Below are 57,671 nucleotides of genomic sequence, written 5' to 3'. Positions count from 1 at the left end.
TTCGTGGTCCTCACGCCGGACACCGAAGCCGAGATCGCGGGCCTCATCAAGGCCTGCTTCGAACTCGGTCTCACGGTGATCCCGCGCGGAGGCGGCACGGGCTACACGGGCGGCGCGGTGCCGCTCACGCCGTTCTCGGCCGTCATCAACACCGAAAAGCTCGAACAGCTCGGTCCGGTCGAAATGACCGAACTGCCGGGCGTGGACCGCAAGGTCGCGACGATTTTCTCGGGCGCGGGCGTGGTCACGCGCCGCGTGACCGAAGCGGCCGACGCGGCGGGCTTCGTGTTCGCGGTCGACCCGACCTCGCTCGACGCCTCGTGCATCGGCGGCAACGTCGCCATGAACGCGGGCGGCAAGAAGGCGGTGCTGTGGGGCACGGCGCTCGACAACCTCGCCTGGTGGCGCATGGTCGACCCGGAAGGCAACTGGCTCGAAGTCACGCGCCTCGACCACAACATGGGCAAGATCCACGACATCGAAGTCGCGCGCTTCGAACTGAAGTGGTTCGACGGCGAGCACGCGCCGGGCGAAAAGCTGCTGCGCACGGAATCGCTCGACATCGCGGGCCGCGTGTTCCGCAAGGAAGGTCTCGGCAAGGACGTGACCGATAAATTCCTCGCGGGCCTGCCGGGCATTCAGAAGGAAGGCTGCGACGGTCTCATCACGTCGGCGCGCTGGGTGCTGCACAAGATGCCCGCGCACACGCGCACGGTCTGTCTGGAGTTCTTCGGCCAGGCGCGCGAGGCGATCCCGAGCATCGTCGAAATCAAGGATTACCTGTTCGAAACGTCGAAGCAGGGCGGCGCGATTCTCGCGGGTCTGGAGCATCTGGACGAGCGCTATCTGCGCGCGGTCGGCTACGCGACCAAGAGCAAGCGCAACGCGTTTCCGAAGATGGTGCTGATCGGCGACATCGTCGGCGACGACGCCGATGCCGTGGCCTCCGCCACCTCGGAAGTCATCCGCATGGCGAACGGCAAGAGCGGCGAAGGCTTCGTGGCCGTCTCCGCCGAAGCCCGCAAGCGCTTCTGGCTCGACCGCAGCCGCACGGCCGCGATCGCCAAGCACACCAACGCGTTCAAGATCAACGAAGACGTCGTGATTCCGCTCAACCGCATGGGCGAGTACACGGACGGCATCGAACGCATCAACATCGAACTGTCGATCAAGAACAAGCTGCAACTGGTCGACGCGCTCGAAGCGTTCTTCAAGGGCGGCAAGCTGCCGCTCGGCAAGAGCGACGACGCCAACGAAATCCCCAGCGCGGAACTGCTCGAAGACCGCGTGCAGCAGGCGCTCGATCTGCTCAAGCGCGTGCGCGAGCGCTGGACCTTCGTGGGCGACAAGCTCGACATGCCGCTGCGCGAGGCGCAGCACTATCTCGTGCAGCTGGGCTACGAAGCGCTGGCGGAGAAGTTCGCCGACCGCTGCGACGTGCAGGCCGACGTCAACGTTTTCCACGTGACGCAGGACCGCACGGTGCGCATCTCGTGGAAGCAGGAGATCCGCGCCGAACTGCGCAAGATCTTCAACGGCGGCGAATTCAAGCCGATCCTCGACGAAGCGCAGGCGATCCACAAGAAGGTGCTGCGCGGCCGCGTGTTCGTGGCGCTGCACATGCACGCCGGCGACGGCAACGTGCACACCAACCTGCCGGTGAACTCGGACAACTACGAGATGCTGCAGGACGCGCACGTCGCGGTCGCGCGCATCATGAAGCTCGCGCGTTCGCTCGACGGCGTGATCTCGGGCGAGCACGGCATCGGCATTACGAAGCTCGAATTCCTCACCGACGACGAGATCGCCGAATTCCGCGCCTACAAGCAGCGCGTCGATCCGCATGGCCGCTTCAACGCGGGCAAGCTGCTCGAAGGCGCCGACCTGCGCAACGCCTACACGCCGTCGTTCGGCCTGATGGGTTACGAGTCGCTGATCATGCAGCAATCCGATATCGGCGCGATCGCCGAGTCGGTCAAGGACTGCCTGCGCTGCGGCAAGTGCAAGCCGGTGTGCGCGACGCACGTGCCGCGCGCGAACCTGCTGTACAGCCCGCGCAACAAGATCCTCGCGACCTCGCTGCTGGTCGAGGCCTTCCTGTACGAAGAACAGACGCGCCGCGGCGTGTCGATCAAGCACTGGGACGAGTTCAACGACGTGGCCGACCACTGCACGGTTTGCCACAAGTGCGTGACGCCGTGCCCGGTCAAGATCGACTTCGGCGACGTGACGATGAACATGCGCAATCTGCTGCGCAAGATGGGCAAGAAGAAGTTCAACGCGGGCAACGCGGCGGGCATGTTCTTCCTGAACGCCACCAATCCGCAGACCATCAACCTCGCGCGCACCGCGATGATGGGCGTGGGCTACAAGGCGCAGCGCCTCGGCAACGACGTGCTGAAGAAGTTCGTCAAGAAGCAGACGGCGCATCCGCCGGCGTCCACGGGCAAGTCGCCGGTGGTCGAGCAGGTGATCCACTTCGTCAACAAGAAGATGCCGGGCAACCTGCCGAAGAAGACGGCGCGCGCGCTGCTCGACATCGAAGACAACAAGATCGTGCCGATCATCCGCAATCCGAAGGCGACGAGCGTCGATTCGGAAGCGGTGTTCTACTTCCCGGGCTGCGGCTCCGAGCGCCTGTTCTCGCAGGTCGGTCTGGCCACCCAGGCGATGTTGTGGGAAGCGGGCGTGCAGACCGTGCTGCCGCCGGGCTATCTGTGCTGCGGCTATCCGCAGCGCGGCTCGGGCCAGTTCGACAAGGCCGAGCAGATCGTCACCGACAACCGCGTGCTGTTCCACCGCGTCGCGAACACGCTGAACTACCTCGACATCAAGACCGTCGTGGTGTCGTGCGGCACGTGTTACGACCAGCTCGCCGGTTATGAATTCGACAAGATCTTCCCGGGTTGCCGCATCATCGACATTCACGAGTTCCTGCTCGAGAAGGGCATCAAGCTCGATGGCGTGAGCGGTACGCGCTACATGTACCACGACCCGTGCCACACGCCGATCAAGACGATGGACCCGGTCAAGCTCGTCAACGAACTCATGGGTTCGGAAAAGGACGGCTACAAGATCGAGAAGAACGATCGTTGCTGCGGCGAATCGGGCACGCTCGCGGTCACGCGCCCGGACGTGTCGACGCAGGTGCGCTTCCGCAAGGAAGAGGAAATCCGCAAGGGCGCGGCGAAGCTGCGCGACATTCCGATCGTCGGCAACGGCGCGAACGGCGTGCAGCCGGCCACGCCGCAGGAAGCGGGCGGGCAGGGCAAGGCGCAGGACGTCAAGATTCTGACGAGCTGCCCGTCGTGCCTGCAGGGCCTGTCGCGCTACAACGAGGACGCCAACATCGAAGCCGATTACATCGTGGTGGAGATCGCCCGTCATGTTCTGGGCGAGAACTGGATGGCGGACTACGTGCAGAAGGCGAACAATGGCGGAATCGAGCGCGTGCTGGTTTAATGGCACGGCTAATTTTTCCGTAATACGGTTCGAGGACGACGATGGCATGCGTATTCTGCAGTGAGGAAGGCGGCGAGGTGCTGTGGGAAGACGAGCGTCTGCGCGTCGTTCTCGCGACCGCCGAAATCGACTATCCGGGCTTTTGCCGGGTGATCTGGAATACGCACGTCGCCGAGTTCTCGGATCTCGAGAACGCCGACCGGGAACATCTGATGCGCGCCGTGTACGCCGTCGAGCGGGCGCAGCGCCGTGTCATGCAGCCGTCGAAGGTGAACCTGGCGAGCCTCGGCAACCAGGTGCCGCATGTGCACTGGCACGTGATCCCGCGCTTCAGCAACGACGCGCATTTCCCGATGTCGGTGTGGTCGCCGCGTCAGCGCACGGTGTCGGAGGCGATGCTCGGTCAGCGCCGCGCCCAGGCCACGCTGCTGCGCGAGGCCGTGCGGCAGGAAATGGAGCAGGCGCTCGCGTGAGCTGCGCCGGCGTGGGTGTCAACGCGGGTGAGAGCGCCGGCGAGAGCGCAGGTGCCAGGATTGGCGGCTTGGGTTTGACAGGCGAACAGGAAACAACATGAGCGGACTCAAATCCGATACGCCGGTGCCGACCGGCGTCGTGGTGCATGCGCTGTCGCGCGTGCTCGAACTGCAGTACGCGAACGGCCAGAGCTATCGCATCCCGTTCGAGTTGATGCGCGTCTATTCGCCCTCGGCGGAAGTGCGCGGCCATGGGCCCGGTCAGGAAACGCTGCAGACCGGCAAGCGCGAAGTGACCATCACGGCGCTCGAAGGCGTGGGCAACTACGCGCTGCAGCCGACCTTCTCCGACGGGCACAACACCGGCATCTATTCGTGGGACCAGCTCTACGAACTGGCCACGCAGCAGGACACGCTCTGGGCCGACTATTTCGCGAAGCTCAAGGCCGCGGGCGTCGAACGCGACGCGCCGATGGCGCCGCCCGCTGCCGCGCACGGCCACTGCCACTGACGCTTCCTGTTACGATCCTGCCGCCGCGCCACGACGCGGCGAATTTCATTCAAAAAGTCCGGCTGCGAGCCGGACAAGACCGCGAAAGGACGAGCGCGATGAGCAAAACCCACTTCGGCTATCAGACAGTCGACGAACAGGACAAGGCGAAGAAGGTGGCCGGTGTGTTCCACTCGGTCGCCTCGAACTACGACCTGATGAACGACCTGATGTCGGGCGGGCTGCACCGCGCGTGGAAGGCGTTCACGATCGCGCAGGCCAATATCCGTCCGGGCGCGAAGGTGCTCGACATCGCGGGCGGCACGGGCGACCTGTCGATGGCGTTCGCGAAGAAGGCGGGCCCGACGGGCGAGGTCTGGCACACCGACATCAACGAGTCGATGCTGCGCGTGGGCCGCGACCGCCTGATCGATAAAGGCGTGATCACGCCCGCGCTGCTCTGCGACGCCGAGAAAATCCCCTTTCCCGACAATTACTTCGACCTGGTGACCGTGGCGTTCGGGCTGCGCAACATGACGCACAAGGACGCCGCGCTCGCGGAAATGCGCCGCGTGATCAAGCCGGGCGGCCGTGTGATGGTGCTCGAATTTTCGAAGGTCTGGGAGCCGCTCAAGAAGGCGTACGACGTCTATTCTTTCAAGGTGCTGCCGTGGTTGGGCAAGCGTTTCGCCCAGGACGCGGACAGTTACCAGTACCTGGCGGAGTCGATCCGTATGCATCCGGACCAGGAAACGCTGAAGACGATGATGGAACAAATCGGCCTCGATGCCGTCAAATATTACAATTTGTCAGCTGGCGTGGTAGCCTTACACGTCGGAACAAAGTACTAGTGTTCCTAACTATCTGTCTTTAAAGGAAATACCGCCATGCCTGAGACCTGTAATAATGCTTCCAGTAAGCTTTCAATGTCTTGGGCGAGGCGGATTGGCACCTTCGCCGTGATCGGCGCGCTGGTGGCGGGCAGCTTCGCGTCGTTCGACGCCGAAGCCCGTCGCATGGGCGGCGGCCGCAGCTTCGGCAAGCAGTCCTCGGTGGCGTCGCAGCGCAGCACCACGCCGCCGCCGGCGCAACCCAGCCCCACGAATCCCGCCCAGCAGGCCGGCGCGCAGCGCGCGCCCGGCACGCCTGCGCCCACGCCCGCCGCCGCACCGGCGCGCAACCGCTGGCTCGGTCCCATCGCCGGTCTCGCGGCCGGTCTCGGTATCGCGGCGCTGCTGTCGCACTTCGGCCTCGGCGAAGCGTTCGCGGGCGCCATGGCCAACATGATCGTGATCGCGCTGATCGCCTTCGTCGCCATCTGGCTGATCCGCAAGTTCATGAACCGCCGCCGTGCTGCGCAGCCTGCGTATCAGACGGGCGGGGCGAGCCTGAACCAGATGGGCGGCTACAACCCGCCGGAGCCGCGCTACACGGCGCCGCCCACGGGCCAGTACCTCGCGCCGGAAGGCAACCCGCTCAGCACGCCGCAGATCCACACGCCGCCCGCGATTCCGGCGGACTTCGACAGCGAAGCGTTCCTGCGTAACGCCAAGGTCTACTTCGTGCGCCTGCAGGCCGCCTGGGACGCGGGCAATATCGACGATATCCGCGAGTTCACCACGCCCGAGATGTTCGCCGAGATTCGCGTCGATCTCGCGGGCCGCGGCGCGCAGGCGAACCAGACCGACGTCGTGCAGCTCAACGCCGACCTGCTCGCCGTGGAAGAGCGCGGCAACGAGTACCTCGCGAGCGTGCGCTTCTCCGGCTTGATCCGCGAAGAGGTGGGCGCGGCCGCCGGGCCGTTCACCGAGATCTGGAATCTCTCGAAGTCGCGCAGCTCGGGCGAGGGCTGGCTGCTGGCCGGTATCCAGCAGGTCGAATCGCACTGAACCGCGCTGAGCAAGCGTCGCGCGCGGTTGACGCTGCGCGCGCGCAGGCGAATCTGGCTGGCGGACCAGCCGCCGCGCGGGGCGATCCGGCGGCGCGAACGCTACAATAGGAACCCGCGCGAGCTCGATGCCCGCGCGGGTTTTTTTATTTCAAGCCGATGACTCTCGCCGCCAAGCCCTTCGCCGCCGCTGTCAATCACCTGCTCGCCCGCGAATCGTGGGCCCGCGACCGCCTCGCTCCCTACGCCGGCAAGACGGCCCGTCTGTCGTGTCCGCCTGTCGTGCTCACGCTGCTGGTGCAGCCCGACGGCTATATCGCCGCCGTCGAGGAGCACGAGGCGCAACACGCCGACGTCGCGCTTTCCGTGCCCGCAGGCGCGCTCTCCTCGTACGTGCAGGGCGGCCAGTCGGCCGTCATGAAGCACGTGAAGATCGAGGGCGACGCCGAATTCGCGCAGATCATCGGCAAGCTCGCCGAACATCTGCGTTGGGAACCCGAGGAAGATCTCGCGAAGCTGATCGGCGACGCCAGCGCGTTCCGCGTCGCCGCCTTCGCGCGCACCGTGCATCAGCAGACGCTTCGCACCGGGCGCAATGTGCTCGGCTCCGTCACCGAATATCTGCTCGACGAAAATCCGCAACTCGTGCGGCGCGCCGAGCTGGACGGCTTCAACACGGAGCTGTCACGCGCGCGCGATGCTCTCGCGCGTGTGGAAAAGCGCATTGAGCGCCTTGAACAAAAATCACAAGCGCGCAGCGCGGGATCGACGCCTTCGAGCGCGGCGCCGCGCGCGCCGAGCCAGACAACCGGCCCGCTACAAGGCAACTAAGACATGCGTTTTCTGCGTTTCCTGAAGATTTTCTTTACGGTCATCCGCTTCGGTCTCGACGAAATGATGTTGAGCCGGATCAATGACCGGCGCGTCAGGCTGTTGCTGCGCATCACCACGATCGGACGCAAGTTCGATCAACCGCCCGGCGTGCGGCTGCGTCTCGCACTCGAAAGCCTCGGGCCGATCTTCGTGAAGTTCGGCCAGGTGCTCTCGACGCGCCGCGATCTGCTGCCGCTCGACATCGCCAACGAACTCGCCAAGCTGCAGGACCAGGTGCCGCCGTTCGACTCGAAGGTGGCGATCGACATCATCGAAAAATCGCTGGGCGCGCCCGTCGACGAACTGTTCGACGACTTCGAGCGCGTGCCGGTGGCGAGCGCCTCGATTGCGCAGGTGCACTTCGCGAAGGTGAGGTCGGGGCAGCACGCGGGCAAGGCGGTGGCGGTGAAGGTGCTGCGCCCGAACATGCGGCCCGTGATCGATTCGGACCTGCTGCTGCTGCGCGACATCGCCGTGTGGGCCGAGCGGCTGTGGGCCGACGGCAAGCGCCTGAAGCCGCGCGAAGTCGTCGCCGAATTCGACAAGTATCTGCACGACGAACTCGATCTGATGCGCGAGGCCGCCAACGGCAGCCAGTTGCGCCGCAATTTCGCGGGCCTCGACCTGCTGCTCGTGCCCGAGATGTACTGGGAATTCAGCACGCCCAACGTGCTGGTGATGGAGCGCATGGTCGGCGTGCCGATCAGCCAGGTCGACAAGCTGCGCGCGGCGGGCGTGGACATTCCGAAGCTCGCGCGCGAAGGCGTGGAGATCTTCTTCACGCAGGTGTTCCGCGACGGCTTCTTCCACGCCGACATGCACCCGGGCAACATTCAGGTGAGCCTCGATCCGGCGCATTTCGGGCGCTATATCGCGCTCGATTTCGGCATCGTCGGCGCGCTGTCGGACTTCGACAAGAATTACCTCGCGCAGAACTTCCTCGCGTTTTTCAAGCGCGACTATCACCGCGTGGCGACGCTGCATATCGAGTCGGGCTGGGTGCCGCCGACGACGCGCGTCGAGGAACTGGAGAGCGCGATCCGCGCCGTGTGCGAACCGTATTTCGACCGCGCGCTCAAGGACATTTCGCTCGGTCAGGTGCTGCTGCGCCTGTTCCAGACCTCGCGCCGCTTCAACGTGGAAATCCAGCCGCAGCTCGTACTGCTGCAGAAGACCATGCTGAACGTGGAAGGGCTCGGCCGCTCGCTCGACCCGGAACTCGATCTGTGGAAGACCGCGAAGCCGTATCTCGAACGCTGGATGACCGAGCAGATCGGCCTGCGCGGCTGGTTCGAGCGCCTCAAGATCGAGGCGCCGCAATGGAGCAAGACGCTGCCGCAATTGCCGCGCCTCGTGCATCAGGTGCTGCTGCATCGCCAGGACCCCGCGCATGGCGGCAGCGACGACACGCTGCGCCATATTCTCGCCGAGCAGCGCCGCACCAATCGCCTGTTGCAGGGGCTCGTGGTGTTCGGCGTGGCGGTGGGCGTGGGCATGCTCGCCGCGCGCATGTGGCTGGCGTACGCCTACGGCGGATAAGCCGGCTGGTGAGCAGGGCGCAGGCAGGGAGCGAGACGAAAGGAGCGAGACGATGACGAGCGAACCGGACCAGCCAAAGCAGTCCGCGCAAACGGAGCAAACCGCGCAGGCGGAACAAACCGCGCAGGCGGCACAACCCGGCGGCACGGCCCCCGACTTCGCCACGCGCGACCCCGGCGCGCCCGCGTTCTGGGACGAGCGCTTCGAGCGCGGCTTCACGCCGTGGGATCAGGCGGGCGTGCAGCCGGACTTCGAGGCGTTCGCCACGGCACACGCCGACGCGAGCGTGCTGATTCCGGGCTGCGGCAACGCATGGGAAGCGCGCTGGCTCGCCGAGCGCGGCCGCACCGTGCGCGCGATCGACTTCGCGCCTTCGGCGGTGGCGCATGCGCGCAACGCGCTGGGCGATTACGCCGATGTCGTCGAGGAAGCCGATTTTTACGCCTACCGTCCGCCGTTCGCGCCGGACTGGATCTTCGAGCGCGCCTTCCTGTGCGCGCTGCCCAAGGCGCAGCGCAGCGCCTACGCGCGCCGCATGGCCGAACTGCTCGCGCCGGGCGCGCTGCTGGCGGGCTTTTTCTTCTTCGACGACGCGCCCAAGGGGCCGCCGTTCGGCATCGCGCGCGACGAACTCGACGCGCTGCTCGCACCATTTTTCACGCTGCTCGACGAGCACGACGTGAGCGCATCGCTGCCGGTATTCGCGGGCCGCGAGCGCTGGCTCACGTGGCGCCGCAACGACGCCGCCGTCGCCTGAAACCGCGCGCCGCGCGCGTATCGCGGCTTATATCGCCGATCACGCCCTTGATCGTGCGCCATCCGCCCCAAACTGCTGCGTAGCCCCGCTCAAACGACCCGTCCTGGCAATTACCAGGCCAGGGGAGCGTTTGCGGCTATAATTCAAGGCTTTGCAAGCATTTACCGGAATTTCATCCGTTTCATCAGGAAAGAGATCATGCCGATCTACGCTTATCGCTGCGAATCGTGCGGCTTCGCCAAAGACGCGCTGCAAAAGATCAGCGATGCGCCCCTGACGCAGTGCCCGAGCTGCGGCGCGGACGCGTTTCGCAAACAGGTCACCGCGGCCGGCTTCCAGCTGAAAGGCTCGGGCTGGTACGTCACGGATTTCCGTGGCGGCAATAGTGGCAACAACGGTGGCAACAACGGTGGCACGAGCGCTGCGGCCACGGGCGCGAAGGGCGGCGAAGCCGCGGCTTCGTCGTCGTCGGAAGGCGGCAAGTCCGAGAGCGCAAGTCCGGCTGCACCGGCCGCCGCCCCCGCATCGACTGGCGCGGCCGCCGCGGCGCCCAGCGCGACGGGCTCGACCTGACAACCCTGTGGTCCGGCAGACTTCCTGAGCGAAGCCGGGCCGCGCAAGCGCCGCGCCCGCGCGCGGCCTGGATGGCGTGTACATGACGATCAAGAAAGCGACCTTCAAATCGGTGTTCCTGACCGGCCTTCTGGTGCTGGTGCCGCTGGCCATCACGCTGTGGGTGCTGAATCTCGTCATCGGCACGATGGATCAGACGCTGTTGCTGCTGCCCGAATCGTGGCGGCCCGAGCGCCTGTTCCACATGCGCCTGCCGGGTCTGGGCGCGGTGCTCACGCTGGCGTTCATCTTCGTCGTGGGCGTGCTCACGCACAACTTCATCGGCCAGAAACTGGTGGAGTGGTGGAACGCGCTGGTGCGCCGCATTCCGATCGTGGGGCCGCTGTACAGCAGCATCCAGCAGGTTTCCGATACACTGCTTTCGAGTAACGGCAATGCCTTCCGCAAGGCACTCCTGATCGAATATCCGCGCAAGGGCTCGTGGACGATCGCGTTCCTGACCGGCATCCCCGGCGGCGACGTGGTCAACCATCTTCAGGAAGATCACGTGAGCGTGTATGTGCCGACCACGCCGAATCCCACGTCGGGCTTTTTCCTGATGGTGCCGAAGAGCGAAGTCATCGAACTCGACATGACGGTCGATGCCGCGCTCAAGTATATTGTTTCGATGGGCGTCGTCGCGCCGGCCGCGAATGCACGCCGCCCCATCGATCCCCCGCTTTAAATACCGGACGCCCGCAACCGTGCGCGCGCTTCCCGTTTAATTCACGCATAACGAAAGACGAACATCATGTCGATGAGATCTGAATACTGCGGTCTGGTGACCGAACAGCTGCTGGGCCAAACTGTTTCGCTGTGCGGATGGGTGCAGCGCCGCCGCGACCACGGCGGCGTCATCTTCATCGACCTGCGCGACCGCGAAGGCCTCGTCCAGGTCGTCTGCGACCCGGATCGCGCCGAGATGTTCAAGATCGCCGAAGGCGTGCGCAACGAGTTCTGCGTCCAGGTGAAGGGTCTCGTTCGCAATCGTCCCGAGGGCACGGTCAACGCCAACCTCACGAGCGGCAAGATCGAAGTGCTGTGCCACGAAATCGTGGTGCTGAACGCGTCGGTCACGCCGCCGTTCCAGCTCGACGACGACAACCTCTCGGAAACCACGCGTCTCACGCATCGCGTGCTCGACCTGCGCCGTCCGCAGATGCAGCACAACCTGCGCCTGCGTTACCGCGTGACGATGGCCGTGCGCAAGTATCTCGACGCGCTCGGCTTCATCGACATCGAAACGCCGATGCTCACGAAGAGCACGCCGGAAGGCGCGCGCGACTACCTCGTGCCGTCGCGCACGAACCCGGGCCAGTTCTTCGCGCTGCCGCAGTCGCCGCAGCTGTTCAAGCAGCTGCTGATGGTGGCGAACTTCGATCGCTACTACCAGATCGTCAAGTGCTTCCGCGACGAAGACCTGCGTGCCGACCGTCAGCCGGAATTTACGCAGATCGACTGCGAAACGTCGTTCCTCGGCGAGCAGGAAATCCGTGATCTGTTCGAAGACATGGCGCGTCACGTGTTCAAGGAAACGATCGGCGTCGAACTCGACGCAAAGTTCCCGGTCATGCCGTACTCGGAAGCCATGAGCCGCTTCGGTTCGGACAAGCCCGACCTGCGCGTGAAGCTCGAATTCACCGAACTGACCGACGCCATGAAGGACGTCGACTTCAAGGTGTTCAGCACGCCGGCCAACAGCAAGGACGGCCGCGTGGCCGCACTGCGCGTGCCGAAGGGCGCCGAACTCTCGCGTGGCGATATCGACGGCTACACGGAATTCGTGCGCATCTACGGCGCGAAGGGTCTCGCGTGGATCAAGGTCAACGAAGTCGCGAAGGGCCGTGACGGTCTGCAAAGCCCGATCGTCAAGAACCTGCACGACGCGTCGATCGCCGCGATCCTGGAGCGCACCGGCGCGCAAGACGGCGACATCATCTTCTTCGCGGCAGATCGCGCGAAGGTCGTGAACGACAGCCTCGGCGCGCTGCGCCTGAAGGTCGGCCATTCGGAATTCGGCAAGGCCAACGGTCTGGTCGAGAAGGGCTGGAAGCCGCTGTGGGTGATCGACTTCCCGATGTTCGAATACGACGAGGAAGAAAACCGCTACGTGGCCGCGCACCACCCGTTCACGAGCCCGAAGGACGAGCACCTGGAATACCTCGAAACGGATCCGGGCCGCTGCCTCGCGAAGGCGTACGACATGGTGCTGAACGGCTGGGAAATCGGCGGCGGTTCGGTCCGTATCTATCAGGAAGACGTGCAGAGCAAGGTGTTCCGCGCGCTCAAGATCAATGCGGAAGAAGCGCGTGCGAAGTTCGGCTTCCTGCTGGACGCGCTGCAATACGGCGCGCCGCCGCACGGCGGTATCGCGTTCGGTCTGGACCGCATCGTCACGATGATGGCCGGCGCCGACTCGATCCGCGACGTGATCGCGTTCCCGAAGACGCAACGCGCACAGTGTCTGCTCACGCAGGCGCCGAGCGCGGTGGACGAGCGTCAGCTCAAGGAACTGCACATCCGTCTGCGTCAGCCCGAGCAGAAGCCGGCGCAGTAAGCCGCGCGATCCGCAGGCGGCGCGCTTGGGCGCGTCGTCCTGCCAGCAAACAAAAAAGGCGCATCGTGCGCCTTTTTTGCTTTTTGCGTTAAATTCTTTCACAAGCGCGCCGCACACTGCGCAGCGGCGCCCCGCGCGCGGCGTGTGCTTCGCGCGCCGTGCTCCACGTGCGTCGCCTCACCCTTTGTTTGCCCCATCATGCAGAAGCCGCCGAAGATTCCCGAATCCGTCCTGGTCGTCATCCATACGCCCCGGCTCGACGTGCTGATCATCGAGCGCGCCGACCGCGCCGGTTTCTGGCAGTCGGTCACGGGCTCGAAGGACCATCTCGACGAGCCGCTCGCCGAGACAGCCGTGCGGGAAGTGGGGGAGGAGACCGGCATCGCGGTGGGCGCGAACGGCGTGTCGGCCGCCGCGCTGCTCGACTGGCGCCACCAGATCGACTATGAAATCTATCCGGTCTGGCGCCACCGCTACGCCGAAGGCGTGACGCGCAACACCGAGCACTGGTTCAGCCTTCAGGTGCCCGACGGCACGCCCGTCACGCTCGCGCCGCGCGAGCACACGGCGTATCTGTGGCTGCCTTACGAGGAAGCGGCGGCGAAGTGCTTTTCGTCGTCGAATCGCGAGGCCATCCTGCAACTGCCCGCGCGGCTGGCCGGAGCGCAGCCGTGAGCGATACGCGCCGCGCCGATTCCGGTCGTTCCGGCCAGCCCGGCGACGATCCGGGCGATCTGGATTCGGGGATCGAACCGCGCCGCGTCATGCGGCTGCGCGAGGCGCTGCTCGGCAAGCGCTATCGCTCGCGCTACCGCTTCACGAGCGGCAACGACGTGCGCCTGTTCCACTCGGGCGAGGGGCTGTTCGGGGCGATGATCGAGCGCATCGACGCGGCCCAGCGCGATGTCGCGCTCGAAACCTATATCTTTTGCAGCGACACGATCGGCCAGGCCGTGTCCGAGGCGCTGATGCGCGCGGCGCGCCGCGGCGTGCGCGTGCGCGTGATCACCGACGGCATCGGCTCGCCGCACCTCGCGCTGTTCGATGCGTGGCCCGCGGCGGGCATCGAGCATCGCGTCTACAACCCGCATATCTTCGGGCGCTTCGGCTTTTCGCGCACGCACCGCAAGCTCGCCGTGATCGACGATCAGTACGCGTATTGCGGCGGCATCAACATCGTCGACGACATGGAAAACGACGGCAAGCCGCTGCCGTTCGCGCGCTGGGATTTCGCGCTCGAGCTGGCCGGTCCCGTGGTCGTGGACGTGCGTGAGGCCATCGAGCTGCAGTGGCGGCGCATCCGGCTCGGCCATCGTCCGCCGCTTGGCGCGCCGGTGCTGCCGGGCGGTCAGCCGCCGCTGTCGCCGGGCGTGCCCGCGAGCGCCGGATACATGGCGCCGCATCCCACGGGCCACACGGTCATGCAGCCTGCCAAGGCGGTCAACGAAGTGCTGCGCGAACTGGCGCCCGTGGTGCGCACGAGCCGCGCACAGCGCATCATCGCGCGGCTGCGCGAGCGTCTGCGCGCGGGCGTGCCCGATCCGCGCACGGCGCGCGTGCCCTGCGTGGCCTTCGTCGCGCGCGACAACGTGGTGAACCGGCGCGCGATCGAGAAGGCCTATCTCGACGCCATCGGCGAGGCGCGCAAGGAAGTGCTGCTCGCCAATCCCTACTTCATGCCCGGGCGGCGGCTGCGCCGCGCGCTCGTGGAAGCGGCCACGCGCGGCGTCACGGTCAAGCTGTTGATCGGACGAAAAGAGTTCAAGGTGCTCGACTACGGCACGCCGTTTCTCTATCACCAGTTGCTGAGCGCGGGCGTGCAGATCGCCGAATACGAAAAGACCATGCTGCACGGCAAGGTGGCCGTGGTCGATTCGAACTGGGGCACGGTGGGGTCGTCGAATCTCGACGCGCTGAGCCTCGTGCTCAACAACGAGGCCAACGTGCTGCTCGTGCTGCATCCGCAGATCGAGCAGTTGCGCGGCGAGATCCTGAGCGCCTTCGACGAATCCCCGCGCATCGACCGCGCGCGCTACGAGGCGCGGCCCTGGCACGTGCGCGCGGTGAACTGGCTCGCCTGGAACTCGTATCGCGTGGTCATGAAGATGCTCACCGTGGGCGGCTATGACTAGGCCGCGCGACCCGCTGCGGGCAGCGCCGGCGCCGCAGCGCAAGCCGCTTGCCTGCCACATGAATCGCCCCGCTTGCAATCGAGAAATGTTCCCTTGTGCGCGGCGCGCGAAGCCCGAAAATTAGAGTACCGGTTAGAAATCGGTTTCTAATAAAGTCCTTGTTTCACGGACGGCTGTCCTCAACAATAGTACGGCCGTTCGATTTAATTCCGGCCCAGATGCGAGCAGTTAAAGCCCACATCGCGGCCACATCGTTACGGTAAATAAAGCTATGCGAAAAGGCGAACAGACCCGCGCCGCCATTCTGGATGCAGCACTCGACCTCGCGAGCCGCGACGGCCTGGAAGGCCTGACGATCGGCTTGCTGGCCGAGCGCATGCAGATGAGCAAGAGCGGCGTTTTCGCGCACTTCGGTTCGCGCGAAGATCTCCAGGTCGAAGTCGTGCGCGAGTACCACCGCAGATTCGAGGAAGAAGTCTTCTTTCCGAGTTTGCGCGAACCGCGTGGTTTGCCCCGTCTGCGTGCGATGCTGTCGCGATGGTTCGAGAAGCGCATCCACGAAGTCACGACCGGCTGCATCTACATCAGCGGCGCGGTGGAGTACGACGACCGCGCGGACAGCCAGGTGCGCGAGCAGCTGGTGGCGAGCGTGACGATGTGGCGGGCGGCATTGCTGCGCGCCATTTCGCAGGCGATCGAGGAGGGGCATCTGCGACGGGACACCGATCCCGCGCTGATGTTGTTCGAACTGTATAGCGTAACGCTGGGTCTGCATCATGACGGCCGTTTCCTGCACTTGCCGGACGCAGTCGACCATACGTGGGCCGCGTTCGAAAAACTGATTGTTTCGTATCAGAGCGTCAGCCAGTAGCCCACCCCGCGCACAGCGCCGCGGCGGTACGCGAAAGCCCGACACTCTAAGGCTCTATCAAGGGAGAAAAACATGGGACAGTACACCGCGCCGCTGCGTGACATGCAATTCGTGCTGCACGAACTGCTGAACGTGGAAGGCGAAGTCAAGCAGATGCCGAAGCACGCCGACCTCGATGCCGACACCATCAACCAGGTGCTCGAAGAAGCGGGCAAGTTCTGCTCGGAGGTGCTGTTTCCGCTGAACCAGGTCGGCGATCGCGAAGGCTGCACGTACGCCGGCGACGGCGTCGTCACCACGCCCACTGGTTTCAAGGAAGCGTACAAGCAATACGTCGAGGCCGGCTGGCCCGCGCTGGGCTGCGATCCCGACTACGGCGGCCAGGGCCTGCCCGCGTTCGTGAACAACGCGCTCTACGAAATGCTCAACTCGGCGAACCAGGCGTGGACCATGTATCCGGGTCTCTCGCACGGCGCCTACGAATGTCTGCACGCGCACGGCACGCCCGAACTGCAGAAGGCCTATCTGCCGAAGCTCGTCGAAGGCGTGTGGACCGGCACGATGTGTCTGACCGAGCCGCACTGCGGCACCGACCTCGGCATCCTGCGCACCAGGGCCGAACCGAACAGCGACGGCTCCTACGCAATCACCGGCACGAAGATCTTCATCTCGAGCGGTGAGCACGACATGGCGGAGAACATCATCCACCTCGTGCTCGCGCGACTGCCGGACGCCCCGCAAGGCACCAAGGGCATCTCGCTCTTCGTCGTGCCGAAGTTCATCCCCACGGCCTCGGGCGACGTGGGCGAGCGCAACGGCATCAAGTGCGGCTCGATCGAACACAAGATGGGCATTCACGGCAACTCCACCTGCGTGATGAACCTGGACGGCGCGACGGGCTGGCTCGTCGGCGAACCGAACAAGGGCTTGAACGCCATGTTCGTGATGATGAACGCCGCGCGTCTGGGCGTCGGCATGCAAGGTCTGGGCCTCACGGAAGTCGCGTACCAGAACTCGCTCGTGTACGCGAAGGAGCGCCTCCAGATGCGCTCGCTCACGGGCCCGAAGGCGCCGGAAAAGGCCGCCGATCCGATCATCGTGCATCCCGACGTGCGCCGCATGCTGCTCACGCAGAAGGCCTGGGCCGAAGGCGCGCGCGCGTTCACGTACTGGGCGGCGCTGCACATCGACAAGGAGCTGTCGCACGCCGACGAAGCCGAGCGCAAGGAAGCCGGCGATCTCGTCGCGCTGCTCACGCCGATCATCAAGGCTTTCCTCACCGACAACGCGTTCGAGAGCACCAACCTCGGCATGCAGGTGTACGGCGGCCACGGCTTCATCTCCGAGTGGGGCATGGAGCAGTACGTGCGCGACGCGCGGATCAACCAGATCTACGAAGGCACCAACACGATCCAGTCGCTCGACCTGTTGGGCCGCAAGGTGCTCGGCGACATGGGCGCGAAGCTCAAGAAGTTCGGCAAGCTCGTGACGGAATTCGTCGAAGCCGAAGGCATCAAGACGGAGATGCAGGAGTTCGTGAATCCGCTCGCCGACATCGGCGACAAGATGCAGAAGCTCACGATGGAAATCGGCATGAAGGCCATGCAGAACCCGGACGAAGTGGGCGCGGCCGCCGTGCCGTATCTGCGCACGGCGGGCCATCTGGTGTTCGCGTACTTCTGGGCGCGCATGGCGCGCATCGCGCTCGACAAGGAAAGCTCGGGCGATCCGTTCTACAAGTCGAAGCTGGCCACGGCGCGCTTCTATTTCGCGAAGCTGCTGCCCGAAACGGCGACCTCGATCCGCCAGGCACGCGCGGGTTCGAAGACGCTGATGGAAGTCGACGAAGCGCTGTTCTAAGCGCTTGCGTGATGCGCCGCGTCTTCACGCGGGCGCATCACGCGACTTCGAATCACCCAATCGCATCACCGAATCTCTCAAGCGGCGCACCGGCCAGAAAAACGACACACCGGTTCGCGCCGCGAAACATCTCCTATCCGCTCGACATTGCATATCCGCTGGAGGAACAACGTGAGCAATCTTAATATTCGCAAGGTGGCCGTGCTCGGCGCCGGCGTGATGGGCGCGCAGATCGCCGCGCACCTGATCAACGCCCGCGTGCCCGTGCTGCTGTTCGATCTGCCCGCGAAGGAAGGCCCGAAGAACGCCATCGCGCTCAAAGCCATCGAGACGCTGAAGAAGCTCTCGCCCGCGCCGTTCGGCGTGAAGGACGACGCGCAGTACATCACGCCCGCGAACTACGAAGACGACATCGCGAAGCTCGCGGAATGCGACGTGGTGATCGAGGCGATCGCCGAGCGCATGGACTGGAAGCACGACCTCTACAAGAAGGTCGCGCCGCACATCGGCCCGAAGGCGATTTTCGCCACGAATACCTCGGGTCTGTCGATCACGGAACTGTCGCAAGGTTTCGACGACAACCTCAAGGCGCGCTTCTGCGGCGTGCACTTCTTCAATCCGCCGCGCTACATGCACCTGGTCGAGCTGATCCCGACCGCGCAGACGCAGCCGGAGATTCTCGACCAGCTCGAATCGTTCCTCACGAGCGTCGTGGGCAAGGGCGTGGTGCGCGCGAAGGACACGCCGAACTTCATCGCGAACCGCGTCGGCATCTTCTCGATTCTCGCGGTGATCGCGGAAGCACAGAAGTTCGGTCTGCGTTTCGACGAAGTCGACGATCTCACGGGCAGCCGTCTGGGCCGCGCGAAGTCGGCGACCTTCCGCACGGCTGACGTTGTGGGCCTCGACACGATGGCGCACGTCATCAAGACGATGCAGGACAACCTCAAGGACGATCCGTTCTTCCCGGTCTACGAGACGCCGGCCGTGCTGGCGGGTCTGGTCGCGAAGGGCGCGCTCGGCCAGAAGACGGGCGGCGGTTTCTATCGCAAGGAAGGCAAGGCGATCAAGGTGCTCGACGGCAAGACCGGCGAGTACGTGGACGGCGGCGCGAAGGCCGACGAACTCGTGGGCCGCATCCTCAAGCGTCCGCCCGCGGAGCGTCTGAAGCTGCTGCGCGAATCGGAGCATCCGCAGGCTCAGTTCCTGTGGTCGATCTTCCGCGACGTGTTCCATTACATCGGCGTGCATCTGCAATCGATCGCCGACAACGCGCGCGATGTCGATCTGGCGATCCGCTGGGGCTTCGGCTGGAACGAAGGTCCGTTCGAAGGCTGGCAGGCTGCGGGCTGGAAGCAGGTCGCCGAATGGGTGAAGGAAGACATCGACGCGGGCAAGACGCTGTCGAGCGCGCCGCTGCCCGCCTGGGTGTTCGAAGGCGCGGTCGCGAACAACGGCGGCGTGCATGGCGCCGACGGCTCGTGGTCGCCGGCTGAAGCGCGCTTCGTGCCGCGCTCGGATCTGCCGGTCTACGAGCGTCAGGTGTTCCGCGCGGCGCTGTTCGGCGAATCGAACGCGCGCGATCCGAAGAGTTTCGGCAAGACGCTGTTCGAGAACGAGCATCTGCGCGCGTGGGTCGACGACCGCGCGGGCGAAGACGACGTCGTGATCGTCTCGTACAAGAGCAAGATGAACACGATGGGTCCGGGCGTGCTGGATTCGCTCGTGAAGGCCATCGAGATCGCCGAAGACGGCTACAAGGGCGTCGTGATCTGGCAACCGACGTCGCTGAAGCTCGGCGCGCCGGGCGGCCCGTTCTCGGCGGGCGCGAACCTCGAAGAAGCCATGCCCGCCTTCATGATGGGCGGCGCGAAGGGCATCGAGCCGTTCGTGAAGAAGTTCCAGGACACGATGCTGCGCGTGAAGTACGCGAACGTGCCGGTCGTGGCGGCGGTGTCGGGCATCGCGCTCGGCGGCGGCTGCGAAATCATGCTGCACAGCGCGAAGCGCGTCGCGCACATCGAGAGCTATGTCGGTCTCGTCGAAGTGGGCGTGGGCCTCGTGCCCGCGGGCGGCGGCCTGAAGGAAGCGGCGATTCGCGCAGCCGAAGGCGCGGCGTCGATCGGCGCCGTGCCGAGCGATCTGCTGCGTTTCCTGCAGAAGTCGTTCGAGAACGCGGCGATGGCCAAGGTCTCGGGCTCGGCGCTCGAAGCGCGCACGATGGGCTATCTGAAGCCGTCGGACACGATCGTCTTCAACGTGTTCGAGCTGCTCGACACGGCGAAGAAGGAAGCGCGCGCACTGAGCGCGTCCGGTTATCGTGCGCCGCTGCGCGCGAAGCAGATTCCGGTCGCGGGCCGCTCGGCGATCTCGACCATCAAGGCCTCGCTCGTCAACATGCGCGACGGCCGCTTTATCAGCGACCACGATTACCTGATCGCGGGGCGGATTGCTGAAGCCGTGTGCGGCGGCGACGTCGAAGCGGGCAGCCTGGTCGACGAAGAATGGCTGCTCACGCTCGAGCGCCGCGCGTTCGTCGATCTGCTCGGCACGCAGAAGACGCAGGAACGCATCATGGGCATGCTGCAAACCGGCAAGCCGGTGCGCAACTAAGCGGCACGACGTACGCACATAACGGACTGGAGTTACAGATGAGCAAACAGTTGCAGGACGCATACATCGTCGCCGCGAGCCGCACGCCCATCGGCAAGGCGCCGCGCGGCATGTTCAAGAACACCCGCCCCGACGAGCTGCTGGTTCACGCGATCAAGTCGGCCGTGGCGCAGGTGCCGGGTCTCGACACGAGCGTGATCGAAGACGCCATCATCGGCTGCGCGATTCCCGAAGCCGAGCAAGGCCTGAACGTGGCGCGTATCGGCGCGCTGCTCGCGGGTCTGCCGCAGAGCGTGGGCGGCGTGACCGTCAACCGTTTCTGCGCCTCGGGCATCACGGCGCTGGCGATGGCGGCGGACCGCATCCGCGTCGGCGAATCCGATGCGATGATCGCGGGCGGCTGCGAATCGATGAGCATGGTGCCGATGATGGGCAACAAGCCCTCGCTCTCGCCGCATATCTTCGATCGCAATGAAGATATCGGCATTGCCTACGGCATGGGCCTGACGGCGGAGAAGGTCGCGGAGCGCTGGAAGGTGAGCCGCGAAGCGCAGGACGCGTTCTCGGTCGAGTCGCATCGCCGCGCGCTGGCCGCGCAACAGGCGGGCGAGTTCAAGGATGAAATCGCGCCGTACACGCTCGTCGAGCGCTTCCCCGATCTCGCCAGCGGCGAAGTGAAGGTCAAGGAGCGCCTGATCGAGCTGGACGAAGGTCCGCGCGCCGACACCACGCTCGAAGGCCTCGCGAAGCTGCGCGCGGTGTTCGCGAACAAGGGTTCGGTGACGGCGGGCAACAGCTCGCAGACTTCGGACGGCGCGGGCGCGCTGATCGTCGTCTCCGAGAAGATGCTCAAGCAGTTCAACCTCACGCCGCTCGCGCGCTTCGTGAGCTTCGCGGTGCGCGGCGTGCCGCCGGAAATCATGGGCATCGGCCCGAAGGAAGCGATTCCGGCCGCGCTCAAGGCCGCGGGCCTGAAGCAGGACGATCTCGACTGGATCGAGCTGAACGAGGCGTTCGCCGCGCAGTCGCTGGCGGTGATCCAGGACCTCGGTCTCGATCCGTCGAAGATCAACCCGCTCGGCGGCGCGATCGCGCTGGGTCACCCGCTCGGCGCGACGGGCGCGATCCGCGCTTCGACGGTCGTGCACGGCCTGCGCCGCCGCAACCTGAAGTACGGCATGGTGACGATGTGCGTCGGCACCGGCATGGGCGCGGCGGCCATCATCGAGCGGCTGTAAGCGCTAGACGCTATCGCTTATCGACACGGTTCGCAGACTTCGCGGTCTGCGAACCGTTTTTCATATTCGGCAGGTGGAACCGAGGAGACATCGCAGTGAGCAACGAAATCCTGACCGCACGCGAGAACGGCGTGCTGACGATCACCATCAATCGCCCGGAGCGCAAGAACGCGCTCACGCCCGCGATGTATCAGGCGATGAGCGACGCGCTCGTCGCGGCGCAGGAAGACAAGGACGTGCGCGCCGTGCTGCTGCGCGGCCACGCTGAGATCTTCACGGCGGGCAACGACATCGAAGACTTCCTGAAGAATCCGCCGACCGGCGGCGACTCGCCGGTGATGCGCTTTCTCGCCACCATCGCCACCTTCGAGAAGCCGCTCGTGGCGGCGGTGCAGGGCGCAGCGATCGGCGTCGGCACGACGATGCTGCTGCATTGCGACATGGTCTACGCCGCCGATACGGCGCGTTTCGCGATGCCGTTCTCGCAGCTCGGTCTGTGCCCGGAGGCCGCTTCGTCGCTGCTGCTGCCGCGCGTGGCCGGTTATCAGGGCGCCGCCGAAAAGCTGCTGCTCGGCGATACGTTCGACGCCGCCGAAGCGCATCGGATGGGCTTCGTGAATCGCGTGTTGCCCGCCGCCGAACTCGATGCGTTCGTGAGCGCGCAGCTCGCGAAACTGGTCGCGCTGCCCGCGTCGTCGCTGCGCGCGACCAAGACGCTGATGAAGCGCGCGAGCGAGCATGAGATCAAGACGCAGATGAGCGAGGAGTCGGTGCACTTCGGCAAGATGCTGCTCGCGCCCGAAGCGCGCGAGGCGTTCACGGCCTTCCTGCAAAAGCGCAAGCCGGATTTCCGGCAGTTCGACTAAGCGATCGGGCCGATCAACCGATCAGGCGGCGCTCGCCGCCGTGTCGTAATCGACGTAGCCGGTCTCGCGGCAGAAGCTCACGAGCCGCAGTCCGGCGCGCTTCGCGATGTTGATCGCGAGCGAGGAGGGCGCCGAGATCGTCGCGACCATCGGCATGCCCACGCGCGCGGCCTTGCGCACCAGCTCGTAGCTCGCGCGGCTGGAGAGGAACACGAAGCCTTGCTGCGTGTCGGCGCGCTCGAGCACCAGTTGGCCGATCAGCTTGTCGAGCGCGTTGTGGCGGCCCACGTCCTCGAAGGCGCGCAGGATCTGGCCGTCGGCGTCGCACCACGCGGCCGCGTGCAGGCCGCCCGTGAGCTTTGTGAGCGCCTGATGACGCGGCAGTTCGCGCGCGGCGCGTGCGATTGCGTCGGGCGCGAGACGCGCGAGAAAGCCCGTGTCGGGCACGATTTCCGGTTCGAGATCGAGCAGATCGATGCTCTCGATACCGCACACGCCGCAGCCGCTGCGGCCCGCGAGCGCGCGGCGCTTTTCCTTCAGTTCGACGAACGCCTGCTGCACGACCGTGAGATGCACTTCGGCGTGCGGCGTCTCGGCTTCGGCGTGCCAGTAGACCTCGAAGTCCTGAATGTCGGCGTTGCGCCCGACGATGCCTTCCGAAATCGCAAAGCCCACCGCGAACGCTTCGAGGTCGCGCGGCGTGCACATCATGACCGCGTGCGAGATGCCGTTGAAGACGAGCGCGACGGGCCATTCCTGGCCGACGTAATCGGCGCGCGTTTCGACGTCTTCGCCGCGATGCCGGCGCACGCGCAGTTCGACGGCGCCGGGCTGCTCGCTGGAGTCGGACGTGGCGGCGGAGGCGTTGGACGCGGAGGGATTCAAGGGGGACGCGGAATTCAAGCGAAGGTGCTCCATCAACGAGGCAGGTGCGCGCGCGGTTTCGGGGGCGGAACGTCGTGCTCGGGCGCAGCCGCGCGACGGCCATTATCCGCGCTCGCTCGCGCCAAGCGGGTCGCGCCGTGCGCCGATATTCAGTATCGGTGCAGACGCCGCCGACAGCATGACGCTGCGCCGCGCACATAAGGTTCTAAAATACCTCAAGCGGGCGCCGTTTGCCGCTGTCCGTTTCGCGAGGATAAACGCCATGGCATTGACTGAAGCTCCGCTGCTGTTTGAATTCGAGGTCGTATCGTCGGAGGACCTCACCTTCATCCCCATGTGCGTGCGTTTCAATCTGGATCGTTTCGGGCTGCGCATTTCGCTCGCGCAGTGGCAGTTGCTGCCTTACGAGGACCGCCGCCTGCTCGCGCGTTTTCCCGTCGACGAGGACACCGAGATCGAGCCGAATTTCGATCACGCGCTGTTCGAAATGCTGCGCACGCACGCGAACGTCGAACCCGAATGGTTCGCGCCCGACGAGGCGCCCGCCTGGCGCAACGTCAGCACGGTGCCGGGCGGCATTGCCAACCAGGCGGCGCTGGCCGAACTGCGCACGCCCGATGTCGAGGACTGGGCGCAGCTCGCGCCGTTCCAGCGCTACGTTCTCGCCAAGCTCGCGCGCAAGCCGGAGGCGAATCACGATTTCGTGCCGGCGATGCGCGAGTTCGGGCTCGCGGTGCCACGCAACGCGGCGCGCTGAGCGCAAGTTTTTTCGCGCCGCGCTTTTACGCTTTTCGGGCGTTTTTTCCGCGTTCTCCGCGCGGTTTCCGCAGTGAAACGTTTGCGCGCAAGCCAGGCTGCGCGGGCGTTTTCGAGGTTCTCCTCGGTTTGGGCGGATTCGCGTGAATTCGCCGCCGATTTCCCCTCAAGCCTTGCCGACGACTGCCGTTATCCGGGAATGGCGCATGGCGCGCCAGCCTGTTGCGCGCAGGTCGTGATCGGACCGCCCGTGCCTTCGCGCGGGGACGAACGACGTTCGGCTTTCAATGACTCTTCATTTTTCGAAGCGGCACCTCATCAATCTGGCGGTCGTAGCGGCAGCCGTGGGCGCAAACGCTTTCGTGGCCTGGACGCAGATCGGCGCACAGCGCGAAATCGAGCAGCGGGCCGCTCAGGCCGGGCGTGTGCGGCACGATCTGGACCGCTATCGGAGCGCGCTCAACGGCGGCCTGGTGGCGCTGGGCCGCCTGCAGGCCGACGGCATCGCCGAATCGCCCGCGGCTCGCGACGCGCGCATCGACGAACTCGACGATACCGCCCGCGCGCTGCGCGTTGAGCTGGCCGACAATGCGCCGCTCGCGCGCCGTTTCGATGCGCTCTCGACCGACGCGGCGACGCTCGCCCGCGAAATCGACGGCACCCTCGCGCGCGCCGAGCAGCGTCTCGCCGACGTTCGCGTGCAGGCGAGCGCGGCGGCGCTGGAGCCGCAGGGCGAGGAAGCGAATGGCGCGAGTGCGGTGAGTGTCGCGAGTGCTCCGGGCGCTGCGAGTGCCGTCAGCGCCGCAAGCGCGCCGCTTGCGGCTTCGGCTCCGGCGGCGACTCACGCGCCGCGCGCCGCAACTTCGGCCCCAGCGCATCGACGCGCAACGAATGCGAACAAGCCGCACGCCCACGCGCCGCACACCGGGCGCATCCGGCCGATTGCCGCGACGGTGCAGGAGGGCGATCTCTCGTCGCCGTATGCGCGCGCGCCCGGCGTGTCGATCATGCGCGTCGCCGCGCCAGCCGTGAGCGCGCCGAATCTTGCCTCGCCCTACGCGTCGGGCGCGGTCGCGGGCGCCGCGAATCTCGCCGCGCCGTATTCGGCGGCGGGCTCGAATGGCTCGAATGTTTCCGCGCACGCGCTCACGTCGCCGTATGCGGCGGTGGCCACGCCGTCCGGCAGCGCCGGGCGGCTTGGCGAACCGTATGCGGCCGCGTCGTCGTCGGGGCGTGCGTCGAGTCTTGCGCAGCCTTATGCAGCCGCGACGAATGGTGCGGCAAACGGAGCGTCAAACGGCGCGACGACCACAGCAGGCGCCGTCTCGACCCTAACCCCGACCGCCACCCCGAACGCGCCCACCCAACTCGCCGCCGCCCCGAACTCCGCGTCGAGCGTCCCGACACCGCTGGCCGCCACACCGGCCTTCGCGTCCACGGCCACGTGGATCGCGGGCGAATACATCCGGCTCGATCGCCGCGTCGATCGCATCGACGCACTGCTTTCCGCGCTGCAGGGCGAGCAGGATCTCGCGCTGGCGGGCGTGCTGGCGGAATCGGCGCGCGCGGGCAGCCGCGCCTCGATCCTGCTGATCGTGACGATGCTCGCGGGCGCGACGCTCCTGATCTACATGTTCGGCGTGCGTGAGAACGCGGCGCGCGAAAAGCTGCGCGCGCTCGCCGGTCTGCGTCAGCGCAACGAGCGCTTCCAGGGTCTGTTCGACGCGCATCCGGTGCCGATGTACGTGTTCGATCGCGAGACGCTGCGCTTTCTCGCCGTCAACGCGGCGGCGATCCAGCAATACGGCTACAGCGAGGAGGAATTCCTCGCGATGACGATCCGCGACATCCGTCCGCAAGACGACGTCACGCGGCTCGAACAGCATCTCGCGCGCTCGGACACGCTCACGCAGAACGTCCGCACGATGGCGGGCATCTGGCATCACGTGCGCCGCGACGGCACGCTCATCAGCGCCGACATCTCGCATCACTCGCTGAGCTTCCAGGGCCGCGCGGCCGTGTTCGTGCTCGCCGACGACGTGACCGAGCAGATCAAGGCCGAAGTCGAGGCGCAGCGCTCGAACCAGATGCTCGAGGCGGTGATCGACAACATTCCGCAGCGCATTTTCTGGAAGGACGCCGAGTCGCGCTATCTCGGCTGCAACATGACCTTCGCGCGCGACGCGGGGCTCGCGTATCCCGAGCAGATCATCGGCAAGACCGACGACGATCTGCCCTGGCGCCCCTACGCCGAGTCGATGCGCGCGCAGGACCGCGAGGTGATCGTCGCCGGTTTGCCGCGCCTGAACTTCGAAGAAGATCTCACGATCGACGGCCTGCATCGCACGACGATCACGAGCAAGCTGCCGCTGCTCGACGGCGACGGCCGCGTGATGGGCGTGCTCGGCACCTATTCGGACACGACCGAAAGCAAGCGCGCCGACCTCGCGCTGCGTCTGCAAAGCCGCGCGCTCGACGCCTGCGTGAACGCGATTCTGATCACCGGGCCGGGGCCGGGCGGCAGCAATCTGATCGAGTACGCGAACCCGGCGTTCCGCCGCATCACGGGCTACGATCCCGCCGAGGTGGTCGGTCAGGACAGCCGTCTGCTGCAACGCGACGACCGCGATCAGGACGGCCTCGTGGCGATCCGCCAGGCGCTGCTCTCGAACCGCGAGGTGAGCGCCGTGCTGCGCAATTACCGCAAGGACGGCGCGCTGTTCTGGAATCAGCTGCTGATTGCGCCGGTGCCCGATCTCGACGGGCGCATCACGCATCACATCGGCATCATCAACGATGTGACCGAGCTGATCCGCTATCAGGAACAGCTCGAATATCAGGCGAACTACGACAGCCTCACGCTGCTGCCCAACCGCAATCTGCTGCGCGACCGGCTGCAACAGGCGCTGGTTTCCGCGCAGCGGCACCAGCGCGGCGTGGCGGTGGTGTTCATCGACCTCGACGGCTTCAAGAACGTCAACGACAGTCTCGGCCATAGCGTCGGCGACCGTCTGCTTGGCGTGGTGGCGGAGCGTCTGACGCGCTGCACGCGCACGAGCGACACGGTCGCGCGCCACGGCGGCGACGAGTTCGTGATCGTGCTCACCGACACCATCGACGAAAAATCGCTGATCAACTGGATGGAGCGCGCGCGCGCGATGATCTCGGAGCCGGTGCTGATCGACGGCACCGAACTGTACGTGGGCTGCAGCATGGGTGCGAGCGTGTACCCGCAGGACGGCACCGACGCCGAGGCGCTGCTCAAGAAGGCCGACGTGGCGATGTATCGCGCGAAGGAACTGGGCCGCAACACCTTCCAGTTCTATCAGCCGGAGATGAACGCGGCCGCGGGCGCGCGCATGGATCTCGAACGGCGTCTGCGCCGCGCGCTGCGTGACGGCGAATTCCTGCTGCACTATCAGCCGCAGGTGGAGATCGGCAGCGGGCGCATCGTCGGCATGGAGGCGCTGGTGCGCTGGCTCGACCCCGAAGCCGGGCTGATCTCGCCGGCCAAGTTCATCCCGATCGCCGAGGAAAGCGGCCTGATCGGCCCGCTGTCCGACTGGGTGCTGCGCGAGGCGTGCCGCCAGAACCGCGCGTGGCAGGACGCCGGGCTGCCGCATGTGCGCGTGTCGGTGAATCTGTCGGCGAAGACCTTCCATCAGCGCGACATCGCCGAGCTGGTGAAGGGCGTGCTCGACGAGACGGGGCTCGAACCGTGCTGGCTCGAACTCGAACTCACGGAAAGCACGCTGATGCGCAACGCGGAAGAGGCGGTGTCGATGCTCAACGCGCTGCACGAGCAGGGCGTGGGCATCGCCATCGACGACTTCGGCACCGGCTATTCGAGCTTGAGCTATCTGAAGCGGCTGCCGGTGGACCGGCTCAAGATCGACCGCTCGTTCGTGTCCGATATCGGAACCAGCGGCGACGACGAGACGATCACGGCGGCCATCATCGCGCTCGCGCACGAGTTGCGCCTGCAGGTGATCGCGGAAGGCGTGGAGACGTCGCAACAGTTCGCGTTCCTGCGCGAACGCGCGTGCGACGAGTTGCAGGGGTATTTCTTCGCGCCGCCGCTGCCGGGGCCCGAAGTGGCCGCGCTGCTGGGCGCGAGCGCGTCGTATGAGGAAGGCGCGGCGCTCGCGTGGGCGCAGTGAAGGCGATGCAGCGAACGTGACGCAGTGAAGTTGACGCAGTGAAGCGCAAGCCCGTCGGCGAGCGGGCTTGCGTGCTTGACGTCAGACGGCGGGTTCGACGGGCGGCAGGGCGCGCGGACGGCGGTCGGTGCCGGTCGCCACGTAGGTGAGCGTCGCTTCGGTCACCTTGACGACTTCCTCGGCGAGCCGCATGCGCTGGGCGTACACCTCGACTTCGACGGTCACCGACGTCGTGCCGGTCTTGACGATATCCGCGTAAAAACTCAGCAGGTCGCCGACGAACACCGGCTGCTTGAACACGAACGAATTCACGGCGACGGTCGCCACGCGGCCGTTGGCGCGGCGGCTTGCCGGAATCGAGCCGGCGATGTCGACCTGCGACATGATCCAGCCGCCGAACACGTCGCCATGCACGTTGGCGTCCGAGGGCTGCGGCACGACGCGCAGCGCGGGCGACTTCTGGGGGAGCGGGAAGGCATCGGTCATCGGGAGTCCGTCAAAAAAGGAAAGCGGGGAAGGAACGGCGTGGCCGATGGGTCGATGGCCACGGCCCCGGACGCGTCGCGCGGTTGCGCGGTGAACCGTGCAGGCCAGGTGCCCTCAGCGGCGCGTGCCGCCTTCTGCGACAATACGGTGATCAGGAATTGTACGGGAAAGCAGCAGGCGCGGCGGGCGGCCAGACAGGCTCGCCGGCCGAACTAGAGGCCTTTGCCGAACCCGTCGTCCGCGCTTTTTCAGGCGTCCCCCAATCTCGCCGTGCGCCGCGCTTCGATGCGAAGTTTTCGCGTCGCGCCGCACGCTCATCGCCGTTCACCCATGCGCCGTTTTTCCGCTTCCAACGAACCCGCGCCGCTCGCTACCGGGCCGCGCAACGACTGGCAGACCATCGTCTCGCTGCTGCCCTATCTCACCGCCTACAAATGGCGCGTGGCGTTCGCGCTCACCTGCCTGATCGGCGCGAAGGTGGCCAACCTGGGCGTGCCCGTGGTGATGAAACACATCGTCGACGGCCTCGCGCCCGTGCAGCATCTGACCGCGCTCGGCCGCGCCGAACACGCGCCGGGCATCGTGCTGATGGGCGGCGTCGGGCTGCTGGTGGTCGCGTATGCGGCGGTGCGGCTCTCGACTTCGCTGTTGACCGAACTGCGCGAAATCCTCTTCTCGAAGGTGACCGAGAGCGCCGTGCGCCAGCTCGCGCTCAAGGTGTTCCGCCATCTGCACGCGCTCTCGCTGCGCTTTCATCTGGAGCGGCAGACGGGCGGCATGTCGCGCGACATCGAACGCGGCACGCGCGGCATCACGCAGCTCATTTCGTATTCGCTCTACAGCATCTTGCCGACGCTCGTCGAAGTCGGTCTCGTGCTGATCTTTTTCACCGTGAAATACGAGGCGTATTACGCGATCGTCACGCTGTGCGCGCTGGCCGCGTACATCGTCTTCACGGTGAAAGTGACCGAGTGGCGCACGCATTTTCGCCGCACGATGAACGAACTCGATTCGCGCGCCAACTCGCGTGCGATCGATTCGCTCATCAACTACGAGACGGTGAAGTACTTCGGCAACGAAGAGTGGGAAACGAAGCGTTACGACGAAAACCTGCACCGCTATCGCGCGGCGGCGATCAAGTCGCAGCATTCGCTGTCGGCGCTGAACTTCGGGCAGCAGGCGATCATCGGCACGGGACTGGTGTTCATTCTGTGGCGCGCGACGCAGGGCGTGATGGCGGGCAAGCTCACGCTCGGTGACCTCGTGCTCATCAACACCTTCATGTTGCAGCTTTATATTCCGCTGAATTTTCTCGGCGTGGTGTATCGCGAACTGAAGCAGAGCCTCACCGACATGGACCGCATGTTCACGCTGCTCACGGTCGCGCGCGAAGTGCCCGATGTGCCGAACGCGCCCGCGCTCGCGGTGCGCGGCGGCGAGGTGCGATTCACGCACGTGGACTTCGCCTATGAGCCGTCGCGGCAGATCCTGCACGACGTGAGCTTCACGATCGCCGCGGGCACGACGACGGCGGTGGTGGGCCACAGCGGGTCGGGCAAGTCGACGCTCGCGCGTCTGCTGTTCCGCTTCTACGATCTCGACCGCACCGATCCTGGCAAAAACGGCGGCGCGATCACGATCGACGGCCAGGATATCCGCGACGTCACGCAGGATTCGCTGCGCGCGTCGATCGGCATCGTGCCGCAGGACACCGTGCTCTTCAACGATTCGATCTACTACAACATCGCCTATGGCCGGCCGACGGCGAGCCGCGAGGAAGTGATCGCGGCGGCGCGCGCGGCGCATATTCATGCGTTCATCGAGAGTCTGCCGAAGGGTTATGAGACGCCCGTCGGCGAGCGCGGGCTGAAGCTCTCGGGCGGCGAGAAGCAGCGCGTGGCGATCGCGCGCACGCTGCTCAAGAATCCGCCGATCCTGCTGTTCGACGAGGCGACCTCGGCGCTCGATTCGCGTTCGGAGCGCGCGATCCAGCACGAACTCGATTCGATCGCGCGCGAGCGCACGACGCTCGTGATCGCGCACCGGCTTTCGACGGTCGTGAACGCCGAACAGATCATCGTGATGGATCATGGGCGCATCGTCGAGCGCGGCACGCACGACGAACTGTTGCGCACGCAAGGGCATTACGCGCAGATGTGGGCGTTGCAGCAGCAGAAGGCCAGCGAGCCGACGCAAGGCGATCAGGCCGAACAAGCCGGTCAGCCCGTGGCAGCGCCCGCGAACGGGGCGCATTGAAGCGGTGTGTAGTTGTGAGCGCGCGATGAGCGCGTGGTGAATGCGCCGCGCGCGCCGTGTGTGCCTCAGGCCGTCCGGCGCGCGCGTGCGTATGCGTGCAGTTACCGCATCAGCGCGCCGCCTGGGCGCGCAATTCCTCGTCGAGCGCCGCGAGTTGCGCGGGCGTGCCGACATTCTCCCAACGTCCTTCGAACAGTTCGCCGCTCGCGCGCCGCGCCGCGATGGTCTCGCGGTAATACGGCGTGAGCGCGCGCTTCGTGCCGCGCGGCAGGTCGCGGAACATGCGCGTGTCGTAGAGCCCGATGCTGCCGAACGTGCAGCGCGGCGCGCCATCCAGCGCGAGCACGCCGTCGGCGCCCAGCGCGAAGTCGCCGTTCGCGTGGAAAGGCGGGTTCGGCACCATCACGAGATGCATGCCGGGCTGCGCGGCGGCCGCGAGCGTCTGCGCAGGCGCATCGAGACGCGCGAAATCGAAATCGCTGTAGATATCGCCGGCCACGCCCAGAAACACGCACGGCTCATCGCCGTTTTCGAGCAGCGGCAATGCCTGGGCGATGCCGCCCGCGGTTTCGAGCGCCTCGTGCTCGGGCGAATAGAGCAGACGCACGCCGAAGCGCGCGCCGTCGCCGAGCGCCGCTTCGAGCGTCGCGCCGAGCCACGCATGATTGATGACGATACGCGTATAGCCCGCCGCCGCGAGCCGCTCGATCTGCCACACGATCAGCGGCTTGCCGCCGGCTTCGAGCAGCGGTTTCGGGCAGGTGTCGGTGAGCGGGCGCATGCGCTCGCCGCGTCCGGCGGCGAAGATCATCGCCGTGCGCTCGAAACGGGCGCGCGTCATGGTATCGGCCTTGTCATGAAGTTGCACGAGGTTGCGGTGAGAGGGGCGGGATCAGAAGGTATAGCCGGTTTCGACCGCCGTGCCGCGCAGCTCGTCGATGAAGCGCGCGAACGGCACGAGCGGGCGATAGCGGTGCGCGACCTTGCTCGCGTAGTCGAGGAAACGCGGCAGGTCGGCCATGTAATGCGGCTTGCCGTCACGATAGTTGATGCGGCAAAAGAGGCCCAGCACCTTGATGTGGCGTTGCAGGCCCATCCATTCGAGCTGGCGGTAGAACTCGCCGAAGTCGGGATCGACGGGCAGACCGGCCTTTTTCGCGCGTTCCCAGTAGCGCACGAAGCAGTCGAGTTCGAACTCCTCGTCCCAGCTCAGGAACGCGTCGCGCAGCAGCGAGGCGACGTCGTAGGTGATCGGGCCTTCCACGGCGTCCTGGAAGTCGAGCACGCCGGGGTTCGGCGTCGCGATCATCAGGTTGCGCGGCATGAAATCGCGCAGCATGAACACCTGCGGCTGGGCGCGCGCGCTCGCGATCAGCAGCGCGAAGGTGCGGTCGAGCATGGCGCGCGTGGCGTCGTCGACCTTGCGGCCCAGATGGCGCTCCAGAAACCACTCGGGCAGCAGCTCCATCTCGCGGCGCAGGAAGGCTTCGTCGAAGGCGGGCAGCACGCCCGGTTTCGTTTCGAGCTGGAAGCGGATCAGGGCGTCGAGCGCGTCGTGCATCAGCGCGCGCGAGCGCGGGCCGGGACCGGCCTCGGTCAGCTCGGCCAGATAGGACGCGGTGCCGAGATCGGTCACGAGCATCAGCCCGGCGTCGTAATCGACCTCCAGCACGCGCGGCACATGCACGCCGGCCTGCTCGAGCAACTGCGCGACCTGGACGAATTCGCGGCATTTTTCGGGCGGCGGGGCGTCGACGGCGATCAGCGTCGCGCCGTGCTCGCCCGCGCTGGCGAGGCGGAAATAGCGGCGAAAGCTCGCGTCGGCGGAGGCGGGCGCGAGCGTGGACAGGTCGAGGGCGTATTTTTGCGCATGGCCGGACAGCCAGGCGGCGAGCAGGTCGCGGCGGCCGTCGGAGGACGACGGCGCGGTGTTGGTCGGGGCAGGGAAGGTCATGTAACCGGAAGCAAAATCAGTGGGGCAACGTCTTGCCATATAATACCCCACGACTTTTTTGACGCGACTCGCGCCAAAGCCCGCATGACGGTTCGCCCCCGCCGCACTGATATCCAGTCCATCGTCCGATGAATTGTGAAGATTGGTGCGTGCAGTTGCCTTGATACGCCTGGTTCGCCGCCGGTCCGGTTCTCGCCCGGCACGGCGCCGGGGCGCGAGGGGCGGCGACCGGGACAGCGGGCAGGCGGCCGGGCCGATACGCCAAAACCATACATGCCGCCCAGACAGTTTTTCCAGACGATCTCTAACAGTGACGACGGCGTGCCGGGCAAGCGGCGGCTCATCGCGGCGCTCGTGGCCATGCCGGGTCTCGTGCCCGTGCTCGCGCACGCGCAGCTGACGGACGACGCCGCGCAGGCCGTGCCGCTGGACGGCGCGTGGAGCCTGCGCATCGCGCCGCAGCTCGAAGACATCCCGTCCGCTCCCGGCCGTCGTCCGGCCACGTTCGTGCTCGGCGAATCGACCACCGGCACTTCGGGCACCGACGCCGCCGTCAAGGGCGCGGCCGAGCTTCGCCAGGGCAACAACATCGTCAAGGGCGACGCGCTGCACTACGACCAGGACACCGACATGGCCGACGCATACGGCAATGTCACGGTCGTGCAGAACGGCACCAGCTTCACCGGCCCCGAGGCGCATCTGCGGATCGAGGCGAGCGAAGGCTTCATGCCGGCGCCGAAGTACCATTTTTCGGCGACGGGCGGCTCGGGCAGCGCGGAGCGCGCCGACATGCTCGACAACGAGCGCTCGGTGCTCACGAGCGGCACCTACACGGCCTGCCAGTGCTCGACGAATCCGGCGTGGTACATCAAGGGCACGGAGTTCGACTTCGACACGGGCGCCGACGAAGGCGTCGCGCACAACAGCGTGCTGTTCTTCCAGGACGTGCCGATCTTCGCGAGCCCGTGGTTCTCGTTCCCGCTCTCGGGCGACCGCCGCAGCGGCCTGCTGCCGCCGACGTTCTCGCTGAGCTCGACGAACGGCTATGAAATCGCGCTGCCGTACTACTTCAACATCGCGCCGAATCGCGACCTCACGTTCACGCCCGAGCTGATCACCAAGCGCGGCGTATTCCTGCAGGGCAACTACCGGTATCTGTCGGCCAATTACTCCGGCTCGATCACCGGCACGTTCCTGCCCGACGACGCGCTCACGAAGACCAACCGCTACGCGCTGTTCATCCAGCACAACCAGAACTTCGGCAACGGGTTCGGCGGGTATATCTACTACAACAAGGTCTCGGACAACACCTATCCCGAAGACCTGGCGTCGCCGGCCAACCAGTTCCTGAACGGCACCCAGCTGCTGTACCAGCAGGAAGCCGGCGTCACCTACAACAACGGACCGTGGTCCGTGCTCGGCCGCTACCAGCACTGGCAGACGCTCTCGCCGTCGATCGCGCCGTACGGCCGCGAGCCCGAGCTGAACGTTAAGTACTCGAAGTACAACGTCGGCGGCTTCGACTACGGCATGGAAGCCGACTACTCGCGCTTCCGCATCACCGAAGATGACGCGACCGAAGGCGACCGCGTCGTCTTCAATCCGTACCTGTCGTATTCGCTGATGGGGCCGGGTTACTTCGTCACGCCGAAGGTGCAGTGGCACGTCGCGTCGTACAACCTGAGCAACATCGGCACGCCGGGCACGACGTTCGGCTCGCCGGTCGGCACGCCCAAGAGCTTCACCGAATCGATCCCCACCCTCAGCTTCGACACGGGTCTCGTGTTCGACCGCTCGGTGCATCTGTTCGGCCAGGACTACATCCAGACCCTGGAACCGCGCCTGTACTATGTGTACACGCCTTACCGCAATCAGGACTTCGCGCCCCTTTTCGACACCGCCGAGGCCGACTTCGGACTCGCGGAGATCTTCACGCCGAACACCTTCGTCGGTAACGACCGTATCGCCGATGCGAACCGCCTGACGGCCGCGATCACCACGCGCTTCCTCGACCCGGCCACCGGCGACGAGCGCGCGCGTTTCGTGCTCGCGCAGCAGTACTACTTCCAGGACCAGCGCGTCACGCTCACGCAGGATCAGACGAGCACGGGCTCGGCCCATTCGGACCTGATCGCGGGCATGTCGCTGAAGATCGGGGGCGGTTTCGCGTCGGAAACTGCGTTCCAATATAATGCCGACGACAATCGTCTGGAGAAGGCGAGCGTCGGCTTCGGTTACAGCCCGGGCCCGAGCCGCGTGCTCAATGTCGCGTACCGCTACACGCGCGAGAACAACACCACGCTCGACAATCAGCCGATCAACCAGATCCTGATCTCGGCCCAATGGCCGTTTTCGCACCGGGTGTACGCTGTGGGCCGCTTCAACTACGATCTGAACGGTCACAAGATCGTCGACGGGCTGGTGGGCATGCAGTACGACGCGGATTGCTGGGCGCTGGGCGTGGGTATCCAGCGCTACGCGAACGGGGTCACCACGACGGGCGGCAACAACTCGTCCACGCGTTTTCTCGCGCAGCTCACGCTCAAGGGGCTGTCGAACGTCGACAACGGGCTGGTCGCGGCATTCAAGGCCGCTGTGCCGGGTTACACGTCGCTGCCCGGCCAGGCGCCGCTGCCGTCGCGCTTCACGGACTATCAATGACGCGCCATCCGGTCCGCTGGACCGGCTCGGCGCGCAGTGGGTTGCTTAGAGACGGGCGAAGCTGCCCGCCAACTTTGGAGTATCTGTGGGAATCATGAAAAAGCTTCGCCTGGCAGCGTACGCTGCGAGCCTCTTCGCCGTCGCAGGACTGTTGCCGGCCGCGCCGGCGCAAGCACAGCAACTGTCGGCCCCGGGTGGCCAGACAGTCGACACGATTGCCGCGGTCGTCAACGATGGCGTGATCACGCAGCGCGAACTCGACGAGCGCGCCGCGCTCATCACGCGCCGCCTGAACCAGCAGAACGCGCCGGTGCCGCCCACCGACCAGTTGCGCGCGCAGGTGCTCAACCAGATGGTGCTCGAACGCATCCAGCTGCAAAAGGCGAAGGAAGACGGCATCTCGATCGACGACGCCGCCGTGAACCGCACGCTCGAGCGTCTCGCCCAGGCCAACGGCATGGATCTCGCCACGTATCGTGCGCGCATCGAAGCCGCCGGCGTGCCGTGGACGACCTTCACGAAGGACGCGCGCACCGAACTCACGCTCTCGAAGCTGCGTGAGAAGGAAGTCGACAGCAAGATCTCGGTGTCGGACGCCGAAGTCGCGAACTACATCGCGAGCCAGCGCGGACCGAACGCGGGCCAGAAGAGCGACCTGCACTTCGAGCACATCTTCATCAAGGCGCCGCTGAACGCGTCGGAAACCGACATCGAAGCCGCGCAGAAGAAGGCCGACGCGCTGCTGAAGGAAGCGCAGTCGGGCAGCAAGTTCTCGAGCATCGCGAAGTCGAATTCGCAGGCGCCCGACGCCAGCAAGGGCGGCGACATGGGCTTCCTCGCGCCGTCGAAGCTGCCGCAGGAATTCGTGACCGCGGCGTCCACGCTGCGTCCGGGCGAGGTGAATCCCTCGGTGATCCGCACCAACGACGGCTTTGAAATCGTTCGCCTCGTCGAGCGCCGCCAGGGCCAGGGCACGAGCGCATCGGCGCCGCAACTGGTGCAGACGCACGTGCGTCACATTCTGCTGCGCGTGGGTGACGGCATGTCGGAACCGGAAGCGCGCCAGAAGCTGCTGGAAATCCGCCGTGAAGTGGCCGCGGGCGGCGACTTTGCCAAGTTCGCGCGTACTTACTCGCAGGACGGCTCGGCTTCGCAGGGCGGCGACCTCGGCTGGATCAGCCCGGGCGAAACCGTGCCGGAATTCGAGCGCGCCATGAACACGCTGCAGGACGGCCAGCTCAGCGAGCCGGTGCGTACCGAATACGGTTACCACCTGATCCAGGTGCTGGGCCGCCGCGAAGCCGAAGGCTCGGTCGCTCAGCAGATGGATCTCGCGCGTCAGGCCATCGGCCAGCGCAAGGCGGAACAGGCCTACGCCGACTGGCTGCGCCAGCTGCGCGACAGCGCCTACGTCGACTACAAGATCAGCGGCATGACGCCGCCGCAACAACGCTGATCGATCTGAAAGGACGCATGCCGTGAACGCCCCCGCTTCTTCGACTTCAGCTCCGCGGGGGCCGCGGCCGCTCCGCATCGCCATCACCACGGGCGAACCGGCGGGCGTCGGTCCCGAACTGACTGCCGCCGCGCTCGCGGGCGCCTCGGCGCACTGGCCCGGCGCCGAATTCGTGGTGCTGGGCGATCAAGCCCTCGTGGCGGCGCGCGCCGCCGCCGTGGGCGTCGACTGGTCCGCCGTGCTGGCGGGCCGCCAGGTCAGCTTGGAACACGTGGCGCTCGCCGCGCCCGCGCAGGCCGGCAAGCTCGACGCCGCCAACGGTCCCTATGTGCTCGCGCTGCTCGACCGCGCCATCGACGGCGCCGTGGCGCAGGAATACGACGCCATCGTCACCGCGCCGCTGCAAAAGAGCACGATCAACGACGCCGGCGTGCCGTTCACCGGCCACACCGAATACCTCGCCGAACGCACCCGCACGCCGCGCGTGGTGATGATGCTCGCGGGCACCGGCACGCGCCCGCTGCGCGTGGCGCTCGCGACCACGCACCTGCCGCTCAAGGACGTCTCGGCGGCGCTGACGATCGACGGCCTAGTCGACACGCTGCGCATCATCGATCACGACCTGCGCCACCATTTCGGCGTGCCCACGCCGCGCATTCTCGTCACCGGGCTGAATCCGCACGCGGGCGAGAACGGCTATCTGGGCCGCGAGGAAATCGACACCATCTCGCCGGCGCTCGCCAAAGCGGCCGCCGAAGGCATCGACGCGCGCGGCCCGTATCCGGCCGATACGCTGTTCCAGCCGCGTTATCTGAAAGACGCCGACTGCGTGCTGGCGATGTTCCACGACCAGGGCCTGCCGGTCCTGAAATACGCGACGTTCGGGGAGGGCATCAACGTGACGCTGGGCCTGCCGATCGTGCGCACCTCGGTCGATCATGGCACCGCGCTCGACCTCGCCGGCACGGGCCGCGCGGACGCGGGCAGCCTGATCGCCGCCATCGACACGGCGGTTTCGATGGCGCGCCACCGGCGCACCGTCTGACCGCCGTCACTGATTTCACGAAGATGTCCAATAGCAGCAGCAAGCACCAGGGCCACACCGCGCGCAAGCGCTTCGGCCAGAACTTCCTCGTCGACACGGGCGTGATCGACTCGATCGTCGACGTCATTCGCCCGCAGCGCGGCGAACGCATGGTCGAGATCGGGCCGGGCCTCGGCGCGCTCACCGGGCCGCTCATCGAGCGCCTCGCCACGCCCGAAGCGCCGCTGCACGCGGTCGAACTCGACCGCGACCTGATCGGCCGCCTGACGAAGAAGTTCGGGCCGCTGCTTGAACTGCACGCGGGCGACGCGCTCGCGTTCGACTTCGGCTCGCTCGCCGCGCCGGGCGACAAACCCACGCTGCGCATCGTCGGCAATCTGCCGTACAACATTTCGAGCCCGCTGCTGTTTCACCTCGCCACTTTCGCCGATCGCGTGATCGACCAGCATTTCATGCTGCAGAACGAAGTGGTCGACCGCATGGTCGCGGAGCCGGGCACCAAGGCGTTCAGCCGCCTCACGGTGATGCTCCAGTACCGCTACGTGATGGACAAGATGCTCGACGTGCCGCCCGAGTCGTTCCAGCCGCCGCCGAAGGTGGATTCGGCGATCGTGCGCATGATTCCGTTCGCGCCGCACGAACTGCCGAAGGTCGACGCCGCGCTGCTCGGCGAGATGGTGACGGCCGCGTTCTCGCAGCGTCGCAAGATGCTGCGCAACACGCTCGCCGATTATCGCGATCGCGTGGATTTCGAGGCGCTCGGTTTCGACCTGCAACGCCGCGCCGAAGACGTGCCGGTGGACGAATACGTGCGCGTGGCGCAGGCGCTCGGCGGCGCGTCGGCCTGACGCATCGGCGCTAGCAAAAGGAAAGGGCGCGGTGGCGTTGGCCACCGCGCCCTTCGTCTTTGTGCGACGCGTTTGGGCGATGCTTGCGCGTGCCGATTTTGCGTGGCGCGTTTGTGTGCCGCTTACGTGCGATCCATCGTGCCCGCCGCTCAGGCCGCGTCGCGCAACGCCTCGTAGGCCTTGAGCTGGCTATAGACGATGCGCAGCACTGACAGCTCGCTCGACGCACGCTGTGCGGCGCCGCCACGGCGGATCAGATCGCCGAGGATGTGATCGGCTTCGATGCGCGAGCCGTTCTGCACGTCGCGCAGCATCGACGCCGTCAGCGACGAGCCGGTGGCGAACAGCATGCTGCGCGAGCGTTCCAGAAAACTGTCACGCACCGCATGACCGTGTTCTGCCGCGATCGCGCGGCATTCCGTGAAGATGCGCTCGATGGTGGCCGCGCCGTCGGGCGTCGCCACGATCGCGCCGATGGGCGCGCGAAACAGACACGTGCTGCCGGCGAGCGACGCCAGAAACACCCATTTTTCCCACATTTCCTGCAGGATGCGCTCGCTCGCCTTGATGATGAAGCCGGCGTTGCCGAACGTATCGGCGATGGCTTGCGCGCGCGCCGAGATGCCGCCGCCCAGTTCGCCGAACGTGATGGCCTGCGAGTCGTTCAGATGGACGATTTCGCGCTGCTCGTTGAGCGTCGACGCAATCAGGCAGATGCCGCCGAGCACGGCCTGGGTGCCGAAGCGCGCTTGCAGCACCTCGAGATGACGCATGCCGTTGAGCAGCGGCAGGATGACGGTATCGGGACCGACGGCCGCGGCGAACGAGTCGATCGCGTTGTCGAGATCGTAGGCCTTGCAGCTGAGCAGCACGACATCGAACGGCTGCGTGCCGGGCGCTTCGAGCGCCTCGCGCGTGACCGTCTTCGGCTCGCGCAGCGTCAGATCGCCCGCGTGCGGGCTGCGGATCACGAGACCGTGCTCGCGCATCTGCGCCGCGCGCGCTTCGCGCACGAGAAACGTCACATCGCGCCCGGCCGCGGCGAGCCGCCCGCCGAAATAGCCCCCTGTCGCCCCCGCACCTACCACCAGAATCCGCATATCGACTCCTTTCTATCCTTTCGTTGAACGCAAGCCAGACCGGACCGCCACCGAAGCGGCGCCGAAATCGGGATGGCGAACATGCTAGAGCAAATCGCGCGGGCTTGCCTGGAGCGGCGGAGTGGTGGGCGGCGGTTGGGGTGGCGTCGGCAGGGCCGGCGGGATTTTGGTACAGTCCGGGTTTTGACGTTGGCAAAAAACGGAGTCCACCACAATGCGCCTGCTGCACACGATGATCCGCGTCGGCGACCTCGACCGCTCGATCAAGTTCTACACCGAATTGCTCGGCATGAAACTGCTGCGCCGCGAAGACTATCCCGATGGCAAGTTCACGCTCGCATTCGTCGGCTACACCGATGAGCGCGACGGCACCGTCATCGAACTGACGCACAACTGGGACACGCCGTCGTATGACCTCGGCACGGGCTTCGGCCATCTGGCTGTTGAGGTCGCAGACGCGTATGCCGCGTGCGCGAAGATCAAGGAGCAGGGCGGTACGGTCGTGCGCGAAGCCGGCCCGATGAAGCACGGCACGACGGTCATCGCGTTTGTCACCGACCCGGACGGGTATAAGATCGAGTTTATTCAGAAGAAGTAATGCTGGGCGGGCCTTTAGGGCCGACCCAGCGATCGCGACAGCGATTTCTACGCGAAACGAAAAGCGCAGCCCAGAGGGTTGCGTTTTTTTTGCTCAAAAAAGAACGAGATCGATTTCCACGCGAATCGATTGATTAATTTCGCAATATATTCTGACAGTTCATCGAACTCACGAATCTGACGATTCATCTTTTCGGAATTCTCTTAGAGGCCAATCGCGCTGAGAAGGGCAGAATGCATTTCCTTCTAGGCGTTCACCTGCGAAACGTGTTGATCGACTAGGTGCCTGCGCCGGCTGGTACATGGGATAACCCTTGTAGGTTAAATTGCGTTAATTAGTTATGCAAAAAATATTGAATAATATTTTTTGTGATTTTTGATTTTTAAAATACTTCGATCATTAGTCGGCGTAATTTTTAATCAATAATTCAATATTGCTCGCTTTTCAACGTGAGGCGAATCTGTGCGATACGCACTTGACTCGCTTCTCATCAATGGACGGAGCGGTTTGATGCTGATCTTTCTGATTGCGTTTGCTGCGTCCTTTTCTATCGTTTTCCTGATTGTTCGGTGGAAGCACCTGCACGGTGCCCTGTCAATGGATCACGATCTTGATGGGGTGCAGAAGATTCATCGAGTCGCGGTTCCACGTATTGGTGGTGTCGGAATCTTCTGCGGGTTCGCAGCTGCATTCGCGGTTAGTGAGTTCTTCCGCGGCACGGTGACGCGTGAACATTGGAGTCTTCTGATTTGCTCAGCGCCTGTGTTTTTATCTGGCCTGGCGGAGGATTTAACGAAGGAAATCAGTCCGGCGCTGCGCCTCGTGTGCGCCGCCGCCGCCGCGGCTCTCGCCTGCTGGGCGCTAGAGGCGATCGTCACGCGCGCGGACGTTCCGGGACTGGATGTTCTGCTGCTTATCCCGATTGCTGCTGTCGTCTTCACAGTTTTGGGTGTTGCCGGTGTTGTTCATTCGATCAATCTGATCGATGGACTCAACGGTCTTGCGACGATGGTGGGCATTCTCATCCTTTCCTCTATCGCTATTGTGGCTAATGCCGTCGGCGACTCGCTTCTCGTATCCATGGCACTAGCGCTTGTTGGTGCGCTGTGCGGTTTCATGCTCTGGAATTACCCGGTTGCGAAAGTCTTCCTTGGAGATGGGGGGGCATATTTCACGGGATTTATCTCGGCGGAGCTCCTGATTCTGCTGATCATGCGTCATCAGGAAGTGTCTCCGCTCTACGCGATGCTTGTGACCATCTATCCGGTTTTCGAGACGTTGTTTTCAATTTATCGGCGCAAGGTGTTGCGCGGCGTACCGGCAGGCTTGCCCGACCGTGGTCATCTCCACGCATTGCTCTATCGTCGGGCAGTAGCCAGTGTCGGTAATGAGCGCGCCTGGCGTGACCGCAATTCGCGTACGTCGCCGCGACATTGGATCTTGACCTTTGCAGCAGTTGCGCCAGCAACTTTGTTTTGGAACCGGCCGGTCATTCTTGCACTTTTCGGCGCGTTGTTTTGTGTCACCTATGTCTGGCTGTACTTTTCCATTGCTCGGTTCAGGACGCCATCGTGGCTGAAGTCCAGGTCGTGAATGATCGTATGGAGGCCGCGCAGTCTCCAATATGCGCGTTTGCGCCCGCATTTTGATGTTTCACCGGTTCCCCGCTCATGCCGCTTCTTCGCTCACTTCGATCTACTTTGTCAGGCGTGTTGGTTGCTGCCACTCTCGGTGCTTGCGCACTGTCTGTTGATTTTCACCGAGTCTTAACCCACCGTTTTCATCTAAATCTGACCCACCCCGAGACAGCCTAGTACATCTATTCCGGTGTGGATAACTCTTCGTTTCCCGCTGGTTTTGCTGCTCTCTTTCTCGTCGCCTTTGCCGTGGCGGAACTGGTCCTGAAGCGCCACGATTCATTGCCGGTCTCGACGATGTGGCAGTGATGCGTAACCCGGTCAAGCAGTGCCGTCGTCATCTTTGCATCCCCGAACACGCTCGCCCACTCGCCGAAGCTCAGATTGGTGGTGATCGCGACACTCGTGTGCTCGTACAGCTTCGAGAGCAGGTGGAACAGCAGTGCGCCACCGGTCTGGCTGAACGGCAGGTAGCCGAGTTCATCGAGAATCACCAGATCGACGTACATCAGCTTGTGTGCGATCTGGCCTTGTTTGCCGGTCGACTTCTCGAGCTCCAGCGCGTTGGTTAGCTCGACGGTCGAGAAGTAGCGCACACGCTTGCCGTGGCGTTGGACGGCCTCGATTCCGATCGCTGAAGCGAGATGCGTCTTTCCGGTGCCGGGCCCACCAATGAACACGACGTTGTGTGCGCTCGAGAGGAACGACAGATCGCTGAGCTCGCGCACCAGCGCTTCGTCAACGTGCGCCAGGGCGAAGTCGAAGCCCTTCAGGTCACGATGAGCCGGGAAGCGTGCCGCGGTCATCTGGTAAGCAATCGAGCGTAGGCGGCCATTGCTGTTTGGATGTTCTCCTTGTTAACCTCTGGAAGTTGGAATATAAAATAGAGCCTCTTGTATGCTTCCCGCGCGTTGGAGAAGAATCTTTGTAGCTCAAGTATTCGATCTGTGCTGGTGAGCATTCCTTTCTTGAATTCGCCACCCCAATAATCTTCATACAATACGCTGTCGACAGAATTGAGAAGTCGCTTCACGATTTCGGAGTCGGCTGGCACATCAAGGGAATAATTAATTGTGACCGTCTTCCCGGCATCATGCAGACTCTTCGATACTTGTTCCAACCAAACTAATTTTGCGTTTCTGAATTTCGTTTGACCGTCGGCTCCCTTGTAGTCTCTTATCAAATCACCATTGTGATTTTTTGTGCCGCATACTCTTTCACGATCGCCTAATTGGAAGTTGTCAAGTCCGATATCCGATTGCCACGATGCTGTAAATTTTTTGACTTGCCACTTTCTGACTTCGGGGTTGGTGATGTCTAGCGGCATAATTGAATTTCCGAATTGAAATGCAATTTCACCGTCGCAGCGATAAAGTATCCAGTCAGGGTGAGTAGTTAGCCATTCTTGAGCGGATTTACCCGTTAAGTCTCGCATATACGGGAAATAACTGCTTAGTAATGTATGAGGGGCGTATTGTTTCCAGGTGGATGCATTTTTTGCATCGTTTCTGCTTTGCCATACATACTGATATTCGGATCCATGTATTTGAATCCACTGCTTGTCAATTGATGGTTCGACAACGAGAAATTTTTGAGGTTGGTTGCCAAGCGCAGAGCTGATGAGTGCTAGACCGAAAATCGATACTGCGACGTACCTGAAGCGGCTTGGCATAGTTCTGCAACCCGTTGAGTAAGGCGCTTGAGATTACATGATCCTCACATGTCATCCTCGAAGTTGTGTCGAATACTTGATCCTGTGTTGGGTTTGCCGCTGCGAGGCCCCCCGCCCCCCTCACATCCCCGGCACCATCTCCGGCGGATGCTGCTTAAGCTGCTTTCTGGCCTCGCGAAACTCCGGAAAGATCGACTCAACCGTCTGCCAGAACCTGGGACTATGATTCATCTCGCGCAAATGCGCGAGCTCATGGGCGACCACATAATCCACGATTGAAAGCGGAAAATGAATCAACCGCCAGTTGAGTCGAATCCGCCCTTCGCTTGAACAGCTTCCCCAGCGCGTCATAGCCGAAGAAAGCGCATACGACCGAAAGCTCACCCCCAGCTTCTCCGCATACACAGCGAGCCGCTCGCCAAAAATCCGCGTCGCCTCGCTCTGCAGCCACCCAGTCACACGATCCTTGATCTGCTGCCCATCCGCACTCATCGGCAGCGGCAACGCGAGCACGCGCGTTTCCTCATCGAAGAAAAGCACCGAAGCCCCGAGCGCCACACGCATCGGCTTCCCGAGATACGGCAGTTCCGCACCATCGCGCCATTCCACGCGCGGCAGCGCGCGCTGTTCGACACGCGTCTGCCATTCCGTGAGCTTGGCGAAAATCCAGCGCTGCTTCTCGGCGATAGCATTCTCGATATCGGCGATCGTGACCCAGCGCGGGGCGGTGATCGTCAGCCCCGACCCATCGATCGCAAACCCGATCGATTTCCGCGACGAGCGCTTGAGCTGGTAATACAGCGTCCGCGAGCCGAGCACGAGCGTGCGCAATCTGGTGCCGTCCGGTGCGAGCGGCGCCTTTGGCGGTGCGGAAGGAGGAGAGGGGGTAACGGGAACAACCGGCGATGACGCATCCCCCGTCGGTGTGGCGACAGGCGCTGGCTCCGCGAATAGCGGCAGATCGAGTTGCCGGTTGTCGAGCGCCGCGGAAGGGCGCTGCGTAGGGGGCTTCTGCATCGTCGGGCCTGGAGCGGGATTGCGTGTGCGGCGTGGAGCGCGTGGGCGTGTCGGCGAACCGCGTGCCGGACCGCGCGGAGGCGGATCGTGCGGCACAAACACCGCACGCGTCACGGCTCGCAGCACCGCGAAAAAGACAGACAACGCGCGCAGCACAAGCGCGAAGGCTGTCCGCCCGACGCGACGCGTGCGCGGCGTGCGCCGCGCGTCAGGCTTTCGCCGCGTTTGCCTTGGTGCCATCCGTGTCGCGATACGCGTCGGGATCGATACGGCGCATTTCGGCTTCGATCCAGTTTTCCACGCGGGTATTCACGGCGTCGGGCGAGAGCCCGGTCGTGTCGATCGGCTTGCCGATCGACACCGTGACTATACCCGGATATTTCGTGAACGAGTTTCGGGGCCAGACGTGGCCCGCATTGTGCGCGATGGGCACCACGGGCGCGCCCGTTTCGATGGCGAAGCGCGGACCGCCGGTCTTGTACTTGCCCGTCTTGCCGACGGGAATACGCGTGCCTTCGGGAAACATGATGACCCACGCGCCTTCGGCCATGCGCTCCTTGCCCTGGCGGATCACCGAGGTGAACGCGTTCTTGCCTTCCTTGCGGTTGATGTGAACCATCTTCAGCATGCCGAGCGCCCAGCCGAAGAACGGCACGAACAGCAGTTCGCGCTTGAAGACGTAGCACAGCGGGCGCGGCATCAGCGCGGGAAACGCGAGCGTTTCCCAAGCGGATTGATGCTTCGAGAGCAGCACGGCGGGACCGTTGGGCAGGTTCTCCATGCCTTCGATGCGGTAGCGGATGCCATTGAGCCAGCGCGCGACGAACAGCGTCGAGCGGCACCAGCCCACGGCCATCCAGTAGCGGCGCGTGGCGTTGAGGAACGGAAACGCGATGAAGCACGCTGTCGCATACGGCATCGTGTAGACGATCAGGTAGATGAACAGCAGCAGGGAGCGGATGAAGCGCATCGGTTGGACCGTTCGTGAAGCGTGCGCGGCAGGGCGGGCGTCGTCAGACGCGCCGCCGCGCGGTGGGGAACAGGCATCGGCGCCGGCCTGCGCCGGACGATGCGGTTTCGGTCGAGTGCGGGCAGGTCATGCGCGCACTCGCCGGGGTCATGCGTTGTCGTTCGCGAGGAAGTCGAGCGCGAACGCGCGCAGGTCGTCGTGAACCTTCGTGCCTTCGGGCAGGCCGCCCGCGGCGAGCGTCTTCTTGCCTTTGCCCGTGAGCACGAGATGCGTCGGACAGCCGAGCGCCGCGCCGGCTTCGAGGTCGCGCAGCGAATCGCCCACGACGGGCGTAGCGGCGGGCTCGATCTCGAAGCGGTCGGCGATCATCTTCAGCATGCCGGGCTTGGGCTTGCGGCACTCGCAGTGGTCCTGCGAGGTGTGCGGGCAGAAGAACACGGCGTCGATGCGCGCGCCCACGGCCGCGGCCTGGCGGTGCATCTTCGCGTGCATGGCGTTGAGCGCCGTCGTGTCGAACAAACCGCGTCCGATACCGGACTGGTTCGTCGCGACGGCGACGCGATAGCCCGCCTGATTCAGGCGAGCGATCGCTTCGAGGCTGCCGGGCAGCGCGATCCATTCGTCCGGCGACTTGATGAAGGCGTCGGAATCGACGTTGATCACGCCGTCGCGGTCGAGGATCACAATCTTGCGGCTGTTGCTGGTCGGCATGGCGTCGCGTCTGGTTGGGGCTGGCGGATGTCCGTGCCGGTCATCACGCCGCGAGGCGCGAGATGTCGGCCACGCTGTTCATCTGGCGATGCAGCGCCTTGAGCAGCGCGAGGCGGTTGGCCCGCAGCGCCGGATCTTCGGCATTGACCATCACGTCGTTGAAGAACGTGTCGACGGTTTCGCGCAGCGCCGCGAGCGCCGTGAGCGCGCCCGTGTACTCGCGCGCGGCCAGTTGCGATTCCACGCGCGGCGCGACCTGTTCGAGCTGCGCGTAGAGCGCCTTTTCGGCGTTCTCCGTGAACAGCGCGATCTGCACGCCCGCATCTTCGGCGCCCTCGGACTTCTTGAGGATGTTCGAGATGCGCTTGTTGGCCGCCGCGAGCGAGGCCGCTTCGTTGAGCGCCGCGAATTCGCGCACGGCGTCCAGACGGGCGATGACGTCGTCGAAACGCGTGGGGTTCAGCGCGAGCACTGCGTCCACTTCCTGCGCCGCGTAGCCGCGTTCGCGCAGCTGGCCGCGCAGACGGTCCATGCAGAACTCGTAGATCGCCTGGGTCGATTCCGCGACGGCTTCGACGCCCGCGAACTGCGAATACGTCGTGCGCAGCAATTCGACGAGGTCGAGCGGCAGTTGCTTCTCGACCAGAATGCGCAGCACGCCCAGCGCGTGGCGGCGCAGCGCGAACGGGTCCTTCTCGCCGGTGGGCGCGAGGCCGATGCCCCAGATGCCGACCAGCGTTTCGAGCTTGTCCGCGAGCGCGACGATCGTGCCCGTGGCCGTCGTCGGCAGGTCGTCGCCGGAGAAGCGCGGCTGATAGTGCTCGGAGCAGGCGATGGCCACTTCTTCCGCTTCGCCGTCGTGGCGCGCGTAGTAGGTGCCCATCGTGCCTTGCAGCTCGGGGAATTCGCCGACCATGTCGGTGATCAGGTCGGCCTTGGCCAGACGCGCGCCGCGTTCGGCGAGCGCGATGTTCGCGCCGCACATCCGGGCGATCGCGCCCGCGAGCGCTTCGAGGCGCTCCACGCGCTGCAGCGTCGAGCCGAGCTTGTTGTGATAGACCACGTTGGCGAGCAGCGGCACGCGGTCGGCCAGCGGCTTCTTCTTGTCCTGCTCGAAGAAGAACTTGGCGTCGGCCAGACGCGGACGCACGACGCGCTCGTTGCCTTCGACGATCTCGACCGGCGTGGCCGTTTCGATGTTCGAGACGATCAGGAAGCGCGAGCGCAGGCGGCCTTCGTCGTCGGTCAGCGCGAAGTACTTCTGGTTCGTCTGCATCGTGAGGATCAGGCATTCCTGCGGCACTTGCAGGAACTCTTCCTCGAACTGGCACGCGTACACGACCGGCCATTCGACGAGCGAATTCACTTCGTCGAGCAGCGAGTCGGGCATGACCACCTTGTCGTCGCCGGCGGTTTCGATCAGCTGCGCGCGGATCGATTCGCGGCGCTCGCTGTAGCTCGCGATCACGCGGCCCTTGTGCTGGAGCGTGTGCGCGTAGTCGTCGGCCTGGGTGATGGCGATCAGGCCTTCCGAGAGGAAGCGATGGCCGCGCGTGGTGTCGCCGGCGTCGATGCCGAACGCGCTCACCGGCACGATCTGGTCGGCGTGCAGCACGGTGAGGCGATGCACGGGGCGCACGAACTGCACGTCGCTGCCGTCCGGGCGCTGGTACTTCATGACCTTCGGGATCGGCAGCTTGGCGAGCGCTTCGTCGAGCACGGCTTGCAGGCCGTCGGCGAGCGTGGCGCCCGGCGCGGAGTAGCGCAGGAAGAACGCTTCGTTCTTGCCGTCGCTCGCGCGTTCGAGGTCGCCAACCGGGAAGTCGGGGAAGCCGAGCGCGGCGAGTTTCTTCGCGAGCGGCGCGGTGGGCTGGCCGTTGGCGTCGAGCGCGACCGAGACGGGCAGCACTTTTTCGCGCACCTGTTTTTCGGGCGCGACGCTGCGCACGTTCTTGATCGTCACGGCGAGACGGCGCGGCGTGGCGAAGCGTTCGAACGACAGATCGCCTTCGATCAGATCGCGCGCGGCGAGGCGCTGCGCGATGCCTTCGGCGAATGCGTCGCCGAGACGCGCGAGGGCCTTCGGCGGCAGTTCCTCGGTCAGCAGTTCGACGAGGAGAGTGGCGTGATGAGCTTGGGTCATTGTTCTGGAGATCCGGTCATTCCTCGGCGAACTTGCGTTCGACCTTCAGCGGCGGCGCCCAGGCGGGCATCGCGGCGTCCTGTTCGTCGGTGGTCAGGCCGGGCACGCCGTGCACCGGATTGCCGAGCATCGGGAAGCCGAGCTTCTCGCGCGATTCGTAGTACGACTGCGCCACGCTGCGCGACAGCGTGCGAATGCGGCCGATGTACGCCGCGCGCTCCGTCACGGAGATCGCGCCGCGCGCGTCGAGCAGGTTGAAGGTGTGGCCGGCCTTGAGCACGAGTTCGTAGGCGGGCAGCGCGAGCTGGTGCTCCATCATGCGCTTCGCTTCGCTTTCGTACGCGTTGAAGAACGTGAACAGCAGGTCGACGTTCGCGTGCTCGAAGTTGTAGGTCGATTGCTCGACTTCGTTCTGGTGATAGACGTCGCCATACGTGAGGCGGCGGATCTCGGGGCCGTTCGGGCCTTGTTCTTCCCACTCGGTCCAGACGAGGTCGTAGACGTTCTCGACCTTCTGCAGATACATCGCGAGGCGTTCGAGACCGTAGGTGATTTCGCCGAGCACCGGCTTGCAGTCGATGCCGCCCACCTGCTGGAAGTAGGTGAACTGCGTGACTTCCATGCCGTTGAGCCAGACTTCCCAGCCGAGGCCCCAGGCGCCGAGCGTGGGGTTCTCCCAGTCGTCTTCGACGAAGCGCACGTCGTTCTGCTTCAGGTCGAAGCCGAGCGCTTCGAGCGAGCCGAGGTACAGGTCGAGGATGTTTTCCGGCGCGGGCTTGAGCACCACCTGGTACTGGTAGTAGTGCTGCAGGCGGTTCGGGTTCTCGCCATAGCGGCCGTCTTTCGGGCGGCGCGACGGCTGCACGTAGGCCGCGCGCCACGGCTCGGGGCCGATCGCGCGCAGGAAGGTGTGGACGTGCGAGGTGCCGGCGCCGACTTCCATGTCGATCGGCTGGAGCAGCGCGCAGCCCTGCTTGTCCCAGTAAGACTGGAGCGTCAGGATGATTTGCTGAAACGTGAGCATGTGTGCCTGCAGTGTCTTTTAGGGCGGGAGGCGCGGGCTCCGGCGGTTGGCGGCCTGGCGAGCCCGTTTGGGGCACGGCGGCTTTGCCGCCGCTTGCCCTGCGCGGGTTGCGGCCCCGGCCTGGAGGCGGCCTGGTGCTAAAACGCTGAATTTTACCGGATTGCCGGGGCGTTGAGACCTGGACGGGCCTCGGCGCGGCGATTGGATCGATTCAGCGTGGCGGCGTCACGCGTGCGTGATGTCGGTTTGAGGTCGGCTTAAGGTCGGCGGGATGCTGGTTTGATGCGTGCATCACGCCTTTTTGCGGCCCGGACGGCCTGGCCCGAACGCGAAACCGAACGCCAGCAACAGCAGCGAAATAGCGATCACCGTGTTGTTGCCGCTCGTCACGTAGGGCGTGAAACCGGCCGTGCCTTCCACGCGCACGTCGAGCGAGCCCGCCGTGAAGGTGGGCAGGCGCGCGATTACCTTGCCGTGCGCGTCGATGGCGGCGGTCGCGCCGGTGTTGGTCGCGCGCAGCATCGGGCGGCCGGTTTCGAGCGAGCGCATGCGCGCGATCTGCAGATGCTGGTCGAGCGCGATGGTGTCGCCGAACCACGCGAGATTCGTCGAGTTGATGAGAATGCCCGGCGAAACCGGATTCTCGCGCACGGTGCGCGCGATTTCCTCGCCGAAAATATCCTCGTAGCAGATATCGACGGCGACCGGCTGGTTGTGCACGAGGAACGGCGACTGCACGGGCGCGCCGCGCGCAAAGTCGCCGAGCGGAATGTTCATCAGATCGACGAACCAGCGGAAGCCCCAGGGCACGAACTCGCCGAACGGCACGAGGTGGTGCTTGTCGTAGCGGTACAGGCCGTTCTGGCCCGGCGTGATGCCGAACAGGCTGTTGGTGTAGTCGGTCGCGCGGCCGTCGGGCGTGATGGTCGCGCCCACGGCGCCGAACAGGATCGCCGTGCCGGTGGTGTCGGCGAACGCGCGGATGTCGCGGCCGAACTTCTCGGGCACCTGCTGCACGAGCAGCGGCACCGCGGTTTCGGGCGTGACGACGAGATCGGCGGGCTTTTCGGTGATCAGCTTCTGGAACTCGTTGAGCGCGTCGATCATGCCCGACTCGGAGAACTTCATCTCCTGCTTCACGTTGCCTTGCAGCAGGCGCACGTTGAGCGGCGCGTTGGCCGGATGCGTCCACGGCACGAGCGGCAGCAGCAGACCGGCGACGATCACCGCGACGGCGGCCACGGCAGGCGTGGCGAACATGGCGAACGGCGACGCCGCACGCGTGTTGGCGTTGTTGTCCGCGACTTCATTCTTCGGAGCCTGCCGACGACCGAACGCGCGCACGAGCGCCTGCACGACCAGCGCCGCGACGAGCGCGAGCACCCAGCCCACGCCATACACGCCGACGATCGGCGCGAAGCCCGCGAGCGGGCCGTCGACCTGCGCGTAGCCGCTGGAGAGCCACGGGAAGCCCGTGAAGATATAGCCGCGCGCCCATTCGCCGAGCGCCCACGCGCTGGCGAACGCGAACGCGCCGTGCCACGTTGGCGAGAACGGCAACTCGCTGCTGCGTCCGTTGCGCGCATGACCGGCGCAGAACGACCAGACGAGCGACGCGAGCGCCGGATACAGCCCCAGATAGAGCGAGAACAGCACGAGCGCCGCGCCCGCAAGCACGGCGGGCATGCCGCCGTAGAAGTGCATGCTCACGTAGAGCCACCAGACGCCCGTCACGAAATTGCCGAAGCCGAACGCCCAGCCCGTGAACAGCGCGCTTTTCCAGCCGGTGGTGCGCGTGAGCCAGAAGTAGAAGCCCGCGAAAATCGCGATTTCGAGCCAGCCGCCGTGCGGCGTCGGCGCGAACGAAAGCGTGTTGAGCGCGCCTAGCGCGGCGGCGGCGAGATAGTGCCAGGCGGGCAGCGCGCGGCGCGCGGCGGTGTCGTTGCTGGCGGCGGCGCGTGCGCCGTTGCGCGAGCGGGAGTCGATCGGTTCAGCCATGAATGTGCGGGAATCAGCCGTGCGGCTGCGGGGGCGCGCGAGGCGCGGGGTCCGTAACGTTGCTGGCACGGCGTGCGTGCAGCGGCGAGCGCAACGATAGCATTTTCGCGCGTCGGTTTCGGGGCGCGCAGGTTTCGCCGGCTTTCGGCGAATTTCGGGGCGCGATCGAGTCTGTGTGTTTGGGCGATGATCAAGGAAAACGCCGGCGCGAAGGCCGGCGTTCTCGTCGGGCGTGCCGCGTCACGCGTGTGGCGCGGCGCCGCGGGCTCAGGCCGGCGGCTGCAGCGCGGCTTCGCGCTGGCCCGCGAGCGGGTCGCGGCGCACCAGCAGCATGTGCACCTGGCGGGCGTCGGCGCGCAGCACCTCGAAGATCAGGTCGTCGATGCGCACTTTCTCGCCGCGATGCGGCACGTGGCCGAAATGATTCGTCACGAAGCCGCCGATCGTGTCCACTTCCTCGTCGGGGAAATGGGTGCCGAACGCCTCGTTGAACTGCTCGATTTCGGTGAGCGCGCGCACGCGGAAGCGGCCGTCGGGCGAAGCGATGATGTTGCCGCTTTCCTCGTCGAAGTCGTATTCGTCCTCGATGTCGCCGACGATCTGCTCCAGCACGTCCTCGATCGTGATGAGGCCGGCCACGCCGCCGTATTCGTCCACGACGATGGCGATGTGATTGCGGTTCTGGCGGAAGTCGTGCAGCAGCACGTTCAGGCGCTTCGACTCGGGGATGAACACGGCCGGGCGCAGCATGCCGCGCACGTCGAATTCCTCCTCGGCGTAATAGCGCAGCAGATCCTTCGCGAGCAGCACGCCGATCACGTTGTCGCGATTGCCTTCGTAGACGGGATAGCGCGAGTGCGCCTTGTCGAGCACGAAGGGAATGAATTCGTCAGGGCTCTCGGCGATGTTGATCGCGTCCATCTGGGCGCGCGGCACCATGATGTCGCGCGCGCTCAGGTCGGACACCTGGAACACGCCTTCGATCATCGACAGCGAATCGGCGTCGATCAGATTGCGGGCGTGCGCGTCCTGGAGAATTTCGAGAAGTTCGCTGCGCGAGTCGGGCTCGGGCGAGATGAAGTCGGTCAGACGCTCGAGCAGCGAGCGCTTTTCCTGCGGTTTGTCGGCTTGTCTTCGACTGGGATAAGAGTCGTTCATGGTGGTGCGCCCGTCTGCCCTCGAAGGGCGGGCGCGCTGTTGCGGAAGGGAAAGGATACAACATGCTCGTGGCGCGACCGTGTAAGCGACGCGCCTTCGCATCAATCCTAACGCAGATGCGGCGTAATCGCGCGCCGGACGAAATTCGGCCTGGGGCGCGATCGGAGCATGGTCGGAGGAGGGCCGGAGTGCGGCGGGCGTCAGCCGCAGCGCGCGAGCAGGCGCTCCAGCGCGCGGTCGGGCATGCCGCTCTCGCGCAGCGCGTCGACGGTGCGGCGCACGTAGTCGAGCGTCGTGCCGTAGCGGCCCGTGGCGCAGCCGAACACGGTGCGCACGGTGTTTTCGTCGAGCTTGCCGGTGTAGGTGGGTACGTCGCGGCGCATCACGAACGCCAGCGCGGCGACGCGCCGGCCATCTTCGAGCAGGCACGGCAGCCACGCGGGCCGGTACGAGCCCATCGGCATTTCGCGGCGCCAGAGCGCTTCCAGATGCGGCATCACGCCTTCGGCGGCCAGGCGGAACGCCACGCCCGCGCACGAGCCGCCGCGGTCGAGCGCGAGCACGAGGCCCGGCTGCTCGGGCGTGCCGCGATTCACGCGCGACCACAGATACAGGCCGCGATGGTAGCCGTGCACGCGCGAACGCACGTTCTCGACAGTCGGCAGACCCGGATTCCAGATCAGCGAGCCATAGCCGAACAGCCAGAGATCGCTTTCGCGGTCCCAGTCGCGCAGCGTGCAGTCGAGCGAGGCGCGCAGATCGTCTTCGGTGAGCAGGCGCGGATCGCCGAGCGCGGGCGGATAGCCGGGGCACGGCGCGCGCCCGGCCTTGCCTGAAGCGTTGCCGTCACGCGCGCCGACGGCACCCTCCGTCTGCGGTTGCGCGGAGGGATCGTCGAAGGCGGGCGTGCTCTTGTCGTTCATGGCGGAAGGCGCGCGATGCGTGGCGCGGTGAGGTCCTTATTTGTACGGGTCGGGAAAGCCGAGCGAGTTGAGGACGTCGGTTTCGATGCCTTCCATCTCTTCGGCTTCGGCGTCGTCCTCGTGATCGTAGCCTTGCGCGTGCAGCGCGCCGTGCACCAGCAGATGCGCGTAGTGCGCGGCGAGCGGCTTGTTCTGCTCGGCGGCTTCCTTCTCCACCACCGGGCAGCAGAGGATCAGGTCGCCCGTGACCGGATCGTCCTCGCTCTCCGCGTAGGCGAAGGTGAGGACGTTGGTCGCGTAGTCCTTGCCGCGATAGCTGCGGTTGAGCGTGCGGCCTTCTTCGGCGTCGACGAAGCGCACGGTCAGTTCCGCGTCGGCGAACAGCGCCGCCTTTACCCAGGCCGCCACGGTCGCGCGCGGCAGCGCGGCCTTGTGCTCGGGAAACGCCTTCGCGGCGGGGAACTGAAGGTTCAGTTTGAGTTTCGGTGCGCGGGCCATGATGAACTGTCGATCCGGTTCAGCCAGCATCAGCGCGCGTCGGCGCCGCTGTCGTCCTTCTTCGCGTGCGCGTCGTAAGCCTCGACGATGCGCGCGACGAGCGGATGACGCACCACGTCCGCGCTCGTGAAGTGCGTGAGGGCGATGCCGCGCACGTTCGCGAGCACATGCTGCGCTTCGATCAGGCCGCTCTTGTGGCCGCGCGGCAAATCCACCTGGGTGGTGTCGCCGGTCACGACCGCCTTCGAGCCGAAGCCGATCCGCGTGAGGAACATCTTCATCTGCTCGGGCGTGGTGTTCTGCGCCTCGTCGAGGATGATGAACGCGTGATTGAGCGTGCGGCCGCGCATGTACGCGAGCGGCGCGATTTCGATCATCTGGCGCTCGAACATCTTCGCCGTCTTGTCGAAGCCGAGCAGATCGTAAAGCGCGTCGTAAAGCGGACGCAGATACGGATCGACCTTCTGCGCGAGATCGCCGGGCAAAAAGCCCAGACGCTCGCCGGCTTCCACGGCCGGGCGCGTCAGCACGATGCGCTTGACCTGATCGCGTTCGAGCGCGTCGACCGCGCAGGCCACCGCGAGATAGGTCTTGCCCGTGCCCGCCGGCCCGATGCCGAAGGTCACGTCGTGCGAGATGATCTGCTTCAGATACTCGCGCTGCGCGGGCGTGCGGCCGCGCAGGTCGGCGCGGCGCGTGTAGAGCTTCGGACCTTGTTCTTCGACGTCGATGTCGTTGCCCGCCGGTTCGTCGAACGGATGGTCGGGATCGCCGCGAAAGCGCGGATCGATTTCCGCGCCGTCGTCGGACTTGCCGTTGCCGTTACCGTTCGCGCGCGCATTCGCGCGGCTCGCCTGATGGCGCGCCTCGACCAGCGCGAGCTGGATGTCGTCGACGGAAAGCGGATCGCGGGCCTGGTTGTAGAAGTTTTCGAGCGCGGTGAGCGCGAGCCTCGCGCCGCGTCCGCGAATCGTGATGCGATGGCCGCGCCGGGCGAGCGTCACGTCGAGCGCCTGCTCGATCTGCCGCAGATTTTCGTCGAGCGGGCCGCAGAGGTTGGCGAGCCGCGCGTTGTCGTCGTGCGGCGCGGTGAATTCCAGATGCTGCTGATTCGGCTTCAAGGTGTCTCTGAACTCCCGTGTTCCGTGAATGGCGCGCTGCAGGTGCCGGGTGATGGCCGCCTGCAGCGACTTGGTGCAACCTAGTGCGACAGCGCCGAATTGCCCTCGTGCGCGAGCACGAGCTCGCCGCGCAGCGAATGCGGGTACGCGTGGTTGATCTTCACGTCGATCATCTGGCCGGTCAGGCGCGCGTGCGAGGCGAGCGGCGCCGGGAAATTCACCACGCGGTTGTTTTCCGTGCGGCCCGACAGTTCGCTCGGGTCCTTGCGCGACGGACCTTCGACCAGAATGCGCTCGACCCGGCCGACCATCGACTGGCTGATGCGCTGGACGTTTTCTTCGATTGTCGCCTGCAGATGTTGCAGACGCTTGAGCTTCACTTCGCGCGGCGTGTCGTCTTCGAGGTTCGCGGCGGGCGTGCCCGGACGCGGGCTGTAGATGAACGAGAAGCTCGTGTCGTAGCTCATCTCTTCGACGAGCTTCATGGTCTTCTCGAAATCTTCCTCGGTCTCGCCCGGGAAGCCGACGATGATGTCGGTCGAGAGCGAGAGGTCGGGGCGGATCGCGCGCAGCTTGCGGATCACCGACTTGTATTCGAGCACGGTGTAGCCGCGCTTCATCGCCATCAGCACGCGGTCGGAGCCGTGCTGCACGGGCAGGTGCAGGTGGCTCACGAGCTTCGGCACCTTCGCGTAGGTGTCGATCAGGCGCTGCGTGAATTCCTTCGGATGCGAGGTCGTGTAGCGGATGCGCTCGATGCCCGGAATGTCGGCGACGTATTCGATCAGCGTGGCGAAGTCGGCGATTTCGGTCGCGCCTTGCGTGAGCTGGCCGCGATACGCGTTGACGTTCTGGCCGAGCAGCGTGACTTCACGCACGCCCTGGTCGGCGAGACCGGCGACTTCGGTGAGCACGTCGTCGAGCGGGCGCGAGACTTCGTCGCCGCGCGTGTAGGGCACGACGCAGTAGCTGCAATATTTCGAGCAGCCTTCCATGATCGAGACGAACGCGCTCGGGCCTTCCACGCGCGCGGGCGGCAGATGGTCGAACTTCTCGATTTCGGGGAAGGTGATGTCGACCTGCGCGCGGCCCGAGGCGCGGCGCGCGTCGATCATCTGCGGCAGGCGGTGCAGCGTCTGCGGACCGAACACCAGATCCACATACGGCGCGCGCTGCACGATGGCCGCGCCTTCCTGGCTCGCCACGCAGCCGCCCACGCCGATCAGCAGGTTCGGGTTCGCTTCCTTCAGTTCGCGCACGCGGCCGAGCTCGGAGAAGACTTTCTCCTGCGCCTTTTCGCGCACCGAGCAGGTGTTGAACAGAATCACGTCCGCGTCTTCGGGCGTGTCGGTCTTCACGAGTCCTTCAGCGGCGCCGAGTACGTCGACCATCTTGTCGGAGTCGTACTCGTTCATCTGGCAGCCATAGGTCTTTACATAAACTTTCTTGGTCATCGGGGTTCGCCGTTCGCAGTGGTTCACCTGGGGGCGTCGTCCGCTTGATGCACGCGTGCACTTCAGGACTACGGTGAAAATAATGAGGGCTGAAACGGGTGGCCGGGCCGCGTTGGCCGCGTCTGCCTGGCTGTCCGGTGGGGCGCTCCGCGCGCATGGTGCTGCTGCAGTGTTGCTTCAGTGCTGCTTTTCTGGTCTTCGCCGGAGAGGAAAGCACATCGACACCGCCATGAACGATGACGATGCGCGTCAGCCCGGCGGCCGCGGATCGCTTTCAGCGTAATCCGACATTATAGCCTTTTGCTTCAAGGCGTTCGCGCCGTTCCGGGCGCGTCGCGCGGGGCGCGGCGGCTCGGGATCGGTGCACGGCGCGAGCGCGTTCAGCTCGTGCGCGGCCTGCGCGAAACGCTCGGTCAGGAACTCCAGCAGCGCGCGCACGCGCGGCGCCAGATAGCGGTTGCGGTGATAGAGCGCGTGCACGGGCTGCTCGGCGTAACGCCAGTCCGGCATGACGATCTTGAGCCGCCCGGCGCGCAGGTCGTCGGCCACGTCCCAGATCGATTTCACCGATAAACCGTAGCCGCACAGCGTCCACTGGCGCACGGCCTCGCCGTCGGAGCTTTCCAGCGCGTTCTCCAGCGGCACGACGTAGGTCTGCGACTCGTTGCCTCGCGTGAATCGCCACTCGTTGACGGGGCCCGCGGGCGAGCCGATCACGATGCAATCGAAGCGGGCCAGATCGGCGGGCTCGCGCGGCTCGCCGTGCTGGGCGAGGTACTTGGGCGCGGCGCACAGCACGCGCGGGTTCGGGGCGAGCCGCCGCGCGACCAGCGAACTGTCCTGCGGCGTGCCGAAGCGGATCGCCAGATCGATGTCTTCGAGCACGAGATTCGAGATCGAGTCGGTCAG

The 57,671-nt window shown here is 65.3% G+C and carries 45 protein-coding genes and 1 pseudogene (2 of these 46 only partly in view); 27 read left to right on the top strand and 19 right to left on the bottom strand.

Annotated features, from left to right (window positions below; translation table 11 throughout):
* The 18 genes from LDO54_RS34130 to LDO54_RS34045 form a co-directional block, all read left to right on the top strand.
* A protein-coding gene (locus tag LDO54_RS34130) for a DUF3683 domain-containing protein (RefSeq protein WP_224016629.1) crosses the window boundary here: on the top strand, nt 1–3,462 show its 3' portion. The gene continues 585 nt to the left of window position 1, outside the view; the window shows 3,462 of its 4,047 coding nt (coding positions 586–4,047); its start codon lies off the left edge, out of view; it ends in the stop codon at nt 3,460–3,462.
* Nucleotides 3,463–3,503: 41 nt separating this feature from the next.
* Entirely contained in the window at nt 3,504–3,935 is a 432-nt protein-coding gene (locus LDO54_RS34125; RefSeq protein WP_224016627.1) for an HIT family protein, read from the top strand.
* 97 nt (nt 3,936–4,032) lie between these two features.
* Nucleotides 4,033–4,446: a gamma-butyrobetaine hydroxylase-like domain-containing protein gene (locus tag LDO54_RS34120; protein WP_065059371.1), complete on the top strand. Its 414-nt coding sequence runs from the start codon at nt 4,033–4,035 to the stop codon at nt 4,444–4,446.
* 98 nt (nt 4,447–4,544) lie between these two features.
* Nucleotides 4,545–5,276 carry a bifunctional demethylmenaquinone methyltransferase/2-methoxy-6-polyprenyl-1,4-benzoquinol methylase UbiE gene (gene ubiE, locus LDO54_RS34115; protein ID WP_065059370.1) on the top strand — a complete coding sequence of 244 codons (732 nt, stop codon included), beginning with the start codon at nt 4,545–4,547 and terminating at the stop codon, nt 5,274–5,276.
* A gap of 75 nt (nt 5,277–5,351) precedes the next feature.
* Nucleotides 5,352–6,314 (top strand): Tim44 domain-containing protein, encoded by a 963-nt coding sequence (locus LDO54_RS34110; protein ID WP_436975747.1) that lies wholly within the window; start codon nt 5,352–5,354, stop codon nt 6,312–6,314.
* Nucleotides 6,315–6,472: 158 nt separating this feature from the next.
* A complete protein-coding gene (locus tag LDO54_RS34105) occupies nt 6,473–7,144 on the top strand; it encodes a ubiquinone biosynthesis accessory factor UbiJ (protein ID WP_224016623.1) in 672 nt (223 codons plus the stop codon).
* 3 nt (nt 7,145–7,147) lie between these two features.
* The gene (gene ubiB, locus LDO54_RS34100) at nt 7,148–8,725 is read left to right on the top strand and encodes a ubiquinone biosynthesis regulatory protein kinase UbiB (protein WP_224016620.1); all 1,578 of its coding nucleotides are present in this window, start codon (nt 7,148–7,150) and stop codon (nt 8,723–8,725) included.
* A 52-nt stretch (nt 8,726–8,777) separates the two neighbouring features.
* The gene (locus LDO54_RS34095) at nt 8,778–9,482 is read left to right on the top strand and encodes a methyltransferase domain-containing protein (protein ID WP_224016618.1); all 705 of its coding nucleotides are present in this window, start codon (nt 8,778–8,780) and stop codon (nt 9,480–9,482) included.
* Between the two features lie 198 nt (nt 9,483–9,680).
* Nucleotides 9,681–10,055: an FmdB family zinc ribbon protein gene (locus LDO54_RS34090; RefSeq protein ID WP_224016616.1), complete on the top strand. Its 375-nt coding sequence runs from the start codon at nt 9,681–9,683 to the stop codon at nt 10,053–10,055.
* Nucleotides 10,056–10,137: 82 nt separating this feature from the next.
* Nucleotides 10,138–10,779 carry a DUF502 domain-containing protein gene (locus tag LDO54_RS34085; protein ID WP_224016614.1) on the top strand — a complete coding sequence of 214 codons (642 nt, stop codon included), beginning with the start codon at nt 10,138–10,140 and terminating at the stop codon, nt 10,777–10,779.
* Between the two features lie 66 nt (nt 10,780–10,845).
* Entirely contained in the window at nt 10,846–12,651 is a 1,806-nt protein-coding gene (aspS, locus tag LDO54_RS34080) for an aspartate--tRNA ligase (RefSeq protein WP_224016612.1), read from the top strand.
* 198 nt (nt 12,652–12,849) lie between these two features.
* The gene (gene nudB, locus LDO54_RS34075) at nt 12,850–13,326 is read left to right on the top strand and encodes a dihydroneopterin triphosphate diphosphatase (RefSeq protein WP_224016610.1); all 477 of its coding nucleotides are present in this window, start codon (nt 12,850–12,852) and stop codon (nt 13,324–13,326) included.
* Between the two features lie 89 nt (nt 13,327–13,415).
* Nucleotides 13,416–14,783, top strand: coding sequence for a phospholipase D-like domain-containing protein (locus tag LDO54_RS34070; RefSeq protein WP_224016664.1), 1,368 nt, complete (start codon nt 13,416–13,418; stop codon nt 14,781–14,783).
* A gap of 271 nt (nt 14,784–15,054) precedes the next feature.
* Complete coding sequence (locus LDO54_RS34065; protein WP_205996971.1) at nt 15,055–15,654, top strand: TetR/AcrR family transcriptional regulator; 600 nt, start codon at nt 15,055–15,057, stop codon at nt 15,652–15,654.
* A 72-nt stretch (nt 15,655–15,726) separates the two neighbouring features.
* Complete coding sequence (locus tag LDO54_RS34060; RefSeq protein ID WP_224016608.1) at nt 15,727–17,514, top strand: acyl-CoA dehydrogenase C-terminal domain-containing protein; 1,788 nt, start codon at nt 15,727–15,729, stop codon at nt 17,512–17,514.
* A gap of 171 nt (nt 17,515–17,685) precedes the next feature.
* The gene (locus LDO54_RS34055) at nt 17,686–20,127 is read left to right on the top strand and encodes a 3-hydroxyacyl-CoA dehydrogenase/enoyl-CoA hydratase family protein (RefSeq protein WP_224016606.1); all 2,442 of its coding nucleotides are present in this window, start codon (nt 17,686–17,688) and stop codon (nt 20,125–20,127) included.
* 38 nt (nt 20,128–20,165) lie between these two features.
* Nucleotides 20,166–21,365, top strand: a complete 1,200-nt coding sequence (locus LDO54_RS34050) for an acetyl-CoA C-acyltransferase (protein WP_224016604.1) — start codon at nt 20,166–20,168, stop codon at nt 21,363–21,365.
* A 95-nt stretch (nt 21,366–21,460) separates the two neighbouring features.
* Nucleotides 21,461–22,231, top strand: coding sequence for an enoyl-CoA hydratase (locus LDO54_RS34045; protein ID WP_224016602.1), 771 nt, complete (start codon nt 21,461–21,463; stop codon nt 22,229–22,231).
* Nucleotides 22,232–22,252: 21 nt separating this feature from the next.
* On the opposite strand, the gene fdhD is transcribed toward LDO54_RS34045, so the two are convergent.
* A complete protein-coding gene (gene fdhD / locus LDO54_RS34040) occupies nt 22,253–23,116 on the bottom strand; it encodes a formate dehydrogenase accessory sulfurtransferase FdhD (RefSeq protein WP_224016600.1) in 864 nt (287 codons plus the stop codon).
* A 262-nt stretch (nt 23,117–23,378) separates the two neighbouring features.
* On the opposite strand from fdhD, the gene LDO54_RS34035 reads away from it, so the two are divergent.
* Together LDO54_RS34035 and LDO54_RS34030 are read left to right on the top strand one after the other, a co-directional pair.
* The gene (locus LDO54_RS34035) at nt 23,379–23,873 is read left to right on the top strand and encodes a nitrate reductase associated protein (RefSeq protein WP_224016661.1); all 495 of its coding nucleotides are present in this window, start codon (nt 23,379–23,381) and stop codon (nt 23,871–23,873) included.
* A 286-nt stretch (nt 23,874–24,159) separates the two neighbouring features.
* A complete protein-coding gene (locus tag LDO54_RS34030) occupies nt 24,160–28,032 on the top strand; it encodes a sensor domain-containing protein (RefSeq protein WP_224016597.1) in 3,873 nt (1,290 codons plus the stop codon).
* 81 nt (nt 28,033–28,113) lie between these two features.
* Here LDO54_RS34030 and LDO54_RS34025 read toward each other — a convergent pair whose 3' ends face one another.
* Nucleotides 28,114–28,518, bottom strand: coding sequence for an acyl-CoA thioesterase (locus LDO54_RS34025; RefSeq protein WP_224016595.1), 405 nt, complete (start codon nt 28,516–28,518; stop codon nt 28,114–28,116).
* A 330-nt stretch (nt 28,519–28,848) separates the two neighbouring features.
* Here LDO54_RS34025 and LDO54_RS34020 point away from each other — a divergent pair, with 330 nt between their 5' ends.
* Entirely contained in the window at nt 28,849–30,774 is a 1,926-nt protein-coding gene (locus tag LDO54_RS34020; protein WP_224016594.1) for an ABCB family ABC transporter ATP-binding protein/permease, read from the top strand.
* Nucleotides 30,775–30,883: 109 nt separating this feature from the next.
* Here LDO54_RS34020 and murU read toward each other — a convergent pair whose 3' ends face one another.
* Both murU and LDO54_RS34010 read right to left on the bottom strand, forming a co-directional pair.
* A complete protein-coding gene (gene murU / locus LDO54_RS34015) occupies nt 30,884–31,585 on the bottom strand; it encodes an N-acetylmuramate alpha-1-phosphate uridylyltransferase MurU (protein WP_224016659.1) in 702 nt (233 codons plus the stop codon).
* An 81-nt stretch (nt 31,586–31,666) separates the two neighbouring features.
* Complete coding sequence (locus LDO54_RS34010; protein WP_224016592.1) at nt 31,667–32,728, bottom strand: aminoglycoside phosphotransferase family protein; 1,062 nt, start codon at nt 32,726–32,728, stop codon at nt 31,667–31,669.
* Between the two features lie 273 nt (nt 32,729–33,001).
* On the opposite strand from LDO54_RS34010, the gene LDO54_RS34005 reads away from it, so the two are divergent.
* From LDO54_RS34005 to rsmA, 4 genes are all read left to right on the top strand, one after another.
* Nucleotides 33,002–35,389 carry an LPS-assembly protein LptD gene (locus LDO54_RS34005; RefSeq protein ID WP_224016590.1) on the top strand — a complete coding sequence of 796 codons (2,388 nt, stop codon included), beginning with the start codon at nt 33,002–33,004 and terminating at the stop codon, nt 35,387–35,389.
* Nucleotides 35,390–35,474: 85 nt separating this feature from the next.
* Nucleotides 35,475–36,845: a peptidylprolyl isomerase gene (locus tag LDO54_RS34000; protein WP_224016587.1), complete on the top strand. Its 1,371-nt coding sequence runs from the start codon at nt 35,475–35,477 to the stop codon at nt 36,843–36,845.
* Nucleotides 36,846–36,867: 22 nt separating this feature from the next.
* Complete coding sequence (pdxA, locus tag LDO54_RS33995; RefSeq protein ID WP_224016586.1) at nt 36,868–37,890, top strand: 4-hydroxythreonine-4-phosphate dehydrogenase PdxA; 1,023 nt, start codon at nt 36,868–36,870, stop codon at nt 37,888–37,890.
* 23 nt (nt 37,891–37,913) lie between these two features.
* On the top strand, nt 37,914–38,738 hold the full coding sequence (rsmA, locus tag LDO54_RS33990) for a 16S rRNA (adenine(1518)-N(6)/adenine(1519)-N(6))-dimethyltransferase RsmA (RefSeq protein ID WP_224016584.1): 825 nt from the start codon (nt 37,914–37,916) through the stop codon (nt 38,736–38,738).
* Between the two features lie 149 nt (nt 38,739–38,887).
* On the opposite strand, the gene panE is transcribed toward rsmA, so the two are convergent.
* Nucleotides 38,888–39,838, bottom strand: coding sequence for a 2-dehydropantoate 2-reductase (gene panE, locus LDO54_RS33985; RefSeq protein WP_224016582.1), 951 nt, complete (start codon nt 39,836–39,838; stop codon nt 38,888–38,890).
* Nucleotides 39,839–40,052: 214 nt separating this feature from the next.
* On the opposite strand from panE, the gene gloA reads away from it, so the two are divergent.
* Together gloA and LDO54_RS33975 are read left to right on the top strand one after the other, a co-directional pair.
* Nucleotides 40,053–40,436, top strand: coding sequence for a lactoylglutathione lyase (gene gloA, locus LDO54_RS33980; protein WP_103707888.1), 384 nt, complete (start codon nt 40,053–40,055; stop codon nt 40,434–40,436).
* Nucleotides 40,437–40,946: 510 nt separating this feature from the next.
* A complete protein-coding gene (locus LDO54_RS33975; RefSeq protein WP_224016581.1) occupies nt 40,947–42,029 on the top strand; it encodes an MraY family glycosyltransferase in 1,083 nt (360 codons plus the stop codon).
* Between the two features lie 226 nt (nt 42,030–42,255).
* Here the strand turns inward: LDO54_RS33975 and istB are convergent.
* From istB to LDO54_RS33905, 14 genes and pseudogenes are all read right to left on the bottom strand, one after another.
* A pseudogene (gene istB / locus LDO54_RS33970) lies at nt 42,256–42,900 on the bottom strand (IS21-like element helper ATPase IstB); the annotation flags it as partial.
* Nucleotides 42,876–43,745: a putative glycoside hydrolase family 15 protein gene (locus LDO54_RS33965; RefSeq protein ID WP_224016579.1), complete on the bottom strand. Its 870-nt coding sequence runs from the start codon at nt 43,743–43,745 to the stop codon at nt 42,876–42,878. The gene LDO54_RS33965 and the pseudogene istB, both read right to left, overlap by 25 nt.
* 120 nt (nt 43,746–43,865) lie before the next feature.
* Nucleotides 43,866–44,762, bottom strand: a complete 897-nt coding sequence (locus tag LDO54_RS33960; protein WP_224016577.1) for a M48 family metallopeptidase — start codon at nt 44,760–44,762, stop codon at nt 43,866–43,868.
* A gap of 208 nt (nt 44,763–44,970) precedes the next feature.
* Nucleotides 44,971–45,732, bottom strand: coding sequence for a lysophospholipid acyltransferase family protein (locus LDO54_RS33955; RefSeq protein WP_224016575.1), 762 nt, complete (start codon nt 45,730–45,732; stop codon nt 44,971–44,973).
* A 147-nt stretch (nt 45,733–45,879) separates the two neighbouring features.
* Entirely contained in the window at nt 45,880–46,443 is a 564-nt protein-coding gene (gene gmhB, locus LDO54_RS33950) for a D-glycero-beta-D-manno-heptose 1,7-bisphosphate 7-phosphatase (RefSeq protein WP_224016574.1), read from the bottom strand.
* Nucleotides 46,444–46,486: 43 nt separating this feature from the next.
* On the bottom strand, nt 46,487–48,586 hold the full coding sequence (gene glyS, locus LDO54_RS33945; protein WP_224016572.1) for a glycine--tRNA ligase subunit beta: 2,100 nt from the start codon (nt 48,584–48,586) through the stop codon (nt 46,487–46,489).
* 16 nt (nt 48,587–48,602) lie between these two features.
* Complete coding sequence (gene glyQ / locus LDO54_RS33940; protein WP_224016570.1) at nt 48,603–49,610, bottom strand: glycine--tRNA ligase subunit alpha; 1,008 nt, start codon at nt 49,608–49,610, stop codon at nt 48,603–48,605.
* 291 nt (nt 49,611–49,901) lie between these two features.
* Nucleotides 49,902–51,608: an apolipoprotein N-acyltransferase gene (gene lnt / locus LDO54_RS33935; protein WP_224016568.1), complete on the bottom strand. Its 1,707-nt coding sequence runs from the start codon at nt 51,606–51,608 to the stop codon at nt 49,902–49,904.
* Between the two features lie 267 nt (nt 51,609–51,875).
* Nucleotides 51,876–52,766, bottom strand: a complete 891-nt coding sequence (locus tag LDO54_RS33930) for an HlyC/CorC family transporter (RefSeq protein ID WP_224016566.1) — start codon at nt 52,764–52,766, stop codon at nt 51,876–51,878.
* Between the two features lie 200 nt (nt 52,767–52,966).
* Nucleotides 52,967–53,689: a gamma-glutamylcyclotransferase gene (locus LDO54_RS33925; RefSeq protein WP_224016556.1), complete on the bottom strand. Its 723-nt coding sequence runs from the start codon at nt 53,687–53,689 to the stop codon at nt 52,967–52,969.
* 36 nt (nt 53,690–53,725) lie between these two features.
* Nucleotides 53,726–54,187: an rRNA maturation RNase YbeY gene (ybeY, locus tag LDO54_RS33920; protein ID WP_224016545.1), complete on the bottom strand. Its 462-nt coding sequence runs from the start codon at nt 54,185–54,187 to the stop codon at nt 53,726–53,728.
* Nucleotides 54,188–54,216: 29 nt separating this feature from the next.
* Nucleotides 54,217–55,308, bottom strand: a complete 1,092-nt coding sequence (locus LDO54_RS33915; RefSeq protein WP_224016536.1) for a PhoH family protein — start codon at nt 55,306–55,308, stop codon at nt 54,217–54,219.
* An 80-nt stretch (nt 55,309–55,388) separates the two neighbouring features.
* On the bottom strand, nt 55,389–56,762 hold the full coding sequence (gene miaB, locus LDO54_RS33910) for a tRNA (N6-isopentenyl adenosine(37)-C2)-methylthiotransferase MiaB (RefSeq protein WP_224016533.1): 1,374 nt from the start codon (nt 56,760–56,762) through the stop codon (nt 55,389–55,391).
* Nucleotides 56,763–57,011: 249 nt separating this feature from the next.
* On the bottom strand, nt 57,012–57,671 hold the 3' portion of the coding sequence (locus LDO54_RS33905; RefSeq protein ID WP_224016532.1) for a LysR family transcriptional regulator. 378 nt of this gene lie beyond the right edge of the window; 660 of the gene's 1,038 nt are visible here — the last part of the coding sequence; the start codon falls outside the window, past its right edge; its stop codon occupies nt 57,012–57,014.

The organism is Paraburkholderia tropica, assembly GCF_914484835.1.
In the GTDB taxonomy this organism is placed as follows: Bacteria; Pseudomonadota; Gammaproteobacteria; order Burkholderiales; family Burkholderiaceae; genus Paraburkholderia; species Paraburkholderia tropica_A.
Note: the sequence above shows the minus strand (reverse complement) of the source record. Positions and strands in the feature narration are given on the sequence as shown.

What these genes read in the sequence shown, in the direction of transcription:
- LDO54_RS34125 (WP_224016627.1), top strand. Translation starts at nt 3,504, where the DNA reads ATGGCATGCGTATTCTGCAGTGAGGAAGGCGGCGAGGTGCTGTGGGAA.
- LDO54_RS34120 (WP_065059371.1), top strand. Translation starts at nt 4,033, where the DNA reads ATGAGCGGACTCAAATCCGATACGCCGGTGCCGACCGGCGTCGTGGTG.
- ubiE (WP_065059370.1), top strand. Translation starts at nt 4,545, where the DNA reads ATGAGCAAAACCCACTTCGGCTATCAGACAGTCGACGAACAGGACAAG.
- LDO54_RS34110 (WP_436975747.1), top strand. Translation starts at nt 5,352, where the DNA reads ATGTCTTGGGCGAGGCGGATTGGCACCTTCGCCGTGATCGGCGCGCTG.
- LDO54_RS34105 (WP_224016623.1), top strand. Translation starts at nt 6,473, where the DNA reads ATGACTCTCGCCGCCAAGCCCTTCGCCGCCGCTGTCAATCACCTGCTC.
- ubiB (WP_224016620.1), top strand. Translation starts at nt 7,148, where the DNA reads ATGCGTTTTCTGCGTTTCCTGAAGATTTTCTTTACGGTCATCCGCTTC.
- LDO54_RS34095 (WP_224016618.1), top strand. Translation starts at nt 8,778, where the DNA reads ATGACGAGCGAACCGGACCAGCCAAAGCAGTCCGCGCAAACGGAGCAA.
- LDO54_RS34090 (WP_224016616.1), top strand. Translation starts at nt 9,681, where the DNA reads ATGCCGATCTACGCTTATCGCTGCGAATCGTGCGGCTTCGCCAAAGAC.
- LDO54_RS34085 (WP_224016614.1), top strand. Translation starts at nt 10,138, where the DNA reads ATGACGATCAAGAAAGCGACCTTCAAATCGGTGTTCCTGACCGGCCTT.
- aspS (WP_224016612.1), top strand. Translation starts at nt 10,846, where the DNA reads ATGTCGATGAGATCTGAATACTGCGGTCTGGTGACCGAACAGCTGCTG.
- nudB (WP_224016610.1), top strand. Translation starts at nt 12,850, where the DNA reads ATGCAGAAGCCGCCGAAGATTCCCGAATCCGTCCTGGTCGTCATCCAT.
- LDO54_RS34070 (WP_224016664.1), top strand. Translation starts at nt 13,416, where the DNA reads ATGCGGCTGCGCGAGGCGCTGCTCGGCAAGCGCTATCGCTCGCGCTAC.
- LDO54_RS34065 (WP_205996971.1), top strand. Translation starts at nt 15,055, where the DNA reads ATGCGAAAAGGCGAACAGACCCGCGCCGCCATTCTGGATGCAGCACTC.
- LDO54_RS34060 (WP_224016608.1), top strand. Translation starts at nt 15,727, where the DNA reads ATGGGACAGTACACCGCGCCGCTGCGTGACATGCAATTCGTGCTGCAC.
- LDO54_RS34050 (WP_224016604.1), top strand. Translation starts at nt 20,166, where the DNA reads ATGAGCAAACAGTTGCAGGACGCATACATCGTCGCCGCGAGCCGCACG.
- LDO54_RS34035 (WP_224016661.1), top strand. Translation starts at nt 23,379, where the DNA reads ATGGCATTGACTGAAGCTCCGCTGCTGTTTGAATTCGAGGTCGTATCG.
- LDO54_RS34030 (WP_224016597.1), top strand. Translation starts at nt 24,160, where the DNA reads ATGACTCTTCATTTTTCGAAGCGGCACCTCATCAATCTGGCGGTCGTA.
- LDO54_RS34025 (WP_224016595.1), bottom strand. Translation starts at nt 28,518, where the DNA reads ATGACCGATGCCTTCCCGCTCCCCCAGAAGTCGCCCGCGCTGCGCGTC.
- LDO54_RS34020 (WP_224016594.1), top strand. Translation starts at nt 28,849, where the DNA reads ATGCGCCGTTTTTCCGCTTCCAACGAACCCGCGCCGCTCGCTACCGGG.
- murU (WP_224016659.1), bottom strand. Translation starts at nt 31,585, where the DNA reads ATGATCTTCGCCGCCGGACGCGGCGAGCGCATGCGCCCGCTCACCGAC.
- LDO54_RS34010 (WP_224016592.1), bottom strand. Translation starts at nt 32,728, where the DNA reads ATGACCTTCCCTGCCCCGACCAACACCGCGCCGTCGTCCTCCGACGGC.
- LDO54_RS34005 (WP_224016590.1), top strand. Translation starts at nt 33,002, where the DNA reads ATGCCGCCCAGACAGTTTTTCCAGACGATCTCTAACAGTGACGACGGC.
- rsmA (WP_224016584.1), top strand. Translation starts at nt 37,914, where the DNA reads ATGTCCAATAGCAGCAGCAAGCACCAGGGCCACACCGCGCGCAAGCGC.
- panE (WP_224016582.1), bottom strand. Translation starts at nt 39,838, where the DNA reads ATGCGGATTCTGGTGGTAGGTGCGGGGGCGACAGGGGGCTATTTCGGC.
- gloA (WP_103707888.1), top strand. Translation starts at nt 40,053, where the DNA reads ATGCGCCTGCTGCACACGATGATCCGCGTCGGCGACCTCGACCGCTCG.
- LDO54_RS33975 (WP_224016581.1), top strand. Translation starts at nt 40,947, where the DNA reads ATGCTGATCTTTCTGATTGCGTTTGCTGCGTCCTTTTCTATCGTTTTC.
- LDO54_RS33965 (WP_224016579.1), bottom strand. Translation starts at nt 43,745, where the DNA reads ATGCCAAGCCGCTTCAGGTACGTCGCAGTATCGATTTTCGGTCTAGCA.
- LDO54_RS33960 (WP_224016577.1), bottom strand. Translation starts at nt 44,762, where the DNA reads ATGCAGAAGCCCCCTACGCAGCGCCCTTCCGCGGCGCTCGACAACCGG.
- LDO54_RS33955 (WP_224016575.1), bottom strand. Translation starts at nt 45,732, where the DNA reads ATGCGCTTCATCCGCTCCCTGCTGCTGTTCATCTACCTGATCGTCTAC.
- gmhB (WP_224016574.1), bottom strand. Translation starts at nt 46,443, where the DNA reads ATGCCGACCAGCAACAGCCGCAAGATTGTGATCCTCGACCGCGACGGC.
- glyS (WP_224016572.1), bottom strand. Translation starts at nt 48,586, where the DNA reads ATGACCCAAGCTCATCACGCCACTCTCCTCGTCGAACTGCTGACCGAG.
- glyQ (WP_224016570.1), bottom strand. Translation starts at nt 49,610, where the DNA reads ATGCTCACGTTTCAGCAAATCATCCTGACGCTCCAGTCTTACTGGGAC.
- lnt (WP_224016568.1), bottom strand. Translation starts at nt 51,608, where the DNA reads ATGGCTGAACCGATCGACTCCCGCTCGCGCAACGGCGCACGCGCCGCC.
- LDO54_RS33930 (WP_224016566.1), bottom strand. Translation starts at nt 52,766, where the DNA reads ATGAACGACTCTTATCCCAGTCGAAGACAAGCCGACAAACCGCAGGAA.
- LDO54_RS33925 (WP_224016556.1), bottom strand. Translation starts at nt 53,689, where the DNA reads ATGAACGACAAGAGCACGCCCGCCTTCGACGATCCCTCCGCGCAACCG.
- ybeY (WP_224016545.1), bottom strand. Translation starts at nt 54,187, where the DNA reads ATGGCCCGCGCACCGAAACTCAAACTGAACCTTCAGTTCCCCGCCGCG.
- miaB (WP_224016533.1), bottom strand. Translation starts at nt 56,762, where the DNA reads ATGACCAAGAAAGTTTATGTAAAGACCTATGGCTGCCAGATGAACGAG.